The 57,671-nt window shown below is 42.7% G+C and carries 57 protein-coding genes (2 of these 57 cut by a window edge); 28 read left to right on the forward strand and 29 right to left on the reverse strand.

Annotated elements, in window-relative coordinates:
- From ctaD to AM228_RS31595, 3 genes are all read right to left on the reverse strand, one after another.
- On the reverse strand, positions 1-925 hold the 5' portion of the coding sequence (gene ctaD / locus AM228_RS01845) for a cytochrome c oxidase subunit I (protein ID WP_054464393.1). 755 nt of this gene lie to the left of the window's left edge; 925 of the gene's 1,680 nt are visible here — the first part of the coding sequence; its start codon is at positions 923-925; the stop codon falls past the left edge of the window.
- 226 nt (positions 926-1,151) lie between these two features.
- The gene (locus AM228_RS01850) at positions 1,152-2,180 is read right to left on the reverse strand and encodes a cytochrome c oxidase subunit II (protein WP_054464394.1); all 1,029 of its coding nucleotides are present in this window, start codon (positions 2,178-2,180) and stop codon (positions 1,152-1,154) included.
- Between the two features lie 95 nt (positions 2,181-2,275).
- Positions 2,276-2,440 carry a hypothetical protein gene (locus AM228_RS31595; RefSeq protein ID WP_156331463.1) on the reverse strand — a complete coding sequence of 55 codons (165 nt, stop codon included), beginning with the start codon at positions 2,438-2,440 and terminating at the stop codon, positions 2,276-2,278.
- A 325-nt stretch (positions 2,441-2,765) separates the two neighbouring features.
- Between AM228_RS31595 and AM228_RS01860 the strand changes: the two genes are divergently transcribed.
- The 4 genes from AM228_RS01860 (at position 2,766) to AM228_RS01875 (ending at position 9,621) form a co-directional block, all read left to right on the forward strand.
- Complete coding sequence (locus AM228_RS01860; RefSeq protein ID WP_054464396.1) at positions 2,766-3,704, forward strand: heme A synthase; 939 nt, start codon at positions 2,766-2,768, stop codon at positions 3,702-3,704.
- A gap of 271 nt (positions 3,705-3,975) precedes the next feature.
- Positions 3,976-4,968, forward strand: coding sequence for a heme o synthase (locus AM228_RS01865; RefSeq protein WP_054464397.1), 993 nt, complete (start codon positions 3,976-3,978; stop codon positions 4,966-4,968).
- Positions 4,969-5,111: 143 nt separating this feature from the next.
- Entirely contained in the window at positions 5,112-7,607 is a 2,496-nt protein-coding gene (locus AM228_RS01870; RefSeq protein ID WP_054464398.1) for a tetratricopeptide repeat protein, read from the forward strand.
- Between the two features lie 46 nt (positions 7,608-7,653).
- The gene (locus AM228_RS01875) at positions 7,654-9,621 is read left to right on the forward strand and encodes an MASE1 domain-containing protein (RefSeq protein ID WP_054464399.1); all 1,968 of its coding nucleotides are present in this window, start codon (positions 7,654-7,656) and stop codon (positions 9,619-9,621) included.
- 54 nt (positions 9,622-9,675) lie between these two features.
- Here AM228_RS01875 and AM228_RS01880 read toward each other — a convergent pair whose 3' ends face one another.
- The 9 genes from AM228_RS01880 to AM228_RS01915 form a co-directional block, all read right to left on the reverse strand.
- A complete protein-coding gene (locus AM228_RS01880; RefSeq protein ID WP_054464400.1) occupies positions 9,676-10,926 on the reverse strand; it encodes a type ISP restriction/modification enzyme in 1,251 nt (416 codons plus the stop codon).
- A gap of 9 nt (positions 10,927-10,935) precedes the next feature.
- Positions 10,936-11,178 (reverse strand): type II toxin-antitoxin system HicA family toxin, encoded by a 243-nt coding sequence (locus tag AM228_RS01885; protein WP_054464401.1) that lies wholly within the window; start codon positions 11,176-11,178, stop codon positions 10,936-10,938.
- On the reverse strand, positions 11,175-11,384 hold the full coding sequence (locus tag AM228_RS01890) for a hypothetical protein (RefSeq protein WP_054464402.1): 210 nt from the start codon (positions 11,382-11,384) through the stop codon (positions 11,175-11,177). Before AM228_RS01890 ends, AM228_RS01885 begins: the two co-directional genes overlap by 4 nt.
- A gap of 108 nt (positions 11,385-11,492) precedes the next feature.
- Positions 11,493-11,654, reverse strand: a complete 162-nt coding sequence (locus tag AM228_RS29055; protein ID WP_072160612.1) for a type II toxin-antitoxin system HicB family antitoxin — start codon at positions 11,652-11,654, stop codon at positions 11,493-11,495.
- Between the two features lie 51 nt (positions 11,655-11,705).
- On the reverse strand, positions 11,706-12,167 hold the full coding sequence (locus tag AM228_RS01895) for a type II toxin-antitoxin system VapC family toxin (RefSeq protein ID WP_054464403.1): 462 nt from the start codon (positions 12,165-12,167) through the stop codon (positions 11,706-11,708).
- Between the two features lie 14 nt (positions 12,168-12,181).
- The gene (locus AM228_RS01900) at positions 12,182-12,502 is read right to left on the reverse strand and encodes a hypothetical protein (RefSeq protein ID WP_054464404.1); all 321 of its coding nucleotides are present in this window, start codon (positions 12,500-12,502) and stop codon (positions 12,182-12,184) included.
- 15 nt (positions 12,503-12,517) lie between these two features.
- Positions 12,518-14,362 carry an N-6 DNA methylase gene (locus AM228_RS01905; protein WP_197285194.1) on the reverse strand — a complete coding sequence of 615 codons (1,845 nt, stop codon included), beginning with the start codon at positions 14,360-14,362 and terminating at the stop codon, positions 12,518-12,520.
- 598 nt (positions 14,363-14,960) lie between these two features.
- Positions 14,961-16,202 (reverse strand): type ISP restriction/modification enzyme, encoded by a 1,242-nt coding sequence (locus AM228_RS01910; RefSeq protein ID WP_054464405.1) that lies wholly within the window; start codon positions 16,200-16,202, stop codon positions 14,961-14,963.
- A gap of 355 nt (positions 16,203-16,557) precedes the next feature.
- Positions 16,558-17,121, reverse strand: coding sequence for a Uma2 family endonuclease (locus AM228_RS01915; protein WP_054464406.1), 564 nt, complete (start codon positions 17,119-17,121; stop codon positions 16,558-16,560).
- Here AM228_RS01915 and AM228_RS01920 point away from each other — a divergent pair.
- Together AM228_RS01920 and hcp are read left to right on the forward strand one after the other, a co-directional pair.
- Complete coding sequence (locus tag AM228_RS01920; RefSeq protein ID WP_054464407.1) at positions 17,121-17,336, forward strand: hypothetical protein; 216 nt, start codon at positions 17,121-17,123, stop codon at positions 17,334-17,336. The two genes, AM228_RS01915 and AM228_RS01920, sit on opposite strands and share 1 nt — an antisense overlap.
- Positions 17,337-17,464: 128 nt before the next feature.
- Positions 17,465-19,120: a hydroxylamine reductase gene (gene hcp / locus AM228_RS01925; protein WP_054464408.1), complete on the forward strand. Its 1,656-nt coding sequence runs from the start codon at positions 17,465-17,467 to the stop codon at positions 19,118-19,120.
- Between the two features lie 332 nt (positions 19,121-19,452).
- Here the strand turns inward: hcp and AM228_RS35910 are convergent, their stop codons facing one another.
- Entirely contained in the window at positions 19,453-19,575 is a 123-nt protein-coding gene (locus AM228_RS35910; protein WP_255353131.1) for a hypothetical protein, read from the reverse strand.
- Positions 19,576-19,579: 4 nt separating this feature from the next.
- Between AM228_RS35910 and AM228_RS01930 the strand changes: the two genes are divergently transcribed.
- Positions 19,580-19,837 carry a hypothetical protein gene (locus tag AM228_RS01930; RefSeq protein WP_231636536.1) on the forward strand — a complete coding sequence of 86 codons (258 nt, stop codon included), beginning with the start codon at positions 19,580-19,582 and terminating at the stop codon, positions 19,835-19,837.
- A 552-nt stretch (positions 19,838-20,389) separates the two neighbouring features.
- On the opposite strand, the gene AM228_RS01935 is transcribed toward AM228_RS01930, so the two are convergent.
- The 3 genes from AM228_RS01935 to AM228_RS01945 all read right to left on the reverse strand — a co-directional run bounded on the left by AM228_RS01935 (position 20,390) and on the right by AM228_RS01945 (position 24,800).
- Entirely contained in the window at positions 20,390-20,965 is a 576-nt protein-coding gene (locus tag AM228_RS01935) for an RES family NAD+ phosphorylase (RefSeq protein ID WP_190877590.1), read from the reverse strand.
- Between the two features lie 61 nt (positions 20,966-21,026).
- Positions 21,027-21,614 carry an MbcA/ParS/Xre antitoxin family protein gene (locus tag AM228_RS33900; RefSeq protein WP_054464410.1) on the reverse strand — a complete coding sequence of 196 codons (588 nt, stop codon included), beginning with the start codon at positions 21,612-21,614 and terminating at the stop codon, positions 21,027-21,029.
- A gap of 3 nt (positions 21,615-21,617) precedes the next feature.
- Positions 21,618-24,800 carry a HEAT repeat domain-containing protein gene (locus tag AM228_RS01945; protein ID WP_082348704.1) on the reverse strand — a complete coding sequence of 1,061 codons (3,183 nt, stop codon included), beginning with the start codon at positions 24,798-24,800 and terminating at the stop codon, positions 21,618-21,620.
- Positions 24,801-25,114: 314 nt separating this feature from the next.
- On the opposite strand from AM228_RS01945, the gene AM228_RS01950 reads away from it, so the two are divergent.
- The 4 genes from AM228_RS01950 (at position 25,115) to AM228_RS01965 (ending at position 28,835) form a co-directional block, all read left to right on the forward strand.
- Positions 25,115-25,624, forward strand: a complete 510-nt coding sequence (locus tag AM228_RS01950; RefSeq protein WP_054464412.1) for a tetratricopeptide repeat protein — start codon at positions 25,115-25,117, stop codon at positions 25,622-25,624.
- 75 nt (positions 25,625-25,699) lie between these two features.
- Positions 25,700-26,563 (forward strand): Uma2 family endonuclease, encoded by an 864-nt coding sequence (locus AM228_RS01955; RefSeq protein WP_054464413.1) that lies wholly within the window; start codon positions 25,700-25,702, stop codon positions 26,561-26,563.
- Positions 26,564-27,016: 453 nt separating this feature from the next.
- Positions 27,017-27,835 carry a pentapeptide repeat-containing protein gene (locus AM228_RS01960; RefSeq protein ID WP_054464414.1) on the forward strand — a complete coding sequence of 273 codons (819 nt, stop codon included), beginning with the start codon at positions 27,017-27,019 and terminating at the stop codon, positions 27,833-27,835.
- Positions 27,836-28,022: 187 nt separating this feature from the next.
- Positions 28,023-28,835: an aminotransferase class IV gene (locus AM228_RS01965; RefSeq protein ID WP_231636538.1), complete on the forward strand. Its 813-nt coding sequence runs from the start codon at positions 28,023-28,025 to the stop codon at positions 28,833-28,835.
- A 223-nt stretch (positions 28,836-29,058) separates the two neighbouring features.
- Here the strand turns inward: AM228_RS01965 and AM228_RS01970 are convergent, their stop codons facing one another.
- Both AM228_RS01970 and AM228_RS01975 read right to left on the reverse strand, forming a co-directional pair.
- Entirely contained in the window at positions 29,059-31,596 is a 2,538-nt protein-coding gene (locus AM228_RS01970; RefSeq protein WP_054464415.1) for an NACHT domain-containing NTPase, read from the reverse strand.
- A 420-nt stretch (positions 31,597-32,016) separates the two neighbouring features.
- Positions 32,017-32,700 (reverse strand): RodZ family helix-turn-helix domain-containing protein, encoded by a 684-nt coding sequence (locus AM228_RS01975; protein WP_082348705.1) that lies wholly within the window; start codon positions 32,698-32,700, stop codon positions 32,017-32,019.
- A gap of 454 nt (positions 32,701-33,154) precedes the next feature.
- Between AM228_RS01975 and truB the strand changes: the two genes are divergently transcribed.
- Complete coding sequence (truB, locus tag AM228_RS01980; RefSeq protein WP_054464417.1) at positions 33,155-34,060, forward strand: tRNA pseudouridine(55) synthase TruB; 906 nt, start codon at positions 33,155-33,157, stop codon at positions 34,058-34,060.
- A 45-nt stretch (positions 34,061-34,105) separates the two neighbouring features.
- Here truB and trmFO read toward each other — a convergent pair whose 3' ends face one another.
- A complete protein-coding gene (gene trmFO / locus AM228_RS01985; RefSeq protein ID WP_054464418.1) occupies positions 34,106-35,443 on the reverse strand; it encodes an FADH(2)-oxidizing methylenetetrahydrofolate--tRNA-(uracil(54)-C(5))-methyltransferase TrmFO in 1,338 nt (445 codons plus the stop codon).
- Between the two features lie 258 nt (positions 35,444-35,701).
- Between trmFO and AM228_RS01990 the strand changes: the two genes are divergently transcribed.
- From AM228_RS01990 to AM228_RS02005, 7 genes are all read left to right on the forward strand, one after another.
- Positions 35,702-36,442, forward strand: coding sequence for an alpha/beta hydrolase (locus tag AM228_RS01990; protein ID WP_231636539.1), 741 nt, complete (start codon positions 35,702-35,704; stop codon positions 36,440-36,442).
- Positions 36,443-36,929: 487 nt separating this feature from the next.
- Complete coding sequence (locus AM228_RS34800; RefSeq protein ID WP_231636541.1) at positions 36,930-37,307, forward strand: AAA-like domain-containing protein; 378 nt, start codon at positions 36,930-36,932, stop codon at positions 37,305-37,307.
- A gap of 41 nt (positions 37,308-37,348) precedes the next feature.
- A complete protein-coding gene (locus AM228_RS34805; protein WP_231636543.1) occupies positions 37,349-37,813 on the forward strand; it encodes an AAA-like domain-containing protein in 465 nt (154 codons plus the stop codon).
- An 80-nt stretch (positions 37,814-37,893) separates the two neighbouring features.
- The gene (locus tag AM228_RS34810) at positions 37,894-38,175 is read left to right on the forward strand and encodes a hypothetical protein (RefSeq protein ID WP_231636544.1); all 282 of its coding nucleotides are present in this window, start codon (positions 37,894-37,896) and stop codon (positions 38,173-38,175) included.
- A 162-nt stretch (positions 38,176-38,337) separates the two neighbouring features.
- Positions 38,338-39,213, forward strand: a complete 876-nt coding sequence (locus AM228_RS34815) for a WD40 repeat domain-containing protein (protein ID WP_231636546.1) — start codon at positions 38,338-38,340, stop codon at positions 39,211-39,213.
- A 75-nt stretch (positions 39,214-39,288) separates the two neighbouring features.
- A complete protein-coding gene (locus AM228_RS30645; RefSeq protein WP_054464419.1) occupies positions 39,289-40,386 on the forward strand; it encodes a WD40 repeat domain-containing protein in 1,098 nt (365 codons plus the stop codon).
- Positions 40,387-40,822: 436 nt separating this feature from the next.
- Positions 40,823-43,609 (forward strand): PAS domain S-box protein, encoded by a 2,787-nt coding sequence (locus AM228_RS02005; RefSeq protein ID WP_054464420.1) that lies wholly within the window; start codon positions 40,823-40,825, stop codon positions 43,607-43,609.
- Between the two features lie 163 nt (positions 43,610-43,772).
- Here AM228_RS02005 and AM228_RS02010 read toward each other — a convergent pair whose 3' ends face one another.
- Positions 43,773-44,090, reverse strand: coding sequence for a DUF3067 family protein (locus AM228_RS02010; RefSeq protein ID WP_054464421.1), 318 nt, complete (start codon positions 44,088-44,090; stop codon positions 43,773-43,775).
- A gap of 436 nt (positions 44,091-44,526) precedes the next feature.
- Here AM228_RS02010 and petC point away from each other — a divergent pair, with 436 nt between their 5' ends.
- The 3 genes from petC to AM228_RS02025 all read left to right on the forward strand — a co-directional run bounded on the left by petC (position 44,527) and on the right by AM228_RS02025 (position 47,321).
- A complete protein-coding gene (petC, locus tag AM228_RS02015; protein ID WP_054464422.1) occupies positions 44,527-45,066 on the forward strand; it encodes a cytochrome b6-f complex iron-sulfur subunit in 540 nt (179 codons plus the stop codon).
- Positions 45,067-45,179: 113 nt separating this feature from the next.
- Positions 45,180-46,169: a cytochrome f gene (petA, locus tag AM228_RS02020; protein ID WP_054464423.1), complete on the forward strand. Its 990-nt coding sequence runs from the start codon at positions 45,180-45,182 to the stop codon at positions 46,167-46,169.
- 306 nt (positions 46,170-46,475) lie between these two features.
- Positions 46,476-47,321 carry an alpha/beta fold hydrolase gene (locus tag AM228_RS02025; RefSeq protein ID WP_054464424.1) on the forward strand — a complete coding sequence of 282 codons (846 nt, stop codon included), beginning with the start codon at positions 46,476-46,478 and terminating at the stop codon, positions 47,319-47,321.
- On the opposite strand, the gene AM228_RS31600 is transcribed toward AM228_RS02025, so the two are convergent.
- Positions 47,312-47,452: a hypothetical protein gene (locus AM228_RS31600; RefSeq protein ID WP_156331464.1), complete on the reverse strand. Its 141-nt coding sequence runs from the start codon at positions 47,450-47,452 to the stop codon at positions 47,312-47,314. The two genes, AM228_RS02025 and AM228_RS31600, sit on opposite strands and share 10 nt — an antisense overlap.
- A gap of 87 nt (positions 47,453-47,539) precedes the next feature.
- On the opposite strand from AM228_RS31600, the gene hpsN reads away from it, so the two are divergent.
- From hpsN to AM228_RS02045, 4 genes are all read left to right on the forward strand, one after another.
- Positions 47,540-48,514: a hormogonium polysaccharide biosynthesis glycosyltransferase HpsN gene (gene hpsN, locus AM228_RS02030; RefSeq protein WP_054464425.1), complete on the forward strand. Its 975-nt coding sequence runs from the start codon at positions 47,540-47,542 to the stop codon at positions 48,512-48,514.
- Positions 48,515-48,702: 188 nt separating this feature from the next.
- Entirely contained in the window at positions 48,703-49,899 is a 1,197-nt protein-coding gene (gene hpsO, locus AM228_RS02035) for a hormogonium polysaccharide biosynthesis glycosyltransferase HpsO (RefSeq protein ID WP_054464426.1), read from the forward strand.
- Positions 49,900-50,012: 113 nt separating this feature from the next.
- A complete protein-coding gene (gene hpsP / locus AM228_RS02040) occupies positions 50,013-51,185 on the forward strand; it encodes a hormogonium polysaccharide biosynthesis glycosyltransferase HpsP (protein WP_054464427.1) in 1,173 nt (390 codons plus the stop codon).
- An 88-nt stretch (positions 51,186-51,273) separates the two neighbouring features.
- Positions 51,274-51,639 carry a hypothetical protein gene (locus AM228_RS02045; RefSeq protein ID WP_054464428.1) on the forward strand — a complete coding sequence of 122 codons (366 nt, stop codon included), beginning with the start codon at positions 51,274-51,276 and terminating at the stop codon, positions 51,637-51,639.
- A 265-nt stretch (positions 51,640-51,904) separates the two neighbouring features.
- Here the strand turns inward: AM228_RS02045 and AM228_RS33905 are convergent, their stop codons facing one another.
- From AM228_RS33905 to AM228_RS33910, 6 genes are all read right to left on the reverse strand, one after another.
- The gene (locus tag AM228_RS33905) at positions 51,905-52,078 is read right to left on the reverse strand and encodes a hypothetical protein (RefSeq protein ID WP_197285195.1); all 174 of its coding nucleotides are present in this window, start codon (positions 52,076-52,078) and stop codon (positions 51,905-51,907) included.
- Positions 52,075-52,422 (reverse strand): specificity determinant HsdS, encoded by a 348-nt coding sequence (locus tag AM228_RS02050; protein ID WP_054464429.1) that lies wholly within the window; start codon positions 52,420-52,422, stop codon positions 52,075-52,077. The genes AM228_RS33905 and AM228_RS02050 overlap by 4 nt, the downstream gene beginning before the upstream one ends.
- 174 nt (positions 52,423-52,596) lie before the next feature.
- A complete protein-coding gene (locus tag AM228_RS31605) occupies positions 52,597-52,773 on the reverse strand; it encodes a hypothetical protein (protein ID WP_156331465.1) in 177 nt (58 codons plus the stop codon).
- A 3-nt stretch (positions 52,774-52,776) separates the two neighbouring features.
- The gene (locus AM228_RS02055; protein WP_054464430.1) at positions 52,777-53,100 is read right to left on the reverse strand and encodes an RNA-binding protein; all 324 of its coding nucleotides are present in this window, start codon (positions 53,098-53,100) and stop codon (positions 52,777-52,779) included.
- Positions 53,101-53,104: 4 nt separating this feature from the next.
- Positions 53,105-53,446 (reverse strand): hypothetical protein, encoded by a 342-nt coding sequence (locus AM228_RS02060; protein ID WP_054464431.1) that lies wholly within the window; start codon positions 53,444-53,446, stop codon positions 53,105-53,107.
- A 109-nt stretch (positions 53,447-53,555) separates the two neighbouring features.
- Positions 53,556-54,062, reverse strand: a complete 507-nt coding sequence (locus AM228_RS33910) for a M23 family metallopeptidase (protein ID WP_197285196.1) — start codon at positions 54,060-54,062, stop codon at positions 53,556-53,558.
- A gap of 91 nt (positions 54,063-54,153) precedes the next feature.
- On the opposite strand from AM228_RS33910, the gene AM228_RS35915 reads away from it, so the two are divergent.
- On the forward strand, positions 54,154-54,276 hold the full coding sequence (locus AM228_RS35915; protein ID WP_255353132.1) for a hypothetical protein: 123 nt from the start codon (positions 54,154-54,156) through the stop codon (positions 54,274-54,276).
- 891 nt (positions 54,277-55,167) lie between these two features.
- Positions 55,168-56,007, forward strand: coding sequence for a hypothetical protein (locus AM228_RS02070; protein WP_054464433.1), 840 nt, complete (start codon positions 55,168-55,170; stop codon positions 56,005-56,007).
- 185 nt (positions 56,008-56,192) lie between these two features.
- Here AM228_RS02070 and AM228_RS02075 read toward each other — a convergent pair whose 3' ends face one another.
- Positions 56,193-56,423: a hypothetical protein gene (locus AM228_RS02075; RefSeq protein ID WP_054464434.1), complete on the reverse strand. Its 231-nt coding sequence runs from the start codon at positions 56,421-56,423 to the stop codon at positions 56,193-56,195.
- Positions 56,424-56,830: 407 nt separating this feature from the next.
- On the reverse strand, positions 56,831-57,671 hold the 3' portion of the coding sequence (locus AM228_RS02080) for a flotillin family protein (protein WP_054464435.1). It continues 755 nt past the right edge of the window; the window shows 841 of its 1,596 coding nt (coding positions 756-1,596); the start codon falls outside the window, past its right edge; the stop codon is at positions 56,831-56,833.

Raw genomic sequence — 57,671 nt, forward strand, 5'->3', positions numbered from 1 at the left:
TATGGTGCGCCCAGACGATCAGGCCCAAAAAGGCGATCGCCATACTGGAATAGGCGATCGCTTGATAACCAAAAATCGGTTTGCGGGAATGCACCGGCAAAATTTCTGAAATCAGCCCAAACACCGGCAGAATCATAATGTAAACCGCTGGGTGGGAATAAAACCAGAACATATGCTGGTAAACCACCGGGTCGCCGCCCCCTGTGGGGTTAAAAAATGCCGTCCCTGCCACCAAGTCAAACGCCAGCAAAATCAAAGCCCCGGCCAAAACTGGAGTAGAAACCAGAATCAGCGACGAAGCTGCCAGCATTGCCCAACAAAACAAGGGCATATCATTCATGGTCATCTCAGGAATTCTCATTCTCAGGATAGTGGTGACAAAGTTCACCGCCCCCAAAATGGAAGAAGTTCCCAACAATAAAACGCTCAAAATCCAAATTAATTGACCCGCTTGGTTAGTCACCAAACTCAACGGAGGATAAGAAGTCCAACCAGCGCCGGGAGCTCCGACAAAAAAGCTGGCCATCAGCAAAACGCCCCCAGGGGGAATTAGCCAAAAAGCCACCCCATTTAAGCGGGGAAAAGCCATATCTTTGGCACCAATCATCAAAGGAATCAGATAATTGGCCAAACCAGCCCCCGCCGGGACGATCCAGAGGAAAATCATCACGGTGGCATGGACGGTAAACAGCCCATTGTATAAGTCAGGGCTGACAAAATCGGGGTCTGGGGTGGCAAGTTCGACCCGCACCCCTTCCGCTAACAGACCGCCAATCAAATAAAAAATAAAGCTGGTGACGAGATATTGAATCCCGATTACCTTGTGGTCGGTACTAAAACCAAAATATTTGAGCCAATTTCCTTCTTCCTCCCCGTGGGGATTGGATGGGTTGGTATTGTGTTCAACTTGTGCGGGTGATGTCATATTGAATGATTGCGATAAGTCTCTACGGATGTTTTTTGTTGTTGTTGGTTGTTGTTGGTTGTTGGTTGTTGTTGGTTGTTGTTGGTTGTTGGGTAGGGATTCTTTGGTTGTTGGTAAAAAATTAACAAAGAACAAAGAACAAAGAACAAAGAACAAATAACCATCAACAATCAACAAAGAACAAAGAACAAAGAACAATCAACAATCAACAATCAACAAGAAACAATTAATGATGATTATGGGAATGCAGTTGTTTTACGGTTTCGGAAGTGATGCCCAAATCTGAGGTATATGGGGCAAGAAATTCCGCCGGAGATTTGTCTGCTGGGTTCATTGCCAGGGTGACGGCGGGATTTTGTTCATCCTGCTGCATGGCGATTTGACTTTGCATCCAAGCGTCATAGTCTTCTGGAGTATGGACAATGACTCGCGTTTGCATTGCCCCGTGGTAAGCGCCACAAAGTTCAGCGCAAATTAGCGGATAATCGCCAGGGGTTTTCGGCTTAAAGCGTAATTCCGTGGGACGACCGGGAATGGCATCCTGTTTAAGGCGGAACTGTGGCACCCAAAAAGCATGGAGCACATCTTGGGCGTTGATGTTGAGTTGCACGTCTTTGCCTGCGGGGATATGCAATTCTCCAGAGACTACGCCGGTTTCTGGGTAGGTAAAAATCCAGGCAAATTGTAGACCCAAGACGTTGACTTCGACATCAGGGGGTTTGCCTTGGTTTTCGGGGGAAGCACCGACACCGAGGGCGATTTTTTCCTCGGTGGTCATGGCTTCGGCTGCTTCGCTTCCCGGTAAGGGGGCAGCGATCGCGTAAGCGGTGCGGAGCACTTTCGCCGCCCCAGGTTTCATGGCCACCATTTTATGACCGTGGTCATGGGAGGCCATCGGATCCAAGCCGCCCATTGCGTTATAGACTTCATAGCTATAAACAGAAAGTCCCATGACAATCACCACGGGAATGGCTGTCCAGAGAATTTCCAGAGACAGGTTGCCTTCTACCGGGGGCCCGTCGGTTTCGTCCCCTGGAGACTTGCGAAATTTGAATACGGAAATAATCAGCGCCCCTTCTACTAAGAAAAAGAGTGCGGCTGAAATCGTCATCATGGTGTTAAACAGCCCGTCTACTAAAGGGGCTTCGTCAGATGCCGCTACTGGCATTAGTCCATGATTTTGGCCAATCCACAGACTCGCCAAAGTCAGGACGATGCCTGCAATCATTGCGGTAATGGCGCTGGGGATTTTCAAGTTATTTTTCCTCCCAATATCAACCCATTGCCCTGTTTGCTCCTGCTACCTTGGGCTTGATTCAGACATTTTTTCGGCCCTTCGGTTCGGCAAGTTTAGGGTTTTATCCGATAGCTTAACAATTTTTCTCGTTCATTTCTGCGATCGCGCCCCAATATCGTCCCAATATCGTCCCAATATCGCCCCAATATCCCCCCAGATCGACCCGCGATCGCTCTCGATCGCGCCAGATCGCCCCAGATCCCACTGGCGATTCCCATAAATCTTTAGCTTTTATTTGGGATCGCGTGAATGAATGAGAAACCCGGTTTCTGGGAGAATGAATGAGAAACCCGGTTTCTTGAAGAAACCGGGTTTCTTTGCGGTAAAAGTTATGTTAAAAATCAATAACGTAAGGTCGCTAAATGAGCAAAAAATGAGCAAAATCTGTCAAAAATATAAATTTTTCCTGACAATTAAATCCTTTCATCGGGAAAGTGATTGGCGAACTTACCCATTCTAAGACTTTGCTATCCTTGGGTTTATGAGAAAAGCGAGTATATAGTTACATTTGTATGAAGATACCTGTAGATAGCAAGAAAGCTTATGACAAATCCAGTGTGGAGTCAATTAACCACAAACACTAAATCGGCATCAACCCCCCAAGACCGAATTCGTCGTTTGGTCTGGAAAATTGCGATCGCCACCCTTATGCTGATGGCTGTGGGCAGCGCCACACGGGTAATGAACGCGGGACTGGCTTGCCCAGACTGGCCGCTTTGTTATGGTGAGTTGGTGCCCACCAAGCAAATGAACCTACAAGTATTTTTAGAATGGTTTCATCGCTTAGACGCCTCGTTAATTGGCCTAATGGCGATCGCCCTAGCGGGTTTATCTTGGTGGGATCGGCGACATTTACCCGGTTGGTTGCCTTGGGCTTGCACCGGCGCCCTGGGTTTAATCGTCTTTCAGGGAGTGCTCGGCGGACTCACGGTGACACAACTACTCAGATTTGATATTGTCACCGCCCACTTGGGAACCGCGTTGCTATTTTTCACCACGGTTTTAGTTATTGGTCTAAGTCTCTTGCCCTACCAAGGCACTGGAGTGACGGGAAAATTGCGCTGGGTCGGTTTAACCGCTGCCATTTTAACTTATTTCCAAAGCCTACTTGGAGGGTTGGTCGGTTCTAAATGGGCATTGCATCAATGCTTTGGCTATCAACAGCTTTGTGGGGTGATGCATAGTCATATTGCCGGAGTAGTGCCGCCGACAGTGGCAGTGATTACCTTAGTCGTGATGGCGTGGCGGACTGCGGCCCTTCATCCCACCTTAAGAAAACTAGCTTTCTGGACGGGGGCTTTATTAGGGTTGCAAATTCTCCTCGGTGTGGCCACTTTTTATCTGCGTTTGCAAGTGGAACCCCTGACCGTAGCCCACCAAACCACCGGCGCCACTTTATTGGGCACCCTGGTGGCGTTTACGGTTTTGGCTATTCGGGACGATCGTCAGACCAAAATCAGAGAAACTAAATCACTGTTGTAACGTACCAATCTCGATTCCTCCTTGAACGCGAGGCCAAAAAAGGTAGGGTGTGTTAGGCGGTGGGTGAATATTTTGAGCAAAATCCGAGAAATTAAATCACCGCCGTAACGTACCAATCTCGATTCCTCCTTGAACGCGAGGCCAAAAAAGGTAGGGTGTGTTAGGCGGTGGGTGAATATTTTGAGCAAAATCCGAGAAATTAAATCACCGCCGTAACGCACCAATCTCCATTCCTATAAAACTTTTTGACCGCAGATCGGGAAAATAATCTATGCAAGAAATCATCAATAACAATGCTCAACGACACCATGAAAACTTTTGGCAAGTCGTTAAAAGTTACTACCAACTGACCAAACCGAGAATTATCCTGCTGCTGTTAATTACCACCTCGTCAAGTATGTGGGTAGCCGCTAAAGGAGAAGTCGATCCGCTGTTAGTCCTGGTGACGGTGACTGGGGGTGCGTTGGCTGCGGCTGCGGCGAATACGATCAATTGTCTGTATGACCGGGATATTGACTATATTATGGAACGCACCAGGCATCGTCCCTTGCCTTCCGGTCGGATTCAACCTCGCGATGCTTTGATTTTTGCGATCGCCTTAGCCGCTGCCTCGTTCACCTTGCTGACCACTTTTGCTAACTTGCTGGCGGCGCTATTGGCCATGTCCGGCATTGTCTTTTATGTCCTCATCTATACTCATTGGTTAAAACGCCATAGTACGCAAAATATTGTCATTGGTGGGGCTGCCGGTGCTATTCCGCCCTTGGTGGGTTGGGCCGCAGTGACCGGGGATTTGACTTGGGCGCCTTGGGTAATGTTTGCCATTATTTTCCTCTGGACACCGCCTCATTTTTGGGCTTTGGCTATGTATATTCGCAATGAATATGCGGAAGTGAATGTGCCCATGTTGCCGGTAATTTCTGGTAATGAAACTACCGCTTATCAGATTTGGCTTTATACCTTAATTATGCTCCCCGCCACATTTTTGCTGGTGTTTCCTTTGCAAGCTAGTGGCCTGGTTTATGGGGCGATCGCTCTTTGGCTGGGAGGTATTTTTGCCCTGAAAGCTTGGCAACTGTTGAAAAATCCCGACGATCAAGATATGGCTAGAGGATTGTTTAAATATTCCATCTATTATCTGATGTTACTTTGTGCGGGTATGGTGGTGGATAGCTTGCCGGTAATCCATCACTTCAATACGGTGTTGGCGGAGAATATGCAAAGTTTAATCGGCGGGATTATTGGGACGATCCTAGGGGCGTAAAACGAAGCCTGGAGAAACAAACCCGGTTTCGTAGAAGTTACCGGGTTTCTCTGCATTCACCACTTTGTGCTAAAAAGTAATAGAGGGCAATTGTTGCCCTCTTTTTTTGTAACTTACTCAAATAATTGATATCTATATTTCCGATGATTGGACAGGTATTCAGTGGCCGTTATGAAATTATCCAAGAATTCAGCCAAGATGAGTTCAGCCAGACTTATCTTGCCCAGGATAAAAAAGGACATGGTTCTCCGGTTTGTTTGGTCAAAGAATTCGTTCCTTGTGCAAATTTTTTAAGAGAGGGCGATCGCGAATTTTTACAGCAGATTTTTCGTCTATTTCAACAAGAAGCAGAAATCTTAAAACAACTCGGACATAGCGATCGCTTTCCCAAGTTACTGGCATATTTTCAATACCAAGGAAAGTTTTATCTCGTCCAAGAATTTATTGAAGGTCGGCCTTTACTAGATGAACTGGTGCCCGGTAAGCCCCTGAGTGAAGAAGAAGTCATCAACCTGTTAGCTGAACTATTAGAAACTTTAGCCATGATTCATTTTTACCATATCAATCATGGCAATATTCATCCTAACAATATTATCCGCAGTAAGCAAAATCACCAGTTAGTTTTAACGGACTTTGCTGTATTCAAACAAATGCTCAGTCAAAATCCGCAAATTGCGGGAAAATTGGCCGGTTATCAACGCCCTAAATTAACAGCCGAAACCTGTCTATTTAGCGATGATATTTATGCGGTGGGGATGATTGCCATTCAAGCAATCACAGGAATTCCTGCTGAACAAATCCCCAGAAATTATAAAACCCATAAAGTTATCTGGGAAGATAAAGTAAAAGTGAAAAATCGCCGGTTATTATCGCTTTTAAATAATATGGTCAGCGTTGGCAAAAAGCCGCGTGATGTTGTTATTTATAAAGGTTTAAAACCAATCAAAATTATTCAAAAAACATATCAAACTGTATCGCAAAAAAAAATCGATTTAGCTGGCAGCTTAATTGAGATATTTGCTCAAAACCAATTAGGGAAATTATTAGGATTGATGTGCAGTGGTTCGGCGATCGCATTTTTATTGCTGAATCCATCAACTTTATATTTTATCAGATATCCTCAAGTGCTGCTCCATCAGGGAATAAGTGGAGAGGCAATGAGTCAATCTAAAGCTTTCGCTCGTTTAGATATTATTGAACAAGATTTAACGGTTCGCTCTGCCCCTGTTTCCGAGGAATTAGCCAAAAAAGTTGAGGGAATTGCCAGGAAAATTACGATCCAAATTAAAACCGAAAATAAGCATCAAGGTTCAGGGGCGATCGTCGCTAAATCTGGCAATCAATACTATGTTTTAACTGCCAAGCACGTCGTGAATAAAATCGATACTTATTCCGTGGTGACAAGAGATGGAAAAAGCTATCAAGTTGATGATGATATGGTAAAAAAATTTGCTGGGTTAGATTTGGCAATCTTGCAGTTTACCAGCGAAGAAAATTACCCAGTTGCCACCTTAGCAAACGATCCATTAAACTATGATGAAACTCGCTGGGGTTTTCTCTCTGGTTGGCCAATTGTGCCAGAAAATAAACCCTCTCATTATGAGTTTAATCTAGGCCAACTTGTTAGTCAAGAAATTGCCTTATTAAATATTACCGATGCTAATTCTGTAAATCAAGGTTATGAGTTACTTTATAGCAATTTTAGTAAAGCCGGAGTCAGTGGTGGGCCGGTGTTGGATACCCAGGGAAGGCTGATAGGAATTCATGGCGCTGCGAGAGTCGATCGCGTGAATAAAGTTCAGCTTGGGGATAGTTTGGGAGTGCCAATTAAAAGGTTTCTTGATGTAGTGAATCAAACAAACCTGCCCCAAGAATCGTTAAAAATAGAAGTCAATCCGCCCGCTAAAATTACTAAAAATAGCCAGAAAATTGAAGGAAAAAATAAGATAAATTTATCCAGGGATTCGGTCTTAGCTGTGAATCAGCCTGCGGATAAAAACAATCATAGCCACTGGGTGAATTATGGCAATCAATTATGGCGCATGGGGCTAACTGATGCGGGAATTCAGGCATTTGACGAAGCAATTAAAATTCAGCCAGATTTTTATCCTGCTTGGTATTTGCGGGGGTTGGCATTAATAGAAAATCAAGAATATCCAGAAGCTTTGACATCTTTCGACCGTGTATTAAAGCTTGAGCCGAAATTTGTTCAAGTTTGGGCAGAAAAAGGGAAAATTTTGGCTGAGTTAGGGGAATACTCAAAAGCAGTTAACTCAATTGAGCAAGGGATTAAAAGCCATCAGAAAAATTTGATGTTTCATTGGTTGCATGGAAATTGGCTTTATCGCTCTAAACAATATGTAAAAGCGATCGCCGCCTATAGTAAAGCGATCGAGATTAAACCCCATCCGTTTGCCTATTATAATCGAGGCGTAGCTCATTATTTGATGCATAACTATACGGAGGCGATCGCGGACTATAATCAAGCTTTACAAATGAACTTGAACATCGGCGAAATTTACCTAGCCCGCAGTTTAGCCTATACCGCCCAAGGCAACGCACAAAAAGCGGCTGAAGACTTAGCCAAAGCTGAACAACTTTTTTGTGAACAACATCGTCCTGAATGTGAAAAAAAATGAGGAAAAATAACCCAAAAGAAGGGATTAAATCCCTAGGGAGTTAGAGATGAAGAAAAGACTCAGCCACCGGCAACTACGGCACAACCTCCCCTTAATAGCTACCGTTCTCTTTTCCTACTGTCTTTTCGGTTTACTCGGACTCAAGTTAGCCGTCCTTCCTGGAGATGTGACGGCGGTTTGGATACCAGCGGGAATTGCTCTGGGGGCTGTTTTGGTCTGGGGGAAAAAGATTTGGCCGGGAATTATCCTGGGTTCTTTTAGTATTTCTTTAGTATTTAATCCCACTCCGGTCAGTTTGGCGATCGGTGCCGTCACCTCTGTGGGCAATACTTTGACACCTTTATTTGGGGCATTTTTTATTAAACGTTTTACCCACAGTCGTTATCCTTTTCATCGGGCAATTCAGGTATTTCATTTTGTGGGTTGGGGCGCGATCGCCGCTCAAATGATTGGTGCCACTGTGGGGGTGGGGGCGCTCTGTCTGGGTCAATTTGTCCCCTGGTCAAATTTTGCCCCATCGTGGATTACTTGGTGGGTTTCTAATGCCGCAGGGGTATTGATTTTTACCCCGTTACTGTTAACTTGGTATCGCTTTTTGCCTAGTATATATAGTATATACCGAGAAATCGAACCAGAAAATTTTGCCTCTAGGGTTTTTAAGTATTGCCAGCTTTTTTTGCCAAAAAGTCAATTCTCTCGCCTGGAACTTCTCAGTTGGCTATTGCTTTTTGAAATTGTAAGTGTTTTAGCGTTTTGGCAGGCTTACCCGGTGGAATATTTAACGATTCCCTTATTAGTTTGGGCGGCTTTTCGGTTTCCCGAAAGCGGGACAACCTTGGCGATCGCCCTAACTGCTTTTACGGCGATCGCGGGGACAATTTTGCAGCGCAGTTCCTTTGTCCGGGACGATCTGAATATCTCGCTGCTTTTTTTAGAATCATTTATTGGGGTAATTTCCGTCGCCACCTTAGTGTTAATGGCGGTTTTGACAGAACGCCGTGATGCATTATCGGGGTTAAAAAAAGCCAAAGACGAGCTAGAAATGCGGGTGATCGAACGCACCCAGGAACTCTCGCAAGCCAATGAACAACTGCAACGGCAAGAACTGCATTTAAGAGAAAAAGCTGAATCTCTTGCCCAAACTTTACGGCAACTGAAACAAACCCAAGCCCAACTAATTCAAAATGAAAAAATGACCAGTTTGGGGCAATTAGTCGCCGGAATTGCCCACGAAATTAACAACCCAGTCAGTTTTATTTATAGTAACCTCCAGCCCGCCCAAGAATATTTCCGCGATTTAATCGAACTGATATCCCTTTATCAAGAAAGATACCCAGAACCAGAGGCAGAAATTATTGAGTTTGAAGAAGGAATTGATTTAGAATTTATCCAGACAGATTGCTTGAAACTTTTGGAATCAATGCAATTTGGTGCCGATCGCATCCAAAAAATTGTGTTAAGTCTCCGCAATTTTTCCCGCTTAGACGAATCCGCACTTAAGTTAGTAGATATCCATGAAGGAATTGAAAGCACCCTGTTGATTCTGCAACATCGTCTTGAGGGTTTTAACGCTGATAAAACCAGCGGCAGTAATCATCAGCCCATTGAGGTGATTAAATCTTACAGTGTTCTGCCCAAAGTTGAATGTTTTGCCGGGGAAATTAATCAGGTTTTGATGAATATTTTAACCAATGCGATCGATGCTATTGAAGAATGCAATCCACCAAAAGAAGGCCAGATCAAAATTAAAACTAGCTTGTTAGAAGATGAGCGCGTGTTGGTAGCGATCGCGGACAAAGGTGGAGGGATTGATGTCGCTACGCAATCGCAAATCTTTGACCCATTTTTCACTACAAAACCCGTCGGTCAAGGGACGGGATTGGGGCTTTATGTTTGCTATGAAACAATCGTCAACAAGCATCATGGGGATTTAATTTGTCGCTCAGAATTAGGGGTGGGAACTACTATAGAAATTATTCTGCCTATTCGCCACATTCCCGAAAAAAAGGGGTAGGGTGGGTTAGACCCGCCGGTAATTTTAGCAACTAACAGATAACTTTCCCGTTGATTACTGAATGGGAAAACCAGGAATGAGGCGATCAATTTCTGCCATTAACTGCATAGTTTCTTTCAGGGCGATCGCAATTTTTTGATAATGCAAAACCTCATCAAAAGATAAAATACGGCTGGCTTTCTTACGGTCTTTCAGCCATTTATCTAAAACCTGATAACCGCCAATCTTAAAATCCCACAATTCCGGGGTAATCCCAGCAAAATAGCGAGTTTTATTAATATAAACCCGCTGTTCTTTAGCTTGGTAAGTTACCTCCGTCACGGCATTATCCCCCTCACCACCAACTTTGGTAATTAATTTATTGAGTTTTTTGGATTTCATTAAATGTAAATTGACTAATTCCTCCCCTTTTGTCCCCAAGTCTCTAAATAATTGGTCATTGCTGGTTAAAGGAACGCGGGGAAAGTCGATTTTCAGAAATTCGGCATAGCGTTGGCGATAGGTAGGACTGTGGAAAATCCCGTAAATATAGTAAAAAATGGCTTCTGGGGTGGGGACGTAGCCCAGTTTTTCTCGAATAGCTTCCAAAAATCCTTTAGAAAGATTGGCGGATTTTTCAACGAAAAGATTCCCTTGTTGATTTTGCGTATCAGGATAGGTATAGAGGGGAAAAACAAAACCATTATTTGATGTTTTGGGTGACATACAGATTACTTCTACAATACTAGAAGCAACTTGTGCATGAGCAAACGTTTCCCCTTTGGTTAGTCGCGATGTTATCAGAGCAAGATTATTCCCAGCGAGCAGATGTCTCATCAATTCAGAACGCGGCATACAAATAAAACCTCTTGTTTGTCCTGTGTAGTAAGTAAACCTAACATCAAAAGGGCGATATAATACGGAAACAATTTTATCATTTTCTATTGGACTACGGTTTAAATCTTTTTGAGCCAGGTCAACTTTCCAGTCTCGTGCATCTTTCCCAAGATTATATTTATTTCGTGCTGTTTCAACCGGGAGAGAGGCAAAGTCTGTCACCGTATCCATCACTTCCTGCGATGACCATTTGATTGTTAAACTATCCCTAGCGGTGACAATTCCCACAGAATTGACCGGCATGATTTCAGTAATTTTCCAGCCCTGATTATATTCACCTAATAAATCAGTATCTTGGGGAATAAACAGATAAAATGGCGATTGGGGATTGAGTTCTGTCCAATCAACTGTGGTGACATCATGTTCTTCCAGATAGCGATACTTATTTTCTCGCGAACCGTAAAGATGGGCGTGATAAATTTTAGTCATGGTAATTTTTTAAGAAAATAGTTGGTTAATTAGATCGTCACGAGTTAGATCAAAATGAGTTTCAACATCTCGTAAAATGGCGCTGAGAATCCCAATCTTAATTGGGCTATGATTGGGTATGGTAATGTGATGTTCTCCATTTTGTTGAGTGGTTAATCGGATATGACTTCCAGTTTGGCGATCGACAACGTAGCCTAATTTTTCTAAAGCCTTCGCCAAAGATTCACCCGACAAGTCTCTGGGCAACTTCATGAAGCAATGACCTCATCATAAACGATATGTAAACGAATCATTTTTGGGCGATTTGCTTCATCCGGGTAATGACACTCAACAGCATCTTTTACCATTGCTCTAAGTTCTGGAAGGCTGTCCGCTTGAGTAAAGATAGGCTGACCGATCGCCCTAGCAAAATAACCACCTTCAGGATCGTTTTCAACCCAAAAAATAATTTCTGTCATCAAAGTCACTCCTGAATTTTTTTACTATAATCAATTGTATTATACTATTATAGCAAAATACCTGTGCTGTGATTTATATTGTGCAAAGCAAAATTTAGCCAATGAGGTTTAAATGCTATCGGGTTCTAAATAAAGCGCGATCGCTTCCCGAATATTTTCTAAAGCTTCTGATTCAGTTTCTCCTGCTGACACACAACCGGGCAATTCTGGACACCAAACCGCCCAATCACCTGTTTCCGAGTCGAGTTCTAGAATGACACGCCATTTCATATTCTTTACTCTGTTAAAAATTGGTTAATTTTGAACCATTATAGCAATATTTTAAGTTGATGTTGTGGGATTGTACCAACTTTCTATAGGTAAATCCCGCACGGTTTGAATCCGCTGAAAGTCGCTATCCGCAGACACCAAAATTAAATTGTGTTGCAGGGCGATCGCGGCAATCCATAGATCATTTTGACTGACTCCCAGATCGATTAGTCGAGTTCTTCGGCGTTTACTTTTCTCTTTTGGCCCAAAACGTCGCATCAACTCTGCCTGAACTGCGCCATAAATTTTAGCAGTGCTTGAGTCGATCGCATAGATGAATACATTCTGCAAAAATTTTTCGACTAGCTGAAGATTATTCTGCTGATTTTGAGAATTTTCGGCCATATAAATCAATTCAGCTTGTACAATGACACAAGTTGAAACCTGCGCTTGACCGAGGGCTGATAACTGAGCGATAATATCAGGCTGATGCTGAATAGCTAAACTACAGTGATTGGTATCTAATAAATACATAAAATTTCTTAGTCTTATTTCAATTCTTCCGTCTCATTGTCATCAGTAGCAATATAGAACTTGCTCCGAGATTGATGGACTAACTCTAAACATTCATCAAAGTCATCCCCCTGCCATTGACCAATGTTTTCCAGGGTGTTTAAAATTGATGCGGCAGTAGAAGGCTTAGGTTTTACTATGATGGATGAATCAGAAGACCGGGACTTGAGAAAAAGCAGAAATTCTAAGGCGATCGCCAATATTTCATCCGGTGTTTGTTCAATTTCTTGGCGCAGTTGTTCTTTAACCGAGACTGGGTTAGATTCAGGGTTGGTGATAATTTCTTGAGTTTCCATAAATATGCACCTCCATTAGCTTGGCGATTTGGGATATTTTACCATTATAGCAACGGCCACCCCTTGCTGAATGTCAAACACATTCTTATCCTGTGAACCATCGGGGGCTACTTCTTTTTTCTTACTATTCCCATGCAAGTCTAGCAGATAGATTTTGTCAAAGGTTTTTGCTAAACTTTGACGCATTCCCCGAAAAGTAGGGTTATCTAAATAACCATGATTGGTAATAAAAGCGAGAATACCAGAACCAGTTTGATCAATCCGCCATTGCCCAAACCGGATAAATTTTACATAGTCATCTTGTAACCATTTGGGATTTTTTTCGTCTAAAGGTTTGCCATCCACAAAATAATAATCTTTGATTAATCCGGCAATCCATTCGCTTTTATTGGCAGAATGTCCAGCATAAGGGGGATTTCCTAACACTACCATTACCGGGGCATCCCGTTTAATTGACGAGGCTTCGTTGGCTTCTTGGGCAACAAATTGACCGAATAAAATATCGGATTTTTTCATGGCTTCATCCAAGGTATTGGTTAAATAGATGCCTAACCGTTGTTTGTGGGTAAACTTATAGCCTAATTCCTGAAGTTGTAGCCCTAATTTCAGATGCGCGATCGCATAAGGTGCCATCAACAACTCAAACCCAAATAGCCGATTCAGCAAATTTTCCCGGACATAACTATCCCACTGAGAAGCCATGCCAATATCGGCTAAATTGCGGTAAATCTGCTTAATCACTTCATATAAAAATGTGCCGGTTCCCGTTGCCGGATCGAGAATTTGGACTCTGGGCTTTTGGGTTTTGCTATCTTTAGCCGTATCCGCTAAACCTAACGGTAAATCAAAATCTTCTTTGAGGATAGCATCCACAGAACGGACAATAAAAGATACTACTGGTTCTGGGGTATAATAAACCCCGCGACTTTTACGCAATTTGGCATTATATGCCGCCAAAAATGTCTCATAAAAATGCACTACTGGATCTTCTTGCTGTTGGCCAAAATTTTCTAAGATGCTGCCCATATCTACTTGGGACAACACTTGCACCAAATCATCGATCGCCCAATCAATCTGACTCAGTGCATCGGTTTCCACAATGGTATTAAATAATCGCTTTAAAAATGGATTGGTTGCCGGAATATAGGTGCCTGCGGTGCGTCGAGTAAACTTGTCAGCCGTTGGATTTTGAGTATGACCAACTCTAGCCGCAAATAGCCCATAAGAAATTGTTTGAGCATACATATCGGCAAAGTCAGAATCATTTAAATCGGGCAATAACACCTCGCTAAATCCCTGTTTTAATTGATGCAATTCCCCATCTTTTTTTTCTAATTCCATCGCCGTTGTCACCGCTAACCGAATCGCCTTAGTTAACCGAGCCATCTGTTCCGCTAATTGTCCAGGGCTACTAATAATTTCGCCAGAATAATTGAGAAACTGCTCTAGTAATGCGGCTACTTGATCGGGGGATTTTAATGTCAGCTTTTGCTCATTTTTTTCGGCTAAAACCTCCTTGAGTCTTGGCTGACCGTTCACATACCAGCGAAATTCTAAATAATTGGTTAAGATTAGATTGGGAAAAGCTTCTCGATAGCGTTGTAATTGCTCCGTTTTTTCTACTTGATCTAAATCTAAATCAATATCTTTGGCCTCAATATAACCGACCAGTAATTCTCGACGGTTAACCGTAAAATCGGGAACTCCTGCTTTATTCCCGGTTTCTTCAATGACCGCATCAATTCCTCGATCGCGATCGTCGATCAAGTTTTTTAATGCCGGATAATGGCTGCGTTCGCTACCTTTTTGTAGATTCTTTTGAATCGATTTGAGATAAGCATCAAAAGAGATAGTGGGCATTGAATTAATTTCCTATTTTGGTGATTGGCCGCAAACTGAAAAAAAGGCGATCGCGGGGGCAGGCTTTTACCGGCTTCTAATCTATCATATATCTGGGGTCGTGCTTGCCCCGAATAAAATCATCTATCCTATAATCATCTATCATAAAGTCATAAACATATAGTAAAGCGAGTAAAGCGCGAATCATAAAGCGGAAAGCCAACGGGCTGAACGGTTAGCCGCCCAACTTCGATCTGCCGGACTATAACCGGAGGAATAGTTATTAGTTATTAGTTATTAGTTATTTGGAGTTTTTCACAAATAACTAATAACTGATAATCTGATAATTAGGACTTACGCAACGACTCTATATATAGGGTATTGGTGCGTTACTGCTCGGAACAACACCCTACCGATATCTAATTATTGAAAAATGTCCGCTATATAGAGGTAGGGTGGGTTAGGTACGCCGGTAATTTTGACAACAAACAGATAACTTTTGATTCGTGCCTATACCCAGCGACTGAGATGTATCGGATACATTAAACCAAGCCGCAACGGTGACGATAAAATATTCCCATTTGAGAGACTTAGCTACAAGTTTAGTCGTGTCAGTTCATCAATGAATGGGAAAACCGGGAATGAGGCGATCGATTTCTGCCATTAACTGCATGGTTTCTTTCAGGGCAACCAAAATTTTTTGATAATGCAACACCTCATCAAAAGATAAAATCCGGTTGGCTTTCTTACGGTCTTTCAGCCATTTGTCTAAAACCTGATAACCGCCAATCTTAAAATCCCACAATTCCGGGGTGATGCCTTCAAAATAACGGGTTTTATTAATATAAACCCGCTGTTCTTTAGCTTGGTAAGTTACCTCCGTCACTGCATTATCCCCCTCACCGCCAACTTTGGTGATTAATTTATTGAGTTTCTTGGATTTCATTAAATGTAAATTGACTAATTCCTCCCCTTTTGCCCCCAAGTCTTTAAATAATTGGTCATTGCTGGTTAAAGGAATGCGGGGAAAGTCGATTTTCAGAAATTCGGCATAGCGTTGGCGATAGGTAGGACTGTGTAAAATCCCGTAAATATAGTAAAAAATCGCTTCTGGGGTGGGCAGATAACCCAGTTTTTCTCGAATCGCTGTCAAGAAATCTGAAGAAAGGTTAGGAGATTTTTCAGAAAATAAATTACCTTGTTCATTTTGAGTATCGGGATAGGTGTATAGGGGAAAAACTTGATTTCCTTCTCGACTTGTAGTGGATAATACACAACTTTCTGCTGGAACATCTGAGCACCACACATGATGAAAACCAATAGTTGCTTGTTGTCTTGAGCAAAGCAATGATAAATTTTCTTTAACCATATTTTGTTGTAATACGGTTCTAGGGTAATCCATTGCCACTGTACTGTAGTAACAAGGTCGCCAATCAAAAGGACGATAAAGGCAATTAATCAGACCTGTTTCCCAATTTTCATCTGCACGAATTTGCGTTCTAGCAGTCTCTACTTGCCAATCTCTATTATCTTTGATGTTATATTTATGCTTGATTTCATCATTAGAGAATTTCCGATCTCTAAAATCTTGAAATCTTTGTCTAAGTATCTCGCGATCGAAATCAATGGCAAAATGATCTCTATGAGTTTGAAAGCCTAGAGTATTAACGGTAAAAATTTTAGGTATTTCCCAATAATTATCATATTCTAATCTTAAATCAGTATTTTGGGGAATAAACAGATAAAATGGCGATTGGGGATTGAGTTCTTGCCAATCAACTGTGGTGACATCATGTTCTTCCAGATAGCGATACTTATCTTCTCGTGAACCGTAAAGATGGGCGTGATAAATTTTAGTCATAGTAATTTATTAAGAAAATACATTAAGAAAATAGTTGGTTAATTAGCTCGTCACGAGTAAGCTCAAAATGAGTTTCAATATCTCGTAAAATTGCGCTGAGAGTACCAATATCATCGAAACCAATATCTCTAAGTTTAGTTTTTCGTCTTTGGCTTTGCTCTTTTCATATCCCATATTTTACCATTATAGCCACCGCTACTGATTTTGTGCTGCCTGACGACCCTGTGGATAGTATCAATCAACCAGCGATCGCCGGACTAGAACCAGAAGCATATTTATGGGTTATTATTTATTAGTTATTAGTTATTAGTTATTTGGAGGTTTTCAGAAATAACTAATAACCAATAATTTGAAGTTACTGAAAAATATCCGCGATCGCGATCGCCAAACCAGGAAGTAATGGCGAAGCTAAAGTATCCCCATCTAACAAAGTATTAACTCGCTGAAGTTGGGCATCATGGCGACGATAGATATCGAGGGTTTTCAGTCGCCAATTCACAATCCAATATTCTTGCACTCCATAAATAGAATAGAGTTTTAACTTTACCTCTTTATCTCGTTGTTCATTGGTTTCTCCTTCCGAGAGAATTTCTACCACAATTTCCGGGGCAACAATCAAATGTCCCGCGTCGTCCACCCCCACCGCCAAACGCTCTTTGCTAATCCAAACTAAATCGGGAATTACTGCATCAGTGGGGCTAAAAATTAACCCTGGGCTTTGGATTGGTTTACCTAGTTTAGTTTGTCTAGACCAGCGTTCTAGTTCAAACTGAATGTTACCAATGGCACTTTGATGCCGAATATGGGGGGCACGAGTCACGAATAGTTCTCCATCTATAATTTCATAACGTTTCCATCCGCCATCATCAGGCATGGCGTCAAGGTCTCTGGTTGTCCAGCGTAGTAAGTTAGCGACCATTGCAGTTTACCGTTGAGTCTATTTCTATTTTAATCACTTATTTTACCGATCGCACTAGAGATCGCTCTTGGGTGACTAATAAATTGAAAAAAAGCGATCGCCATATTGAGAAATATCTGTGGTTTATTTCATTGAAGTTACTGGAAAATCTCCGCGATCGCTTAAGCCGCGATCACCTAAAATCAGTAATTGTTCTTACGATCGCCCCATCATAAAGTGGAAGAAAATCTAAAGATTATGGTATTTGACCCATGTTTTTGACTTAAGTCAAACCATTGGCAATTTCCTGGCCTTAAAATAGTAAGCAAATAGTAAACAAAGATACTTTTCCAGAGGATTTACGATGTTTTGCGAACAATGCGAACAAACAGCCAGCGGACAAGGATGCCACCAATGGGGCGCTTGTGGCAAAAGTCCAGAAGTCAATGCGGTTCAAGACTTATTAATCTATCTCTTGCGTGGACTTGCTCCCGTGGCAATCCGAGCGAATCAATTGAGTATTTCCACTCAGGAAATCGATCGCTTTACCTGTGAAGCTATCTTTGCCACCATGACCAATGTTAACTTCGATCAACATCGGTTTACGGATTATATTCGACGGGCGATCGCATACCGGGAAAACCTGAAAAACCAAATTGAACAAGCCACGGGTGCCACGGAAAACTGGTCAACAATTTCCTGTTTTGAGCCTGATTTTGAGGACAGTTTATCCGCCCAAGGGGAAGATATCGCCCTGAAATTTATCAGCCAATCTGGTGCAAATGTCGATATTTTTTCCCTCAAATTAACGGTACTGTATGGCATTAAAGGCGTTGCTTCCTATGCCTTTCATGCTCAAGAAATGGGGCAGGAAGACGATCGCATTTATCAATTTTCCTATGAAGCCCTCGCCGCTTTAGAACGCCAAGACCTCACCCTCGATGATTGGCTGAAACTGGCGCTAAAAGTTGGCGAAATTAATCTGCGGACGATGGAATTGCTTGATGCTGGACATACCGGCACTTTTGGTCATCCCGTCCCCACACCCGTTCCCCTGAATGCCAAAGTAGGCAAAGCAATTCTCGTTTCCGGTCACGATATTCCCCAACTGGAAGCGGTGCTCAAACAAACCATGAACAAGGGAATTACTGTCTACACTCATGGGGAATTATTGCCCGCCCACGGTTATCCCCACCTGAAACAAAACTACCCTCATTTTTATGGGCATTATGGCACCGCATGGCAAAATCAAACTAAGGATTTTGCTAAGTTCCCAGGGGCGATTATTATTACCACCAATTGTTTAATGCCGCCCCACGAAAATTATCAGAATAAATTATTTAGCCTTGGACCCGTTGGCTATCCCGGATTGAATTATATTCCTAATGGTCTTGATGGACTGCCGGACTTTTCCCCCGCAATTAATAAAGCTTTAGAGTTACCCGGATTTACGGAAGCAACCGAACCTCGTCAGGTGACGACTGGTTTCGCCCGAAATGCGGTTTTGAGTGTGGCCGATCGCGTCATTGAAGCGGTGAAAGCGGGACAAATTCGCCACTTTTTCCTAGTTGGTGGCTGTGATGGGGCAAAACCCGATCGCAACTATTACACCGAACTGGTGGAAAAAGTCCCCAGTGATTGTGTGGTGCTCACCCTCGCTTGTGGCAAGTTCCGTTTCTTCGACCAAAATTTAGGCGATATTGGTGGCATTCCCCGCTTATTGGATGTGGGACAATGTAATGATGCATATTCAGCGATTCAAATTGCGATCGCCCTAGCCAATGCGTTTAATGTGGGGGTGAATGAATTGCCCTTATCCATGATTTTGTCCTGGTATGAACAGAAAGCGATCGCGGTCTTACTCACCTTACTTTATCTAGGAATTCAAGATATTCGCTTAGGCCCAACTTTGCCCGCATTTTTATCACCTAATGTGTTGAAATTGCTATCGGATACATATCATATTAAACCCATCACTACACCGGATGAAGATTTAGCCGCTTGTTTGGCTAAGGTTTAACAAATACCCGTAGGGGCGAAGCATTTCGGCTGATAAATTATTGATGAAAACCATAACTTATATACCGAAATGCTTCGCCCTCCCAATAATACCGTAGGGGCGTAGCATTTCGGCAGATAAATTATTGGTGAAAAGCCATAACTTATATACCGAAATGCTACGCCCTCCCAATAATACCGTAGGGGCGTAGCATTTCGGCAGATAAATTATTGCTGAAAACCAGTAACTTATATACCGAAATGCTTCGCCCTAGTCTAAGATAAAAACTACACCGTTTTTCAGATTAATGAACCGCGATCGGGCGAAGCATTCCGGTATTTAATTTAATATTTTCAGTATTGTAGGGGCGAATGGCCATTCGCCCCTACACTGCCGGAATGCTTCGCCCCTACAGATATTTCTGGTTGACTCGCGGAGAAAATTGCTGTAGGATTTGAACTTGTCAAACTTGTCAAAATTGTGCAAAAGTTAAAACCTATGATCGCGATATCTTTTCAAGATATTATAGAATCGATTGAACAACTTTCGATTGACGATCAAAATTACTTGTTTGAACTCATCCAAAAAAGAAGAATTGAAAAGCGACGTTTGGAGATTGCTGCCAATGCCAAAGCGACTTTAGATTCTGTAAAACAGGGAACGGCAAAAAAAGGGACTATCGATGATTTAATGGCCGATTTATTGGGTGATGAAGATGATGAAGATAGTTTGGGATAATCATTTTAAACGGGCGTTTAAAAAAATTGTCAAAAAAAATCCCGATTTTCAGGAGAGGATGACTACAGCTATTTTCTATTGAATCTACCACAAAGCATCTGTAGGGGCGAAGCATTTCGGCAGATAAATTATTGCTGAAAACCAGTAACTTATATACCGAAATGCTTCGCCCTTCCAATAATACCGTAGGGGCGAAGCATTTCGGCAGATAAATTATTGCTGAAAACCAATAACCTATATACCGAAATGCTTCGCCCTAGTCTAAGATAGAAATTACAGCGTTTTTCAGATTACTGAACCGCGATCGGGCGAAGCATTCCGGTATTTAATTTAATATTGTAGGGGCGAATGGCCATTCGCCCCTACGGAATGCTTCGCCCCTACAAATCATTGTGGTTTATTTAATAGAAAACCGCTGTAATATCAAGCGCGATCGCACCTATCCGCGATCGCTTCGGATATCAGAAACCGGGTTTCTTTGATCAAGCTTCTGTCACCCTAATCAAAGGCTGGTAGAAACCCGGTTTCTTTGGTTTGGGCGCAGTTTTTCGGTTACGGAATTTGAGCAGTAATAGTCCCAGAGGGATCGTAAACTTTTACCACGCTTTTAGCGGAAAGCTTATCAGGGAATATCACTAGGTTATAAGCATTAGGATCGTGGGCTGATGGAACCTTTAAAGCTTCAATATTTGGGCTTTTGTACACTGCTTCTCCAAGGGTTTGAGTGGGAGGGGTCTGACCTTGGAAAACACTAGGCAACCAGACCCCCGTGAGTTCCTGCATATTAGTTTGCAAGAGGTTTTGGTGGTCAGATTTCGTCAAGTCGATGACAGTTTCTAGGTTATATTCGAGCGAGAGTAGAAGATAAGGTGGTGCTTTAATGCCAATGAGTCCGGTTGCCGTTTCTACCAGAACTCTGAGTTCTCGAAGGGCAGTAATCGGAGTATCAGCGGTGTAAAGCGCGGAAAATGACCCAGCAATGTTGTAGCGCCCCCCAACTTTCAAAGATCCGATCGCAGATAACGCACTGTTCTGATATTTAATATGGACAAGACGAAAAACCACTCCTTGTGCGGATTGGGTCGGCAGTCCAGCGATCGCCGTAACGAGTTCTTGATTTTTCAGCACTGATCGATACAGGGTAAAAGTTGTAAAAGTGGTAAAAGTTTTAAAAGTTGTAAAAGTGGACTTAGCTGGGTTGTCCGGTTTCAATCGCGTGGATGAAATACTCTAAAACCTCCAGCTTACCTTCTTGTACATAAGACTCTGGCGTGCGATTGTCAAGAACCGGGTGAGGAGAGTTTAGCCAAATTAAAGCATTTTCTGACCCTCCCAAAAGTTCCGCTAAACGTTTTTGCTGGTTCTGCTTCAAGAATTCGATCGCCCACTGTTGCAGATATTCACAAGTATGAAGCACTTCTTCAGCGACGATGGTATTGGGGGAGGAAGTCATGGATGGGCGATGATCGCCCGCGTCCCCAGTTTTTTTAAGCACAGCCTGGATATCTTCTTGAGCAATGCTATTGTAACTTTCCAAATAACACTCTTCCAAAACTTCATTGCCCGGTCGATCGCAATATTCGCCAATATGCTCGACCATTGCCGAGGGATTCAATCGATCCTCTGGAGATATTTTGCTTAAAAAGTTCGCAATTTCTTGAAAACCTTCCTCGCGAATACTATCATAGAGTTCCGCAGGGGGCTGTTCTAGCAGCAATCTAAATGCTTCACACAATAAGATATTTCGGTTGATTTTATGGTTATTTTCATTTTTCATGGTTTAACATCCCGTTAGAATAAATGGAGCCCAATAATAAGGATTCTCAAAAGGAATATCCTTCAACGATTTGAGAGTAGCACGTAAAGGACTCCTGTCCTCCCATTTTAACTTACTCAAATCCCACTCTTTTGCCCGCTGTATCAACTCCTCGGCCTCGCGCTTCCGCAACCAGTTTTGGGCGTTTTGCAAAGCCACAGCTTTATCCTGAGTCTGTTCTAGCTGGCGATAAAATTCATCTAGGAGAAAAGCAGTGGCGATCGAGTTGACTTTCCAGAGACTACTGACCACCGCTTTTGCCCCTGCCAGGAGAAACCCGGTAGCAATACCCAAACATTCATCGGTGGGTTGAAAGGCATCCACCACCCCGGTACAGCAAGCGGAAAGGGTTGCTAAGTCCGCGTTGGGCAGGTGTAAGTCAGTAAAAATGGTACTTAGAGTGAGATTTTCTGAGTGGGTTTCTGACAACTCCAAATAAGACTCCAGGGGATTAGTGAAATTATACTCCCCATGACCGGAAAAGTGGAAGCAGTGGAAATTTTTGGCGTCTTGGAGAATATCCTGTTTTTTGGCTTTGTCATGGGGTAAAACTTTAGTTTTCTTAAAGTTTCCCGTCTGGCAAATACTGCCAATTTCGGCTTTGGCAAAAATGAGGTCTTTATCTGCGGTGGGGTTTTCGATGCCTAGGAAAGAGTCGCGAGTCCTTTGGCGGTTCTGACAGATTTTCCAGATGTGCAGGTTAGGGAAATAGCGGACAGAAAAACAGTCAATTAGGCGTTGATTCTCATTCCAGGGTAAAGCGTGAATGGGGAACAGGTGTAAATAGTTATTGGGAACAATGATTAACTGCTTAATCTGGCGCGGGATATATTGGTTTAAATCGGTAAAATTCAGCAGTTTGCCCAGATGGTCAATCCGCTGGGGTAATTGTTGGATAGTTGTATCGGTTGTATTGGTTTCAGATTTATTTTTGTCCTCCAAATATGCTTTCCAGTCTTCGGCTAAAGTTTCTAGATGATTGGGTTTGAGTTTAATTCTAAGAGTTTCGGGAATTAGCGGAGATTGGGTTCCGGGAAGTATTAGCAGGGTAATCAGTTCGGTTTCGGTGAAGAAAAACTCGATAATCGCGTTATCGGCGGGTAGGAGTTGCTGAACTTCCTCGAAATGAATGGGATAAACTTTGGTTTTGGCGATAAATTCCGGTTCAATTTCCGCCACTTGAAGATACAAGTCTTCTAAGGTTTGTTTGGCATTTTCCCAGGCTTGACTGAGGGTTTCTAATTCGGTTTCAGAGCGATTGTTTTCGGTTTCCTGGCGATGCTTGCTGATAGCATCAGTATAGGTTTGTAGGGTTTTGCGTTCTGTTTGTTTGGCGGTTTGGACTTTTCGGGCAAGTGCCGGGGAAATGGTCTGGGGTAACGGGGCGTCTTGTTGGGCGATGCGTTCTACGAGATAGCGATTTCTGAATATTTCGGTGTAAAAAAATGCTCGATTAAAGTCTGTGTTTTGTAAAGCAAATCTGACTAAAGTTTGATAAACTTCTAAGCAGGAATTTATCAAGCTTCGACGATTGGTAATGTCTCGCCCTTCTTGCATCCGATCGATATAGTTAACAATGCTATCGCCAAATATAGTTTTTACCGAATATTCTTGACGCACTCCTTTGATTAATTTCTGATTAAAAGGTTTTAAAATTAACCTTTCTAGAGGATCGAGTTTTTGCTGAAGCTTCAGAATCTCGGATTTAATCGATGGAGAACTATTAATCTTTAATTTTTTTCGGATTTTTAGAACATTTGAGAAATGAATAAATTTAAAGTGATGCAGTTGTTCTAAAGATTGCCACTGGATAAATTCATTAGATGTAGTTTCGATGAATTTTATGATGGCAGTCATTGCTTTTTTGTTGTTTTTGCCAATATTTCCCAAGCTTTTGACAGCTTGCCACTGGATAAATTCATTTTTGCTAGTTTTTAAAATGTTAATTAATGCGACAATCGCAGATTTGTTGCCGTTAGCGATCGCTCCTAGTTTTTTTATAGCTTGCCACTGGATAAATTCGTCTTGGCTGCTTAAAATTTGAACCCAAACAGCAACTTCTTGATTTCGTTGTCTATTAAACCATCGGAAAAATATTTTTTTTAGATATAGCTCGTTTATCAACCAAAATAAAGGGATTAGCAATAAAAAAATATAGAGCAATTTGATGGTATCGCTCGATAAGCCAGAGTTTGGTAATATGAGCAATATAAGCGAGCAAAGCAAGCTAAAGACTGCAAATATCAGCGAGATAGAGTCTAGCCACTGCCTTTTAACAATAACAGGCGGTGCGATCTGATCTGGCTTCAGCAAAATAGGAGATGATATACCGACCATTTCACCCAAGGTGTCTGCCGCTACGCTGCGGGTGTCCTCATCGGTAGTAGTTTCCAGAAGTTTGATTAACGCTAAAATCGCCCTTTCATCGCCTGTGGCAATTTGACCTAAGCTTTCTGCCGATTGTATGCAGGTCTTCTCATCGGTAGTAGTTTCTAGAAGCTTGACTAACGCCGAAATTGCCCGTTCGTCACCTGTGCCGATTTGACCTAAGTAGTATGCCCCTCGTCTGCGGGTAGACTCATCAGTAGAGGTTTCCAGAAGTTTGACTAAGGCCGAAATTGCTGTTTTGTTACCTTTGCCGATTTGACCTAAGTTATATGCCGCTTGTCTGCGGGTACACTTATCAGTAGTAGTTTCCAGAAGTTTGACTAAGGCCGAAATTGCTGTTTTGTTACCTTTGCCGATTTGACCTAAGTTATATGTCGCTTGTATGCGGATATCCTCATCGGTAGTAGTTTCCAGAAGCTTGACTAAGGCTGAAATTGCCACTTCGTTACCTGTTCCGATTTTACCCAAGCAGTATGCTGCTTCGCTACGGATTAACTCATTGGTAGAGATTTCCATCAGGTTGACTAAGGCCGAAATTGCCGTTTTGTCACCTGTGCCGATTTGACCTAAGCTTTCTGCTGTTTGTCTGCGGGTGTACCAATCAGTAGTAGTTTCTAGAAGCTTGACTAACGCAAAAATTGCCCGTTCGTCACCTGTGGCGATTTGACCTAAGCTGTATATCGCTCGTCTGCGGATATCCTCATCGGTAGAAGTTTCCAGAATATGAATTAACTCATCAATACTCTTATCTTCCATCATGTTTCAGACCGCTTTAGGGTGGTTTTCAGATTAATCTCATAAAGGGCGAACCATGACCGGATAAAGTCTCTGCTTTCAGAAACCAGATTTCTTGTAGGGGCAAATGGCCATTCGCCCGTACTCGGTATGAAGCATAGATCGCCCCTCTGTACTTGGGATAAGCTGATTATAATCTGGGAAAAGGCTGTCAGCGCGGGGATTATCCCGATTGACACGCGAGGCAGAGCCTCTAGACTAGGATTCCCAGGCAGAGCCTGGGAACCAGAACAAACCAGAACAACTAGAAAATTTTAGTCAATTTTAGTGAAGCAACTATGAAAGAATTATCGGACTATGAAAGCTGGTTTTATGAAGGGATGAAATTTCAGGATATCGGACAATATTCTCAAGCTGTGGATTGTTTCCAAAAAGCCATTGATTGTCAGCCTAATTTTATTCCCGCTTGGGTTTACAAAGGCATTGCCCTAGAACAATTGGGAGACTATGAAGCGGCCATAAGCTGTTATGAAAGCGCGATTAATATTCATCCAAAGGTGGCAGATTTATGGTATAATAAAGGCGCGACTTTGTGTAATTTACATCGGTATGAAGAGGCGCTAATTTGTTTTGATAAGGTGCTGGAAATAGACCCTTATCATGCTATTTGCCAGACGACTCGCGCCCTGACTTTGGCGACTATTCCCAATCCGACTAAACTGCCCAAGCGTAAGTATTCAGAGTCAGAAAGAAAGCCCCTGGAAAGAGAGGAAGCGATCGCACTCAGTTTAAGTAAGCAAAAGCAATTTCCCTGGGAAATATGCCTGGAAGAATTGGAGCCAGAATAAAAAGAGGAATTAGCTACCATTAGCTTAAATAGCTATAATTAAATAAAATATCTGTCCTTTTACCAGCGGATAGACATGACTCAAAGCCTAGACCGGACAATAGTACCGCCCGCTTTTCCCGATCACACTCAATTACCTGAATCCGACGGCACTTTTACACAAAACTTGTTAGAACATCCCCAGAGTATTTTATTGACCGATTCTCTGGAAAGTACATTGCAAACTCTCCACCCCGACGGACAATATGCGATCGGGCAAGATTGTGGCATTTATTGGCGGGAAACTGACCCGCCGGAACGGGGTGCCGAAGCCCCGGATTGGTTCTATGTTCCCAATGTTCCACCGCGATTAGATGGTCAATATCGCCGTTCTTATGTGTTGTGGCGCGAGTATATTGTGCCTTTTATTGCGATCGAATTTGCCAGCGGTGATGGTTCTGAAGAACGAGATAAAACTCCCCTATCTCGTTTGCCAGAAGGAGGCAATCAAAAACCCGGAAAATTTTGGGTTTATGAGCAGATTATTCGCATTCCTTATTATGCGATATACATCATTCAAACCAACGAATTAGAAGTTTATAACTGGCTGAATGGTCGCTATCACCTTTTGCAACCAAACGATCGCGGACATTACGCGATCGCCACTATGGGAGTTGAGTTAGGGGTCTGGGAAGGTAGCTACCAAAATCAGACCCAGCAATGGTTACGTTGGTGGGACAACCAGGGTAATTTATTGCTCACTGGTAGCGAACTCGCTAAACTCGAACGCCAACGGGCGGAAGCGGAACGCCAACGGGCGGAAGCGGAACGCCAACGGGCCGATCGCGCCGAACAGACCCAACAGGAAGCCATTCCTAAACTACTGGCAATGGGCTTAAGTATAGAGCAAGTGGCTCAGGCTTTGTCCCTGTCGGTAGAAGATGTGGAAAGACTTCGTTAGAGATTAATAGACAAGAATGCTTTCCCAAGCTAAAAAGCCCCCACCCCCCCTAGCTTTGAAAAGGGGGTTGGGGGGATCGAGACAAGTATTTTGCCACAATCGTCTATTGTACCAAGCATCAAAAATTTTCGCTACAATTACGAGGTGAATTTGGGCGCAACTAGGGGTAATTTACTTCTGGATATCCGCGACCATACTGTTGCATTTTTGAAAATTAAAAAAAGTATAACAATTTAATTAACAACTATTTTTTTACCAGGTAACTAGCTAATTAGTTAAAGCCAAGGATTAAATAGTCAAATTTAAATAGTTTTTGTTCTAGAAAATATCAAAAATTAATTATTTTATTTTTTTTTAGAAAAAAATACGGAATAACTGACTTTGTAATTGTTTTGATTATAAAGGTAGGGGTAATTTTGCCATTGGAAAAGAATAAAGAATAAGGGGATGTATATGGCTGACAATGCAATAAATTATGGGAAAAAGTGGAGCGATCGCAGCGATTTAGAGCGGTTAATGACGACAAAACAATGTCAAGGTGGCTACCTGAGTCAAGCACAGCTTGCTGGTGTTAATCTCATGGGTGCTGACCTGACCGGGGCGCAGTTATTATTTGCCAATCTCAGTCGGACAAATTTACATCATGCTTTGTTGATTGGTTGTCACCTGAGTTTTGCGAATTTGGTGAAAGCTGACCTGACTGAAGCGGTGCTTCACGGTGTGGAAGCGAAAGGCAGTAACTTTTTACAAGCAACACTCAATCACGCTAATTTAGCTGGGGCAAATTTGACTTTTTCTTGTTTGGTGAATAGCGATATGTTGGCAGCGGATTTAAAAGGGGCTAATTTGCTGGGAGCGAATTTAGTTCGGGTGAATTTACAACGCTCAAATAGCGTTGGCGCTAATTTTCAAGGGGCTAATCTTCAGGATGCTAAAATGACTGGGGCAAATCTCTCTTATGCAGATTTGCGTGATGTAAATTTAGTGGGATCAGATTTGCGTGATGCTGATTTAACCGGGGCTAATTTGAAGAATGCTAATTTGTTGAATGCAAATCTGGCGGGTGCTATTCTGCGAGAAGCTGATTTTACTGGAGCTAATTTTATTGGGGTGAAGTTGGATGGGGCGATCGGTTTGTCCCCAGAAACAGCTATCAGGGAAAGTCAAAAACCTTTATCCCCAAAGGAGGAAAAAGAGGCGATCGCTAACCAGAGGTTGCCCGATTCATCTAAATTTAATCGTCGGATGGATAGATTTTCTCAGGTTAGCTAATCCTTGGCAACGGATAGGTAACGGACTGGGAACAAAAGAAATCAATTTCTCAATACACTCTAAAGCCTAAACTCGACAGCCGACACCCGATAACCAACAGCTTACACCCCAAAAAACGGATAGATAAATTATCATGGGAATGGCGATCACCTAATTGATAGAGGGCTAATTCAGAGAGGTTGTGACTGTGACGTTGCAGATATTTTGGTATCAGGGGAAATTACAAGATTCTGGAACTTTAGAGTTGAGAATTGACGATCCGGGTTTGATTTATGGGGCGACGGTGTTTACAACTTTACGAGTTTATGGGGGGTCTTTGGATCATCCGAGGACGAATTGGATTGCACATTGCGATCGCCTCAAACATAGTTTAAATATCTTTGGCTGGGCCGAACCAGACTGGCAACAAATCCGTGAGGGGGCGGAAGCAATGATCCCTCATTGGTCAGTGTTGCGGGTGACGATTTTTCCCGATGGTCGAGAATTGATTATGGGGCGATCGCTGCCTGCGGATTTAGCAGAAAAACAGCAGCAAGGGATTTCCGTGGTGGTGTGGGATGCGCCGCAGTTTCGGCGATCGCTGCCCGACCATAAAACCGGCAATTATTTAGCTTGTTGGTTGGCGTTACAAGGGGCAAAACAGCAAGGGGCTGACGATGCGATTTTGGTGGATGACCGGGGTCGATGGCTGGAAACCAGTATTGGCAACCTCTGGGGGTGGCGAGACGGTCACTGGTGGACACCCCCGTTACCGGCGGGAATTTTGCCCGGTTTGATGCGATCGCAACTGATTGACTGGTTGACGAGTCAGGGGGAATTAGTCCAGGAACAACCCTGGACAGCGGATCTAATCCGGGGATTTGAAGCAATGGCGATGAGTAATAGTGTGATGGAATTAGTTCCCATTCGCGAAGTTCGCGCTGGGTCAGAAATTCTTCGTTATCCCGATCATGGTGCGGTTTGGTCGAGGTTTCGGCGATTTTTGCCAACCACCATTTGACCAATAAATAGCCCAGTAAATCACCCAATAAATCACCAAGTCACCCAGTAACTCACCCAGTAAATCACAAGTAATAATTAACTTTAATAAATTTAAACCGGAGATGATTTAATGGGCAATCTGGGCAAAGTAAAAAAGAATGTGCTGCCTTATTGGGCGATCGCACCTCCTGCCATAACTGCTCAAAAATACATCATTTTAGAAAGCCAGTCACCAGAAGGAATCAGTTGACGGTTTCTTTAACAATTCTAATTCCCTCAAAAGCAGGCAATTGGTGAAAATAACGCTGATGAATCAGGCTAAAAAAAGCATACAGATTTAGCGCTTCACTTTTCTTTCGATCGTAATCTTGATTTTGCGGCAAATTATCTTTGGATACCTGATGAGAATAAGAAAAATAAATTGCTGAATTTTCATTTATTGTTACTTGATAATTATCTAAAGAATTGAAGCAAATATAAATCAGCAAAAAATCCTGGCGAATGCTATCAATTTCTCCTGGATTGCTTCGGATGACTTTTCGCAACGCAAACAGTTGACGCATTTTAGAAACTTGCAGGGCAAAGTCACGAATTTTATCGAAGGTATCGACACTACCTAATGTAAAAACTAATTCGTGAATATGGTTTAAATTTTTCACCATATCGTGGGATTTTCCTCGCTGTAATCGGTGAGAAATCTGCTCAACCAGTTGTTTTTTTTGGGCTGCCGCTAATTTCAAGGCAATCTCGCGAGTTAAGGTGCGGTTTAGGTCTAGTTTTAACGCTTTTTGTTTACGGCGCAACTGTTCTAGGTCACGATCCAGAGCGTTCGCAATCTGTTCTTGCCATTGTTGCCAGAATTGGGCAGAAAATCCGGCGATCGCCTTATCTTTTTCGGCATAACACCACGCCCCTAGATGTTCTTCTACCGCTGGATGGCTGTGTAATTCTGCCGCCGTTGGTAAGCGAAATCTAATCCCATACCCAGCATATTGTTGAGTTAACCATTCACAAAACTCCTCCGCATCACTGCCACGGACTCCAGCGATCGCTTCGTGAGATTTTCCAGGAGAAAATTGTTGACTTGGCCAATGATCCGGCTGGCGATATTGACCCAATTTCCGCTTATCATCAATAAATAATTGATACTCAGCATTGGTAATATAATCGTCAGAAATCACCACAGACTTTTGAATTTCCAAAAGCTTTTGGCAGCGCTGTTTTAAGCGCAATTTTGCCGCTGAATAAAAAATCATCGGTGTGGCAGATTCTAAGGCGCTATTTAATTTCATGTTAAAGATTTTTTGCAGGGGCAACGGCACATTATAATTATCCTGCAAGCAATCATAAGCTAAATTTAAGGTACTCGGTTCTGAGAGAGCCGCTTCCAGCAGATTCGTTAGATCATTTTCACTCATAGCGGTATAAAACTTGATGGTTTCATGCCACCAGAGATTTTGGATATTTTTCACCAGCAATTCTGCTTGCTGAGATTCCTTGATTTCTGCGGCTGCCAAGTATTCTTGAAAACTTTTATGGGCAAATTTATAAACCCCAGATTGAATTTCGACTAACAACCCACCAAAATTTTTTATATTTTTTAATAATTCTAAGTTTTCTCCTAACCAGCTTGGGAAAGAATCACTGGTAAATTGACTTGTTTTTTGCTGCATTAAGCCCAGAGCCAGCTTTTGTAACAGAAATTTCTTGGTCTGAATAGTCTCGTCGGATGGAGAATTTGTTGTCAGTAAGACATCACAAAGGGCTTGATAAAGTTCTACCCGGCGAGGGGGAATTTTACCCAGATTACCCAGATATTTACCCATATCATAGACCAAGGCGATCGCACTAAGCAATAATGGGTTGGTGGCCATATTCGCCACCGATCGCATCGATTTAATCTCACCGAGCAACCGCTTACTTTGGTTTCCAGTGTTCATTTCTGGGGCAAGCGGCGATGAGGAATAGCGATCGCTGACCTGATGCCAACTGTGTAAAAATTCCTGAATTTGCTGATCGTTAAACGGCTGCAACTCCAGAACCTGCCCCACATCTGCCAAGGGTCTGAGGTGATAAGCATGGGAAGTGGCGGTAATAATAAATGGAGTATGCCAATAAGTTTGCATCTGTTGCTCGATCCAATAGCTAACCTGCGCCCGCGCACTGGTGCGATTCCGCAAAGCGGATCGCTCTTCGAGCGAATCGCCAGGATCGTTACTGCCATCAACTTCATCCAACCCATCGAACATCACCAAAAATTCTCCCCGATCCAGATAACCTTGGAACCATTGTTGTTTTTCCAGGCTTTCTCCCGGTGCAATGAGTTCCAATAAACTCAAAGGAGGATCTTGGGTAATCATCGGTTGAATATCCGGTAAACAAAATCTCAAAGGAATCAGGTGAGGAACTCCTGAATGGATCTGTTTATGCCGATTTTCCGCATAGCTGCGTTGTAGATGCTCCAATAAAGTCGTTTTGCCGCTTCCAGGACTGCCAATTAATACCACCCTGCGGGCGGATGGATCCGCAGGCATCGCCGCCAAAACATCCCAGATATCTAAACTGCCCGTCGATTCTTTCGCTTGAATCATCGACTGGGACAGTAAATTAGTGCTATCGGGAGTAAGTCGTTGGGGAATAAAGAAATCAGCAGACTGGTGATGCCAAAATCCCCGATCATTTTGTGGGACAAGAGTGGCATAAGAACCATTAGGCAAGAAGCTTTGGTGAGACTTGCCCGGAAACAAGCTAATGAGAGTGCGAACAATCTGTGGGAGCATTTTATTCAATATTGGTTCAGGGATTTCAGTTGATAGCAGTTAAATAGCAATTAATTATTCACGGCCATCAATGCTAATTCAGTTCTAGATTAATTTAATCTGAAATCAGCAAGCCACTGCGGTTCCCCGCCTAAGCGCGCTTCGCGCAGGCTCCGCCAACGCGGGGACAGGCTTGGGGGTTACCCAAGTAGAGCAAGTGGCGTAGGATCTTGGGAATTCAAAATGACATTAAGACAGTTCGGATACTGATCCGCAGTTCAGACCCAGAACAATTAAATCGAGGAATTCAAACAAGGTCAGCAATCACCCTCTGAGAATTCCTATAGATAAATTTTAATCAAAACTGAAGATCAATCGCTTTTGTCATAAAATACTTAGATTGTACGCAGTTGTCCCGAACTATCTTCGCCATGCCTCTGGCTAAGGTTGAGCCGAGTTTAGTTTTTCCGGACTGACATTGGCCTGAATTTCTGGAATGGCTGGTGGTTCTAGCTGAGTTTGTGTGGCATTTTCTTGTTGCTTTAACCAGACACTAGAAATCAGCAACAAGGCAAAATAGCCCAGATATAAATGCATCCGACTTAAGACAATTTTAGCCTCCCCAGACTTGGGCGATAAACACCGGGAACCCAGGACGGTTTTGAATAGATGCATTTCCGGCATGGAATCTGCCAGCCGATCGCCATCTAATCCAAGGGCTGTACCAATTTTGCGGATAAATCCTCGCACATAGACTGCGGTGGGTAGGGCTTCAATGCGTCCGGTTTCCAGGGCTTGAATATGGGCGATCGGTACGAGGGTTTGATAATGGAGTTGATACTGGGACATTCCCAGAGCAGTCCGCGCATCCCGGAATTGCTGACCAATTTGATGTAAGTATTCCCGGTAATTTTCCTGGGAATCATTCGCCTTGGTGACAGGCGGATCGATCGCATTTTCCTTGGCTGAAGCATCACCGACCAGTGAATGATTGTGTGGCTGGGGATGGGGATGGCGCTGATTTAGCCCTGGCAAAGGTTTGGGGGATTTGCTAGGGATCTGTGGTTTTTGAAAGGCGTCCAAAAAATCTGGGGCAAAACCAAACATTGAATTCGCTCTTAACATCGCGGATGTCTCCTTGACTGAGTACAACAAAATTTTTTTGGTAGTCCCACCCTAAAAAAAAGGGGGTTTGACCCCTCATGTGTTTGTTACCTCATCATTAACACTTTAGACATCCATTTGTCCACTAAATTTGGTCACTAAACTTGTCTACTAAATTTGTCCACTAAACTTGGTCACTAAATTTGTCCACTAAACTTGTCCACTAAACTTGTCTACTAAACTTGTCTACTAAACTTGTCCACTAAATTTGTCCACTAAACTTGTCTACTAAACTTGTCTACTAAACTTGTCCACTAAATTTGTCCACTAAATTTGTCCAAAGGAATTGATGACTGATGGCTGGCCACGCGGTCAAAATACCCAAAAATCTCCATGCATATTTCTTTGATGATTTCTCTGGTGGTGAATGACGTATCGGGGTTACAATGTCAACCACTACTCATGTTTTAATGCCGTGTCCGGATTTCTCTCTCTCAATAAACCTGCCCTGATGACTTCCCACGATTGTGTGGCCCGCATCCGACGACTGTTGCGGATTAAGCGTGTGGGTCACGCTGGTACTTTAGACCCTGCGGCGACGGGGGTTTTACCCGTGGCTGTGGGTAAGGCCACTCGACTGTTGCAGTATTTGCCCCAAACTAAGGCGTACCGCGCCACGATTCGCTTAGGTGTGACGACGACGACCGATGATTTAGAAGGGGAAATTTTAACTCGTGAGCCGGTGTCCGTGGAGCGGTTGCCGGAAGCGGCGATCGCGGCTTTGAGGGAATTTGTGGGTAAGATTTCCCAAGTCCCACCGGCTTACAGTGCGATTCAAGTCCAAGGTCAACGATTATATGATTTAGCCCGTCGCGGGGAAGCGGTGGAGGTGCCTGTCCGGGAGGTGGAGGTTTACGAGATTAAATTCCTAGACTGGCGTGATGGGGACTTTCCCGAATTGGATCTGGCGATCGCCTGTGGGCCGGGGACTTATATTCGGGCGATCGCTCGTGACCTGGGGCAGCGACTCGGTACGGGTGGCACCCTTGCCCATTTGACTCGCACCGAAAGTAGTGGCTTTACCCTTGACCAAAGTATCACCTTTGAAGAGTTAGAAACTCAGTTACAATCGGGCAGTTTTAATTTGATTTCGCCCGTAACTGGGTTAATCCATTTACCGCAAATTACTCTGGAAAATGCGATCGCTCATCGTTGGTGCCAAGGACAGAAAATTACCGAGTTTTTATCTAACCTGTCACCGACAGAAAATTCTCCCTTTCGAGTCCATTCTGAAGATGGAGAATTTTTAGGCATTGCCGTAATTTCTGATAGCGAAACACCACAATTAATCCCCAAAATGGTATTCGCGGAAATGGCCTAACATCATATATGGTAGGGTGGGCAATGCCCACCCTACGATCGTAAATTAAACCGCTACTAATGGCTGGAAAATATTACGGCGCCAATGAGCTAAATCCCCTAAAGCGCGATCGCGATATTTCCCATAACGTTCCGGCTTACTTCTCACCTTTTGGGGTAAATCGGGAATAATGCCAAAATTCGGCGGCATCGGTTGATAATGTTTCGGCGAAGCTGAACTAATAAACGCAAATAATGCGCCCATCATCGTCGTTTCCGGTAACGCCACCGGAGGCAAACCTAAAGCAATTCTGGCCGCATTTGTTCCCGCTAACCAACCCCCAGCCGCTGCTGCGGTATAGCCCTCAGTACCGATGAGTTGACCTGCCGCTAATAAGGTGGGTTTTTTTCTAAATTGTAACGTAGGATCGAGCAATTCTGGAGAATTAATAAACGTATTCCGGTGCATGACCCCCATGCGGACAAACTCCGCATTTTCTAAGCCGGGAATTAATTGAAAAACCCGCTTTTGTTCCCCCCATTTTAAATTAGTTTGAAAGCCAACCATATTCCATAAATTCCCGGCCTTATCTTCTTGGCGCAATTGCACCACTGCATAATAACGTTCTCCCGTGCGGGGGTCATTCAGTCCCACGGGCTTTAGCGGCCCATAACGCATAGTATCTTCTCCCCGTTTGGCCATTTCTTCAATGGGTAAACAGGCTTCAAAAAATTTAGCGGTTTCTCGTTCAAAGTCTTTTAATTCGGCTTGTTCTGCGGCACATAATTCTTGCCAAAAATTAAGATACTGTTCTCGGTTCATGGGACAATTAATATAGTCCGCATCTCCTTTATCATAACGAGAGGCACGAAAAGCAATGTCAAAGTTAATTGATTCCCCCAGGACAATGGGACTGGCGGCATCAAAAAAACTCATATACTCCATGCCAGTAAACTGTTGCAAATCCGCCGCTAATGCCGCACTGGTTAACGGCCCGCTGGTGAGTACGGTAATCGCATCTAAGGGAATATTTTGCACTTCACCCCGGCGCAGTTCAATTAATGGGTGATTGGCCAAAGTTTCGGTGAGTTCTCGACTAAATACTCCGCGATCAACCGCCAGCGCCCCGCCTGCGGGGACTGAATGTTCGTCTGCTTTACCAATAATAATTGACCCTAGTTGTCGCAATTCTTCATGGAGTAATCCGGCAGCGCGATCGCTCGCTTTTGCCCCAAAAGAATTACTACAAACTAACTCGGCTAACTCCTCACTATGGTGGGCAGGGGTCATTTGCACTGGGCGCATTTCATGGAGAACCACGGCCACTCCAGCTTGGGCTACTTGCCACGCGGCTTCAGTCCCTGCAAGTCCACCACCAATCACTTGTACGGGTTGTTGATTCATCGTTTTTGCTTTAGCTTTGCTTTAATTTGTTCAGTAAAGGAAAAATTAATTGTAGCAATGCCCACCATCATATATTGTAGGGTGAGCAATGCCCACCCTAAGAATTTTATTTTTTTTTCTTAGTTCTTAGTTATTCGTTATGCGGATTAAACCACCAACCAAAGAATCCCTACCCACCAACCAAAGAATCCCTACCCAACCACTAACCAAAGAATCCCTACCCAACCACCAACCATCAACCACTAACAAAAATCAATTATGAGCGAATTTTATAAAGGCAACCAAAGAGGCTGGTTCTATGATCGCGGACATGAAGCGGGATTTTTTCACACTTATGATAATTTTCAGGTGGGGGGAAAAACCGACCAACCTCGGAAAGTTCATGTATTTTTACCGCGAGAATATGAAGCGGTGGGCGATCGCTATCCAGTGCTCTATATGAATGATGGAGATACGGCATTTTTTCCCGGTGGAATGGTGGGAAAATCTTGGTGGACAGCGGAAACTCTCTGCGACCTTTACCAAAGAAGTGCTATCCGCAAATTAATTATCTTAGCGGTTTGTCCGTTAAACCGTGACTGGGAATACACCCATGAACCTGTCCCAGGACGAGGTGGGGGTGGACTCGAAGAATATAGCCACTATTTAGCAGACTCAGTAAAGCCATTTATCGACCAACACTATCGTACCTTATCTCACCCTAAAGAAACCACAATTTTAGGCAGTTCTCACGGCGGACTTGCGGCTTTTTATACCGCTTGTCGTCGTCCCGAATGTTTTGGCAATGCGGCGGCTATTTCCCCATCATTTTGGGTGGGTCTTGATACAGGATCGGGAATGTTAATTAGTTTATCCCATTCTCGGTTATTAAAACTCTGTACTCCTACCCTCAAAAATGCCAGTATTCGCCCTCGAATTTGGTTAGATTGGGGACTATTGCGCGATCGAGGATTTCATAACTGGTTTATTGAAGCATATGCCACTAAAAGGGGAAGATAAATGGCCGATTTACTTTGTGATAAATTTGGCTATATTCAAAATCAAAGTTTGTATATTTATCAAGACACAGACGGCCATCATACCGAAGCATTATGGCAAGTTTACCGTTAGTTTTGCAGGCATTTTATGAAATCAAATACTCATAGGTATAAATAAACCCGGCATATCTCTCTCCTAATTACTATATTAAATAAGCTTAATCAAGCATCAATTATTTTGTTTATCTTGCCCCCTCAAAAGCGGGTGTTGGTTTAGCGACAGCGTAACCGAACACCTCCAAGCAACCCGTGTCAATCGTTGCTTTTTGAAGTTTTGTTTTTGAAAAAAATTTATAGCAAAGATTTAGGTGTTTTATATTATATACATATTAAACAATTCTGGCAAAATATTGAGATCGATCACCCCAACTACCCGATCCACCGTCATCGGCTTTTTATAATTGTACATTTTTGTCTATTAAATAACAGAGTAGAACCAGAGAGCAAAAATGACTGAATATTTTTATCAAGTGGGGGGCAGTCTAGCCAGTGATGCCCCGACTTATGTGGAACGTCTGGCAGACAAGCAACTTTATCAAGCCTTAATTAAAGGCGAGTTTTGCTATGTGTTTAATTCCCGACAAATGGGCAAATCTTCCCTAATGGTACATACGAGAAAGCGCTTAGAACAAGAGGGATATGGTTGTACTACCATTGACCTAACTCGAATTTGCAGTGAAAATATTACCCCTTTACAATGGTACAAAGGAATTGTCACCGAATTATGGCGGGGATTTAATTTAATTGACAAGTTTCCGCTAAAATCTTGGTTGCAAGAAGTGGAAGAAGTTTCTTTATTGCCAAAATTAAGTAATTTTATCGAATAAGTTATTTTAACAAATATAAATGCATAAAAATTTTTGATTTTTTGGATAAAATTGATAGTATTTTTCGGTTATATTTTGCGGTAGATGACTTTTTTGCTCTGATTCGGTTTTGCTACAACCAAAGAGCCACTAATCCCGCATACCATCGTCTTAGCTTTGCCTTATTTGGGGTAGCTACTCCCAGTGATTTAATCCAAGATAAAAGCCGCACTCCCTTTAATATTGGCACCGCGATCGATTTAGGGGGATTTACTCTGGAACAAGCGCAGCCGCTTTTAAAAGGATTAGAAGCTCATGTGAGTCATCCAGAAAACGTCTTGCAAGAAATCTTGCTTTGGACAAATGGCCAACCTTTTCTGACTCAAAAACTCTGTAATTTAGTTACAATAGCAGCCAAGTCAATGGCATATGGCTTAAGTATTCCCCCAAGTACGGAAGCATTTTGGGTGCAAAATTTGGTCAAAAGCCAAGTGATTAAGCATTGGGAGTCTCAGGATGAACCATAACATTTAATAACCATTCGCGATCGCATTTTGCATAACCAACACAAAGCTGGGAGATTACAGAACTAATTTTATCAGGTTTGGTGGTCAAACATCAGAAATATTTACAAGTAAAAAATAAAATTTATCAGGAATTTTTTAATCAAAAGTCGGTAGAAAAACAACTTTCAGCCTTACGGCCTTATTCTCAAACTTTTGATGCTTGGGTTGCTTCGGGGCAAACCGATGAATCACGATTATTAAGAGGCCGAGCTTTAAAAGAGGCGCAAATATGGGCGCAAGGCAAAAGTTTAAGCGATTTAGATTATCAGTTTTTAGCCGCTTCGGTGGACTGTGACAAACAAGAAGTCCAACGGGCTTTATAAGCCGAAGGATCTAAAGCTATTGAATCTGAAGCAAAAGCGATCGCTGCCCAATTAGCTGAGGAAAAAAGAAGGTTATGGCAAGAACAAAAAACTGCCAAATTACACAGATTATTTTTAGGAGCAATCAGTCTAGCTTTTCTGGTATCTTCTGGCTTAGGAGTCTTGGCTTTTCAACAATATCGAGAAGCCAGAATTAGCGAAATAAAAGCTTTAACTGCATCCTCAGAAAGTTTGCTGCTTGCCAATCGACAATTAGATGCAATAATTGCCGCAATTCAAGCTAACCGCAAGTTAGAAAATTTTTCCAAAGGCGATCGCGCCACCATAGAAAATGTGGAAACTGCCTTAAATCAAGCAGTCTATGGAAGTTATAAATTTAACCATTTAAGCGGACATAAAGGCAGTGTTACGGCGGTGAATATTAGTCCCAACCTTCAGTTAATTGCCACGGGTGCTGAAGATCAAACCGTGAGAATTTGGCAACCGGATGGGAAACTTTTGCATATCTTAAAACATAGCGGATCCGTTGGGCGGGTGATGTTTAGTCCTGACAGTCATTTACTCGTAGCAGCGAGTTTAGATGGCACTGTGAAAATTTGGAGGGTTGATGGTACATTAATCAAAAGTTTTAAAGCCCATGAAATGCCGGTTTGGGGAGTGGCGTTTAGCCCCAATGGTCAACTAATCGCTTCAGCAAGTGGCGATCGCACTGTAAAATTGTGGAACCTTGATGGCCAACTCTTAAAAACATTTATCCGTCATCAAAACATCGTGCTAAGTGTGACTTTTAGTCCCGATAGCCTTATGATTGATTCTGCTGGAGCGGATAATACGATTAAACTATGCAGCGTTGATGGTAGCTTGCTGAACACCCTAAAAGGACATCAGAAAACTGTCTCGGATGTAAAGTTTTGCCCAGGGACAGATTTACTGGTATCTGTTAGTCACGATCTCACGGCAAAACTGTGGAAAATAGACGGCACTTTAGTCAAAACAATTCCCACCAATCGGGAATTTTTTGCTATTTATTTTCAATAAAAAAATACTACAATTGACGAATAAAACACAATTAAATATTGGAATTTTAACGGCAACTTGATTGCCGAGTTAAATATGTTTCGCAGCCAAGTTGGATTCGTGGCCATGAGTGCCAATGGTTTAATGGAAATCTCGGCGAATAATCAGGGGGAAATTAAACTCTGGAAGCTGAATCACGATCTATTAAAACCCCTCAAGGCACATGAGCATAAGATTTGGGATGTGGCGACGAGCCCGGATGGTAAATTAATCGCTTCAACCAGTGTGGATCAAACCCTAAAATTATGGCGGTCTGATGGCACACTTTTGCAAACCCTGAAAGATAACAAATCTACAGTTTTTCGGACGGCGGTTTTTAGTCAAGATAGTCGAATGTTAGTGACGGGTAGTGTGGATCAGCAAGTGCAAATTTGGGATATTAGTAATCCAGAAACTTCAGAGATAAAACTGCTCAAAACTTTCGCAGGACATCAAGCGCCGGTTAATGCTCTGGCGATCGCCCCTGATGGAAAAACCATCGCTTCTGGAGATAATAAAACGATTAGACTTTGGAATTTTGAAGGAAAATTACTGCATAGTTTTCCCGCGCATAATCAAATTATTTGGAGATTAGGGTTTAGTCCTGATGGTCAATTCATTGCCTCGGCCAGCGCTGATGGCACCGCTAAAATTTGGCGGGTTGCCGATGGTTTATTAGCGGCCACTCTGAACCACGATGGCCCAGTTTGGGGAGTTGCTTTTAGTCCTCAAGGAAATTTGGTTGTCACTTCTAGTCGCGATGGTAACTTGAAATTGTGGGAATTAGATGGAACATTACTCAAGACGATACCTAATTTAAGTGGGTTAAACCGATTGGCCATCAGTCCTGACGGTAAAATTATTGCGACAGCGGGAGTAGATACGAATGTAAAATTATGGAGTAATACCGGAGAATTACTCGCCATTTTACCCGGTCATCAATCGATGGTTTTTAGCGTGGCTTTTACCGCTGATGGCAACTTCCTGGTTTCTGGGGGAGAAGAAGGCACTATGATTATCTGGAATTTAAAGAATATTCTCGCTCTGAAACCGCTCAATTATGCTTGCAATTGGGTGCAGGATTATTTGCAGACAAATGTTGAGGTGGAAGAGGGCGATCGGGATTTATGTAAAGGAGTAGAACTAGGAAAGTAAGCATGACTAATAAACATTACTAAATAGTTGGATTGAGTGGGGGGATCTAGGCAGTGATATTCCCACTCTGGAGTATGCTTGTGATTGGTTGCGGGATTAGTTGCGGGATTATCTGCGGACTAATGTTGAGGTGGAACAGGGTGATAGCGGGATAGCTTTTCCCGGCACTTATGTGGGTGGAAAAGCAGGGGATAGATGCTCCCATGAGATTTAAGATTCCCGGATTCTTGGCAAAAGTCGGGGATCTGTGGCCAAATTTGGCCAATTTTAAATATTCAGGAATTACCCATGAACGCTATCGGTAGGGTGTTTTTCCCAGACTGTTACCGACTAATACCCCATATATAGAGTCGTTGCGTAAGTCCTAATATTCAGGGAGCGATCGCAATATAGACTCAGATTTACAACCTATTTATATTTACAGGCGGAATCAACCATGATTCAAAAAACCATCCGGTTTGTGACTACCTTCTTGCTTCTTATCACACCCATAGCTGTTGTTACTGGGATTATTTATGCTCAACAAGCAAAGCAGGCGAAAACTGTTCTGGAAATCCAAGCCAGTAATAGTGTCAAAGGCCAAACTGACCAAATTACCAGGGAATTTCAGTTAATCGTATCTGATTTAATATTTTTAACAAAACTTAATGAATTGCAATTATATATTAAGCTAGAAAATCCCCAATATCGGGATGAATTAGCCCGTGAATTTTTAAATTTTTCCGCCTCAAAAAAAATGTACGACCAGATTCGGTTTTTAGACCAAACCGGGATGGAAATTGTTCGGGTGAATTTTAATGGCGATCGCGCATCGATTGTGCCGGATGAAAAACTGCAAAATCAAGGAAATCGCTATTACTTTAAAGATACATTTCAGATCGATCCAGGAAAAATATTTGTTTCTCCCTTTGATTTAAATGTGGAAGGAAACCAAATTGAACAACCATTAAAACCAATGATTCGATTTGGGGTTCCGGTGTTTGATGACCAGAATCAAAAACGAGGAATTGTTTTACTTAACTACCTGGGAAATCAGTTGTTAAACCAACTGAAAAATAATGCGGCTTATGCTCCGGGGAATGTGATGCTGCTAAACGCCCAGGGTTTTTGGCTGACGGGAGTGGAAGATGCCCGGTTGTGGGGGTTTATGTATGGCGATCGCAACCATCAAACCTTTGGGCAATATTTTCCAGAGGAATGGCAAAAAATGAGCAAAAAAAAATCCGGTCAATTTTATAGTAAAAATGGCTTATTTACCTTTGTCACTATCTATCCTTTAAGGGGAACACAAAAATCCAGTATTGCGATCGCCCAAGAAGCCTTTGCTCCCAGCCAAGCGGAAATCGGTGCCTCAGAATATTATTGGCAAGTGGTTTCCTATATATCCACTGCGGATCTCCAGGAGGCACTCAACCCCATTCGGCAAGAAACGACCCTGCTTTTCTTCGGATTAGGGGCGATCGGTCTGGTGATTGCTCTCTGGTTAACTAATATTCAAAATAAACGGGCTGAAGCGGAAAAACAAATTGAACAACAAAATAAATTTTTAAATAATATCATCAATTCTCTAGCGGATCCTTTCTATGTGGTTAACGTCAAAGATTACAAGATTATTACGGCGAATACTGCGGCCAAAAAGCTGGGGAAATTAGATCGAGGAATTAGCCTGGGTTTAACCCATCAAAGCAATACCTCCTGTACAAATGCCCGACATTCTTGCCCCTTGCAAATCGTTCAGCAGACCAAACAGCCGGTGGTGCTTGAACATACCCACTTTCGGGCTAATGGCGAACCGATGATGGTAGAAGTTCACGGCTATCCGATCTTAGATGAGGAGGGAAATGTGGTGCAGATAATTGAATACAGCCTGGATATCACTGCCCGCAAACAAGTCGAAGAAGAATTACGCAAGCTTTCCCAAGCTGTAGAACAAAGCGCCAATGGGATTATTATTACTAATTTGCACGGCAAAATTGAGTATGTAAATCGCCAGTTTGCTCAAATGACTGGCTACACCTTTGAAGAAGTTAAGGACAAGACTCCTCGGATTTTGAATTCCGGTAAACAAAGCAAAGCTTATTATCAGGAGTTGTGGCAAACGATTAAATCGGGACGAGAATGGCGTGGGGAATTTCATAACCGCCGCAAAGATGGCTCGCTTTATTGGGCACAAGCGACGCTTTCGCCGATTTTTAATGCTGAGGGAAATATGACACATTTTCTCGGAATTCAAGAAAATATTACCGCCCGAAAAGAAGCGGAATCAGCCCTACGGAATTCCGAAGCAAAATTGAGACGACAAACTCAGGAATTAGCTAAAGCTTTAGAAGAGTTACGCCATGCTCAAAGTCAATTAATTCAAACAGAAAAAATGTCTAGTTTGGGTCAACTGGTGGCAGGAATTGCCCATGAAATTAATAATCCCGTGAATTTTATTTATGGTAATCTGGCTCATATTCAGACCTATGTGCAAGATTTAATTCAACTAATTCAGCTTTATCAAACCTATCTCCCTGAACCCGCCGCAGAAATTACGGATCGAATCGAAGATATCGATCTAGAATTTATGATCGAAGATATTCCTAATTTGATCGGATCCATGAAACAAGGGGCGAATCGAATTAAGGCGATTGTTTCTTCTTTACGCACTTTTTCCCACATGGATCAAGTTGGGATTAAAGCGGTGGATATTCATCAAGGAATTGATAGTACCTTAATTTTGTTGCAGCCTCGCTTGAATGCCACGGCAAATCGTCCCGAAATTCAAATAGAAAAACACTATGGTAAGTTACCTTTAGTTAAATGTTATGCCGATCAAATGAATCAGGTGTTTATGAATATTATTAATAATGCTATTGATGCGATAGACCAGCGCGATTCGCGGCAGCGATCCGCTTTGCGCGATCGCACCCGGTCTTGGGCTGATTTTGAACAAAACCCCAGTCGAATTCAGATTATTACTGAGCTTATTACTGAAATGGGCGGGAATCGCCAATCGGTGAAAATCCGCATCATTGATAATGGATCAGGGATTCCTGCCTCGGTCAAAGACCGCGTATTTGACCCTTTTTTCACCACCAAAGATGTCGGTCAAGGAACCGGCTTAGGACTCTCGATCTGTTATAAAATTATTACCGAACAACATAAAGGAAAAATAGAATGTTTTTCCACCGTTGGTCAAGGTACAGAATTTGCCATCACTCTACCCATTTCGGGAATTTAAATATGATTTCATTCAGAATTGTCTATGGAGAATAATCCTGTGGTGGTTATTCTCCATTTTTATCAATTGTTGAGAGCCTGTTGAGCGCCTCTGGTGCGATTCCGCTTTCGCGGATCCCGAAGCGCGAATCGCGTCCCAGAGGGACTTAAAGCATTCAGCCAGCTTAGGAATTTTCCAAAATCCATTCAGAAGCCCTTTCGCCCAAATCAATGGGAATACTGACCGCTTTACCCAACCGAGGACGTTCCTGAGTATTTTCAATAAAACGTTGCACTTGCTCAAACCCGCCCCAAGCGTGCAGATAATTCGCCACTGCGTTCAAATGCTCTTGATATTCCGCTTCGGTCATGGGAAAAGAGGCTTGCTCTAAGTATTTCCACATCACCTGGACAAACATCTTACCTTGAGTCCGGCGCAGTTGAATGTCGTAGGAATATCCCCATTTCTGGATCAACAATGCTCGTAATGTATTTCCGTCCATATCATTAAAAGAACAATTTTACAATCACAATTTACAAAAATCCCGTTTTCAGAAATTACGATTATGGCGTAAAAGAATGTAATAATTCTCTAAGGAATGCTCTAATTGGGCATCTCAAGCTGTTGAGGGTTGACAGTTGACCGTTGATAGTTAACAGTTAACAGTTGACCGTTGACCCCCGTCTGCACGGAGGCTGACCGTTCATCGTTCACCCCTGTCCTTAGTCCTTAGTCCTTAGTCCTTAGTTGTTAAGTCTAATGACAAGTGACAAGTAACCCTTGACAGTGAACAGTGAACAGTTAACAGTTAACAGTTAACAGTTAACCAGGAACGGTGAACCAGCAACGGTGAACCAGGAACGGTGAACCGTCAAACTCCCGATTGGGATTGCTCTATTAAAAAATAAAACTGTACCATACACCTAGCTGTTTAGCTCATGGCTCAAGCTTCTGGATCTCCCGATGTCCCCAGCATGGGGCGTCGTCAATTTATGAATTTTCTGACCTTTGGTGCCGTTACGGGAACCGCGTTAGGCGCACTTTATCCGGTCGTTCAATATTTTATTCCTCCCTCTAGTGGGGGTGGTGGATCGGGTGTCACTGCTAAAGATGCCCTGGGTAATGATGTGAAAGCCACCCAGTTCTTGGCTAGTCATAATTCAGGCGATCGCACCTTAGTCCAAGGTCTTAAAGGCGACCCCACCTACTTAGTAGTAACTGAAGACAAAAGTCTAGCAGATTACGGAATCAACGCCGTTTGTACTCACCTGGGTTGCGTGGTGCCTTGGAACGCTGGTGAAAATAAATTTATGTGCCCGTGTCATGGTTCTCAGTACAATGCCGAAGGCAAAGTTGTGCGTGGCCCTGCACCGTTGTCTCTAGCCCTGACTCACGTCAACGTGCAAGACGACACCGTGTTTATCAGTCAATGGACTGAAACCGACTTCCGCACCGGGGAAGAACCCTACTGGGCGTAAAAATTTTAAATTTTAGCCTTTAGATTTTCAATGTAATTGCCCATTGAAGTAATCTAAATTTCCCGCGTTATTTCCCACGTTTGACCTTTGGAGCAGAGAACCTCTCATCGAAGATGAAAACATATTCCTTATCGGAGATACTACGGCTTAGTCAAAAGGCGATCGCCAAAGGACTGGTTTTAGCCGTCACCACCCTTAGCTTATTCATTGCCAGCGACCTGGTAATTCCCCAGTCAGCCGCTGCCTATCCTTTCTGGGCGCAGCAAACCGCTCCCGAAACTCCTCGGGAAGCCACCGGACGCATTGTTTGCGCCAACTGCCACCTCGGTGCCAAACCCACTGAAGTGGAAGTGCCTCAGTCTGTGTTACCGGACACGGTGTTTGAAGCCGTCGTGAAAATTCCTTACGACACTCAAGCCCAACAAGTCTTAGGTGATGGCAGCAAAGGTGGCTTAAACGTTGGTGCCGTCTTAATGTTGCCCGAAGGCTTTAAGATTGCTCCAGAAGACAGAATTCCTGAAGAAATGAAGGAAAAAGTCGAAGGACTTTACTTCCAGCCTTACAGTGCTGACCAAGAAAACGTTGTGATCATCGGCCCATTACCCGGTGAACAATATCAAGAGATTGTATTTCCGGTCTTATCTCCCAATCCCGAAACCGATAAATCGATTAAATACGGTAAATATTCGATTCACGCTGGGGGCAACCGGGGTCGGGGACAAGTTTATCCAACCGGGGATAAAACCAACAATACTATCTATAATGCCAGCGCTGCCGGAACCATTAGCCAAATTGCTCAGGCTGCCTCTGGTGGTTATGAAGTGACCATTCAATCCACTGACGGCGCGTCCGTTGTTGATGTGATTCCTGCCGGCCCAGAATTGATCGTTGCCGAAGGCGATCAAGTCACCGCTGGTCAAGCTTTGACCAACAATCCCAATGTGGGTGGTTTTGGTCAGCGCGATACAGAAATCGTGTTGCAAAGTGCGGCGCGGATTCAAGGATTATTAGCTTTCTTTGGCATCGTCATCTTGTCTCAAATTCTTCTGGTTCTGAAGAAGAAACAAGTCGAAAAAGTTCAAGCAGCCGAAATGAACTTTTAAGCCTAAAGTAGCTTTAATCAGTTAACTCAAAAAAGGGGGCAATTTGCTCCCTTTTTTTATACAAATTTCAAAAATTACTGCTATATTTATTTCAATTATGCTTGATCCAATGCTGAGATGGGGCGCAAGCATTGGATCAAGCACAATTGAAACAACTATATAAAGTACAAAAAAACCTGTCATTCCCGCGAATGCGGGAATCCAGAAAACCTCTGTACTTCATCCAAATAATAAGCGCTATATTGCATTTTTACTTGGAAACGGAGTAAGCTTAATGATTGACAATCTGAAAATAAAAATAACATCGTGAAAGTTGAAGAAAAAGTAGTTGAAGTGGGTTCCCTGAAGTGGTTTTATCGGGAAATTAATCCCCAAAACCCCAGCGATCGCCCCCCGGTATTGTTGTTACATGGACTAGCTGCCCAAAGTTATAGTTGGACAGTGATTATGCGGAATTTGGCAGAAAAAGGATTTCGGGCGATCGCTCCTGATTGGATTGGCTTTGGTCAATCAGCTAAACCGGAAAAACAGGACTTTCCCTACACTCCTGAAGCCTTTATCAGCGCCCTGGATAGCTTTCTCAACACCCTAGAAATTGCCAATTTTTCTTTAGCAATTCAAGGATTTTTAGGCACTGTTGGCCTCCAATATGCCCTGAAAAATCCAGAAAAAATTGAGCGATTAATCATACTTAATGCTCCCGTTTCTTCAGAATCAAAATTACCTTGGAAAATCAAACAATTTGGTTTACCATTCATCGGTGACATGATTACCCAAGACCCTCTTTCCATCGATCGCACCTTGGAAGCGGGCTGCGGATATCCTATTTCTGACGAAGACTTAAAAATCTATCGGGCACCATTACTCCAAAGTTCCGCCGCAGGCAGATCACTGTTAAATACTGTGCGGAAACTTGACCTCAAAAATGCCATGACTGAAATTGAATCTGGGGCAAAAGCATGGCAAAAACCTACCTTAATTATTTGGGGGACAGAAGACCCTTGGTTGCCCGTACTCGATGGGGAAAAACTGGTTAAATCTCTACCCAATGGTCAGTTAGTCAAACTGGAAAAAGCGGGACATTATCCTCAAGAACATTGGTCATCAGAAATCAGCGATATTATATTGCCCTTTTTGCGTCGTCAAGAATAGGCTTCTTGCAAAACAATTAAGAAACAAAGAAACCGGGTTTCTTGAAGCAATCCTTGCTGAAAACGAAAGAGTCCCATAGAAACCCGGTTTCTGAGATTTCGTTCCCGAAGTAAATCCGTGGATTCCCGCATTCGCGGGAATGACAGTTTTTTTCTGAGATTTGAGACTATAATAAATCAAAAATCAACTCCAAAACTGAAAAAAAACTAAAAAAACTTATGACTGCGCCTTTAATTTCCGTGATTATTCCCACCTATAATCGTGAAGATGCCCTACGAGACAGTATTGCGGATGTACTCAAGCAAGACTATCCCAATTTTGAGGCGATAGTCGTTGACCAAACCGCTACTCATAAACCAGAGATTCAACAGTATTTAGAAGAAATGTCTAATCAGGGAAAAATTCGCTGGTTTAGAGTGAACTGGGCCAGTTTACCTGGGGCGCGAAATTATGCAGTTCGTCGGGCAAAAGGCGAGATTATTCTATTTATTGATGATGATGTGCAGTTGCCAGAAAACTTTCTAGCCAACCATGCCAAAAACTATCAAGACAACCCCGAAATAGGCGCGATCGCTGGTCGAGTTTTTGACCGAATGAAACTAACCGATTCTCAGGGAAATTTAATCATAGAACAACTGCCCCCGGAAGCAATGGATCCGGGAATTGCTTGGTATTATATTGATTTAGTCCATACGGTAAAACCCCAGCAAGTCCTCTCTGCCAGAGGCTGCAATATGTCGTTTCGCCGGGAAATATTTACGCAGCATGGACTCAAATTTGATGAGCGATTTAGAGGGTCTGCGGTGCGCGAAGAGTCTGATTTTTGTCTGCGGTTACGGTCAACAGGATATAAAATATGGTATGACCCAGAAGCCCATTTAGTTCACCTGGGAGAAGAGACGGGCGGATGTCACGATATTAGCACAAAATCTTGGCAATATCAGATTACTTTTTATCACAATCATTTCTTTTTAGGCTTAAAAAATCTCACCTGTTCTCAATGTGTCCGCTTTTTTGCCCGGTTATTTGATTGTCATGTCCTGGGTCATCCCCCTTGTAATAAAAGTGGTTCACCGCTAAAAATGTTGGTGCGGGGTTTTTTTTATACCCTGGGTTTTTTCAGTGCAGTTGGCACTCAAATCAAATCTCTCTGGAATGATGGGCAAATTTATACTAAGGAAGATAAGGAATAATTGATAATTGATAATTGATAATTGATAATTGATAATTGATGATTATTCTTTAATAGTTATTAATTATTTTCCCCAACTAACAACCCCCCCAACCCCCCCGTCAACCGCCATCGGGCAAGCAACAACCAACAACAACCAACCAACAACCAACAACAACCAACAACCAACAACCAACCAATAATAAAATTATGAAAATTTTAGTCGTTAGCCATACTTATATTGTTGACCTAAACCGAGAAAAGTTTAGGGCTTTAGCCAAGTTAGAACCAGGAATTGAGGTGACGGTGGTGGTGCCCCGACGGTGGCAACCCGGTGGAGTGCAAAATAAAATTATTGAAACCCAACCCATTCAAGAAGGTTCTTTTCAAGTAGTGCCGGTTTCTAATTTTAGTGAAAATAATCAGGGTTTATTGGTATTTGGGGCAGATTTGATTAATGTATTGCATAATTTTCGCCCGGATATTATCCAGGTTGAACAAGGGGCAAAAGCGCTGGCTTATGCTCAGTTAATTACTCTGAATCGTTGGTTAAAAATTGGGGCAAAAAATGTCTTCTTTACTTGGTGGAATTTGCCTTATACTTTAAAGTGGCCGATTTCTTGGTTGGAAGCTTATAATTTAAAAGCTACTGATGGGGTAGTGGTGGGTAATCAAGATGGGGCAGATATTTTGCGCGATCGCGGATATACTGGCCCGATGGTGGTGATGCCTCAATTGGGGGTTGATGAAACTTTGTTTCGTCCCCAAAGCCAACCGGAATTAGCGGCTAAACTGGGAATTAAAGATACGGATTTTATTGTGGGATTTGTAGGCCGATTTGTGGAAGAAAAAGGCTTAATTACCCTAGCAAAAGCTTTGGAAAAAATCCCCGAAAAACCTTGGAAGTGGTTATTATTAGGACGCGGCGATTTAGAGTCACAGTTACTCGCTTGGGCGGCAGAAAATGGCTTTACTGATAGAGTAATTATAGTGGAAAGTGTCCCCCATGACCAAGTATATCAATATATTAATTTAATGAATGTTTTGGTTTTACCTTCGGAAACTACCTATAAGTTTAAAACTTTAACTTCTGTGGGCTGGAAAGAACAGTTTGGTCATGTTTTAATTGAGGCGATCGCTTGTAAAGTGCCGGTAATTGGGTCGGACTCTGGAGAAATTCCTTATGTGATTGATGACGCTGGGTTAGTGTTTCCTGAAAAAGATGTGGCAGCGTTGCAAAATTGCTTGATGCAACTGATGGAAAATACCCAGTTAGCTGCGGATTTGGGGGAAAAAGGTTATCAAAGAGCGATCGCGCACTATACCAATCAAGCCCTAGCCCAAGAACTGTTAAAATTTTACCAACAATTGCTCACCACTGATATAGCAGTCCTATTTCAATCGTAATATTTTTGTAGGGGCAACCACCGCCATCGGATTGCCCCTACAATTACACAACTGATTTAGGATTGCTATATTTCTTGAACCTAAAAAAAACAATCATATTCCCAATCATAATTATGCGAATTCTGCAAATCATTCCGGCAATATCCCTCGTTTATGGCGGCCCCAGTCAAATGGTTTTAGGGCTTTCTGCTGCCCTAGCTAATGAAGGGGTTGATGTGACAATTTTAACCACTAATTCTAATGGAGATACGGGACAAGCGCCATTAGATGTTCCTTTAAATCAGCCCATTCCCCAAGATGGTTATCAGGTGATTTATTTCCGCTGTAGTCCATTTCGGCGATATAAATTTTCTGTGGATTTATTGAATTGGCTGGCAACCCATGCCCATGAGTTTGATTTAGCCCATTTACACGCCTTATTTTCTCCAGTTATTTCCGCCGCAGCGACGGTGGCAAGAGTGAAAAAGTTACCTTATATTTTACGGCCTTTAGGCACTCTAGATCCGGCGGATTTACAGAAGAAAAAACAGCTAAAAAAAATCTATACAACTCTGTGGGAAAGAGGCAATATTGCCGGGGCGTCAGCGCTGCATTTTACCAGTCATCAAGAAGCCATTATTTCTGAAAGATTTGGGGTGAAAACCCAGGATTTAATCATTCCCTTGGGGGTAAAATTTCAGTCGGTTAATCCAGAAGTTTGTGATGTGAGAAGTCAGTTAAATATTCCCCGCGATCGCCCCTTATTATTATTTCTTTCGCGCATAGAACCGAAAAAAGGACTAAATCTGCTTTTGCCTGCTTTGGAAACCCTAATCGCCGAAGGGTTTAAATTTCACTTTGTCCTCGCTGGAAGTAATCCCCAAGACCCGGATTATGAAGCGATGATTAAGGCCAAAATAAAAGCCTCCCCCCTGGAAAAATGCACAACTATCACCGGATTTGTCACCGGAAATTTTAAGGCAGCTTTATTACAACAAGCGGATTTATTTGTCTTACCTTCTTATTATGAAAATTTTGGCATTGCGGTGGCAGAAGCAATGGCAGCAGGGACAGCGGTTTGTATTTCGCGGGGGGTCTATATTTGGGAAGATGTGCAAGGGGCAGATGCCGGTTGGGTTTGTGATTGTAATCTGGAAGATTTAGTGAGTCAATTAAGGATGGCATTACAACATCCAGAAGATTTATCCCGTCGGGGAAACAATGGACAAGTTTATGCGAATCATGCTTATCGTTGGTCGGCGATCGCCCAGGAAACTATCAAAGCTTATCAAGGGATTATTTTTTAGAACTGAGACAAGCTGATCTGATGGGTTAATTAGGCAATCCAATGCCTGAGACTCATAATACCGGAGAAACAGTGAGGGATTAATGAATATGTCAGATGATTATCAGTTGCTAAATCTGGGAGGATTAACCTCCTTAGTTACTAATGTCACAATGTCGTTATGGGGTAATGATGTTGCGATCGAATGTCTCTACGATCCAACGGGCGATCGCCTGCCTTATATTCTGAATTTTCAAGATTGTAGAGAAATTCGCTGGGAAATTCATGATCCAGAGGAAGTCCACGAAACTTTTGCTGAGTTAATCGGAATTCATCTGGGAGAGGGCGATCGCCAAAAACCCGCTTTGATTCATACAGATATTTTTGAGATTTCACTGCTTTACGGCACTTTTAATCTTGAACGAATTCCATCATCTCAGAATATTCTGCAAACTAAACCGTTAGTTGAAGCGTAATTAGAGAGGCGATCGCTTTTTTCCCGGTTGCCAATAATTCTGGAATAATCTTAATTTATTTAAGAAAAAAGCTAATTTGACTATCATTAGATTGCTTAAACTGATGACGGCGATCGCCTCCTAATTTACTGAAAATCTGATTCACCACAGAGACACAGAGGACACAAAGAATACAGAGGCGATCGCTTTAGAATGTGTCCTTCGTGTCTTTGTGGTAAATAATCCATTTTTTTAATAGGCGATCGCAATTTATTCTCTTTAACCTTTACTCTACACGACTCACTTGCCGGGAGTTAGCTGGAGATGTTTCTCTGATTTTTCGCTGATACTTTAAAGCCATAGCTGTGGCAAATTCGCACATTTCTTTAGCTTTTTCTTCTGATTCTTTAAAAACTTCTAGCATTTCCAGCATTTTTTTCTCATCTGGTAGTTCTTTCATGGTAATTCCCTCAAAAAATTGACAATTTTTTCTACTCGCAGTTTACTTTCAATCGCTTTACCCAGTAAAATTCCTAAATCTTCTCCCGTTTCCTGAATCACATCTAACGAAAGATTGGCTTCAGAGAGAACGTTCACCATATTCTGAATTTGTTGACGAGCAGTGGTCGTGAAAAATAGCAAGGCATTTAAGTAGGCAAAGTATTGTAACAGTATAGCATTTTCCGGAAATTGTGACATGACTCGCCTGAGTACATTTAGTCCGAAGGTTGCTTCGGCTTCTATTTGCTCAACTTCTAAATAAATTCGGTCAATTATCTTTTGTATTTCTGATGGAATTTGCATCTACATTAAATTGGTTTATGTCGAAATGTCATCAACATTTTAACATAAATAAGTCACCGTAGATTTATCTTGATTTAACCTCGTTTAGCCTAGTTGTTAGGCTCTGCCTGGGAACGCCTTATTGGAGGATCTGATTCGCGGAAGCGATCCGATGAAGCGGAATCGCCTCCTAATTTACTGAAAATCTGATTCACCACAAAGGCACAAAGAACACAAAGAATACAGAGGCGATCGCTTTTCTTTGTGTCCTTGGTGTCTTTGTGGTAAATTATCCATAAATATATCCGTGAGCAAATTAATCAGGAACATTTCTTTGGCTAAAACTAATCTGGGAATGGATAAATGATCCACGGGTTAAGATAGTTCGCTGACTGCCGGAACTTTCAGATGAACCAAAGCTTTTTGCAAAACACTTGGCTTGACACTTAACCAAATTTGATGGCGATCGTCTTCAGTATAACCGATCACCACAGCCCCAATTGGTGAACCAATATCGGGATACATTTCGGGAGTCATATCTCCATTTTCCACAAAATCAGTAATCTGAACAATACCTCGCACCGCGTCGTCATCCAAATTTACAAAAATCCCAAAGGGTGCATGATATTCAACTTTACCATGAATCAGTTCACCTAACCGATACTTCGACTTAATTTCATTCCAGAAGCGATCGCTCATTTGATTACCTCGGTTTTAGCACTCTAGGATATTGGTTTAAAATCGGCAACAAATCGTGAGAAATCGGCAATTCTCTATATTCTCCACCTTGATACGGTCTTTCTAGTGGTAGAAAATACCGATTATAGGTTTCTAAATCCATTGTAACTTCTAAAATAGCATCTTTGTAATACCGATGATATTCCTCAGCCAGACCTCTGCTATTCGGCGATGCAAAGTAGCATTTTCCGTCAGCATACGGAGGAGAATAGGGAAAATCAGCAGGCTGAAAACCCTGCTCCACAAAGTGCTGTCCTTTTCCCTTTTGGGTGGCTTTATAAATTGTAATAGTCGGTTTTGTACGCAAACGAAATAAAATCAGTTTCAGAGAATTCTTTGTTATTGTAAACCTACAGGGCTTTGTCTACACTTTCCAAGTAGATAAATGCAATCAGTCTTATAAAATTCCAGATAAATTATCCGGGTGGAAGTTCCGGAGCTTGTCCATCTCGCCAGAGGTAGATACTAACCGCACCGTTAGGATGAACAGACCAAGGATCTACTCCATTGCCAGACCAACCATAGGGGTCGATCAGAGTAGGTTGACCGTTATTAGTATCTGTTAATCTGCTAGCAGCAAAGTGTAGGTGAGGGTGGCTGCTACAGCCAGTGTTTCCCGATAGTCCGATTACCTGTCCTGAATACACTCTCTGTCCTTGGCTGACATCAATATGATCGAGATGACCATATATACTTTGAAAACGAGAGCCATCAGGTGCGGTATGGGTTATGAATACATCTAATTGATGTACAATTCCTCTTGGGGGGCAGTTAAAAGACTGCCAACCAGCAGAATCCACTACCCCATCAGCAACAGCTAACAACGGAGTTCCATTGGGCATAAGCCAATCATAACCTGAGTGACCGTCAATGTAGGCACCGGGACTACCAGCTCGCAGTTTCTTTCCCTGCCAAGTAAGCACATAGCCGTTCTGAGCGCCCGGTAAGTCGTGATCAAAGACGTTTGTATTTGGGAAATTTCCTGAAAAGGGTTTCTGAAAGAGAGGGATATATGTGGGACTAGGAACAGACGCCGAACTAGCCACCGTGAAAAGACATGAAGCTTTGGATGGGGTGCCTGCACTTTCAAATGCCCGAGCCAACGGCTCACTACCAAACCCGGAAAAGGAAGCCTGAAAATTTTGACAAGAAACTTGAACCTGGTTTCTACCGTTTAACAGGTATGTACCGGAACTTGCCACCCTACAATCGGGATAGGTGCAATGCTGGCTGAGAAGAGCGGCACAAGGATCGGTGGATAAGTCGGTAGTTACCCAAAGCCACCAGCCACCACTATTGGTTTGGACATTACAAAACCGGCCTATATTGGTTTGAGCGTTTGTTATGGAGGGATTAAATCCACTTCCTAATCCTATGGATATGGCTGTGAAAATTAGGACAGTCAGAAAGATGACCAGATGATTTTTTTTAGACATAGACATGATAATTCCTGTATCCTTACCCGGCAAAGGCATCTAATTTGCCGCAGCGCTCCGATCGGGATTTGAAGATTTTTAGCCCTAGCCCACTTGTCAATCTGGGACTCATGGTTGAGTTAATTCGGGAGCATCCCAGGTTTGTAGTAGAGGCGAAGCATAACCTTAGATCAGTTATTGGTTAAAAGCTTCAGCTTACTGCCGGAATGCTTCGCCCCTGCATCGGGATGCTCTGGTTAATTTTCAATAATTTTGACAAAAAAGCCCTTGATGACAAGATTCGTTTACCCTGACTTCAGATAAACCTCTATGCGATCGCTGCGTTTCTGTTTTCAATGAGCGATATTCTGTTAATCCTTGAGATCCGCCCCGTTAGCCACTCAAATGTCTTATTTCAACCAATGTAGAAAATTTGGCTGGTTTTGTCCAGTCAGAAAAAGTAAGAAAAAAGTAATAGAAAAGTCAGAAAAAAGTAAGCAAAAAGTAATAAATATGGTATAATCCTTTACAGGGTGGATATTTCAGTTTCCCGATTAGGCTGGGCTGGACTACCTGCCTGTTGTTCAATTACCAGAATGAGGGACTTAGGGCTATGACGGTTGAGGAAGCACTCGCGATCGTGGAAACTGCACTGGATTACGATCGCCTCAACCACGTTCAAGAAATATTATTTCGTCAGTCATGGGCAGGTCTATCTTATCGGGAAATTGCCAAAAATAGCGGATACGATCCCGATTATCTCAAAGATGCTGGATCTAAACTCTGGAAGGAATTGTCAAAAGTATTCGGGGAAAAAGTAAAAAAAGATAATCTCCAATCGGTTCTGAGGCGATATTTAAAGCGAAATCAAATAACTTTACAACGAAATCAAATAATGGGAGTGGATCTCACTGGCTCAAATTTAAGTGGAGCTAAATTATTATTCGCAAATATAAGTAAAGATTCGTGTCAAGCCGATTTATACAAAGATAAAATAGGGGATAATAAAACTGAAGTAGACGAACCGAAGATAAAAGCTGAAGATAATTCAAAGTCGATCGCTCATTCGCCTTCTGAAACTATCACTTATTCCTGGAAAAGTTGGCAGTTTCGGTCAGCAGCAGAGGCGAATATTGCCCAGGCACTCGATCGCTCCGGGGTGCTATTTTTTCCTAAAGCAACGGCACGGTTGACAACCACCGATGGCAGAGAAAACCAAGACCTTTATTTTCTGATTTGTTATGAAGGAAAATTAGGGATTCTGGGGGTGAATGCAGAGGAGGGGGATGAAGCAGATCGGAGAAGCGATCGCATTCTTCAATCTCAAGGTATTCGGATGATTCAATATTACAACGTTAACGAATGTACGGAAGAACCGGATAGAGTGGTGTTGGAATTTTTACAAAATTTAAGTTTTGCGTCCAAGGAAAAAAGCGAATTTGACCATGATTAGTTTGGTTAAGCTGATGACAGCGATCGCCTCCTAATTTACTAAAGATATTATTCACCACAAAGGCACAAAGAACACAAAGAATACAGAGGCGATCGCTTTAGAATGTGTCCTTCGTGTCTTTGTGGTAAATAATCCATTTTTTTAATAGGCGATCGCTCAGATTAATTACCAGAAAAATCATTTAATTATGCCAAATATTCTAATTTTACTTCAACTAAATTATTCTGATCATTAATATTGTCAACCGCACTGAGAAGTCGATTTTTGTTAGGTTCAGACTTGAAAAGATACTCGGTTTCATCTTGATTCAATTCTGAGACAACGATTTCAATCTCTTTATTGCCAAACTTGGCTTTAATTTTTTCTAACAAATCATTATTAATTTCACTGGCTTTTAAGCGATAAACTGTTGACATAATTGCTACCTATTGCTACCTATTGTCGATGGTGATAATCATAACGGTTTGAGTTTAATCACATCATAATTATGCCATAACCATAGCCCAATCCTCAACCCGATCTGCGCGGCGATAAGCCTGACGGCATAGCTCCGCTTACCGCGCCTATATTTCCTGAGAGGCAACTGGGAGGCGATCGCCTCCTACAGATGGGCGAAGCATGGCCGTAAAAAATTCACGTTTCTAACCCATCGAACTTCTGCGGTCATGCTTCGCCCCTACCAATATCTGTGGTCTATTCAATCGAAAACAATAAGGCCGATTACTTTATCAACCACAGAGACACAGAGGACACAGAGACGAGCCATGATGAGCAATTTTCTCTGTGTCCTTTGTGCCTTTGTGGTGCAGATAAAAAATGCCAATTAATCTTGCTCAACCCAAACCTTAATCATGCCTGCGGGAATGCGAATAACCGGATGCTCAAAGATTTCTTGTAACACCTCACTGCCGCGCACTTCTAAGGTGCGTTTTAAGCGGTTTTTCAGGGATAAATTTTCTTTGATTACCGCTTCGATCGCCCGTTCCGCTTGCCGATTACTGGGATTTTTTTCTGCTAACCTTTCTAGGATTTGCTGCACATCCGATCGCAAAGCGTTATAAGCATTAACATCAACGTTGGTAGATGCAACCTCTTTGGAGGCGATCGCTAAAGATGGAGCATCGGACGAGAAATTATTGGTTTGAGGCTTGGCGGTTGCTTTGGGTAAAACCCGCGCATCTTTTACCGGCTGTTGACCGCTAAAACTCCGCACCGCATCCACAATATCTAACCCAGTGGTTTGCCGCATTTGCTCCATAAAAGTAGCGATTTTACTGGCACTATTGCCGTTATTGCCATCAATTACGGTGACATTACGCACATCCACTTCTGGCACCGTAGCCACCATTGTTTTTAACAAAGTTTCTAACTTTTGGAAGAGGAAAATTTCTCGCGCTGCGGGGCCTGCCGCTTGCCAAGATTCCACTAAACGCTTACTTCCTTCCGCTTGGGCTTTCCCGTCTTCAATAATTCGCGCCGCATTTCCTTTTGCCCGTGCGATCGCCCGCTTACATTCCGCCTCCGCAGGAGCCACCACATCCGCTTGTAACTGTTGTTCAACTTGCTTAATTCGTTCCGTTTGTACCGAAACTTCTGCTTGTCGGCGAGCCACTTCTGCGGCAATTTCCGCTTGAGCTTCTGCCACCACAGCCACCCGCTGAGTT

The sequence above is a fragment of the Planktothricoides sp. SR001 genome, from assembly GCF_001276715.1.
GTDB lineage: Bacteria > Cyanobacteriota > Cyanobacteriia > Cyanobacteriales > Laspinemataceae > Planktothricoides > Planktothricoides raciborskii.

Excerpts from the sequence above, each read along its gene's own strand:
- AM228_RS31595 (WP_156331463.1), bottom strand. The coding sequence starts at position 2,440 with ATGGGAATCGCCAGTGGGATCTGGGGCGATCTGGCGCGATCGAGAGCG.
- AM228_RS01860 (WP_054464396.1), top strand. The coding sequence starts at position 2,766 with ATGACAAATCCAGTGTGGAGTCAATTAACCACAAACACTAAATCGGCA.
- AM228_RS01865 (WP_054464397.1), top strand. The coding sequence starts at position 3,976 with ATGCAAGAAATCATCAATAACAATGCTCAACGACACCATGAAAACTTT.
- AM228_RS01870 (WP_054464398.1), top strand. The coding sequence starts at position 5,112 with ATGATTGGACAGGTATTCAGTGGCCGTTATGAAATTATCCAAGAATTC.
- AM228_RS01875 (WP_054464399.1), top strand. The coding sequence starts at position 7,654 with ATGAAGAAAAGACTCAGCCACCGGCAACTACGGCACAACCTCCCCTTA.
- AM228_RS01880 (WP_054464400.1), bottom strand. The coding sequence starts at position 10,926 with ATGACTAAAATTTATCACGCCCATCTTTACGGTTCGCGAGAAAATAAG.
- AM228_RS01885 (WP_054464401.1), bottom strand. The coding sequence starts at position 11,178 with ATGAAGTTGCCCAGAGACTTGTCGGGTGAATCTTTGGCGAAGGCTTTA.
- AM228_RS01890 (WP_054464402.1), bottom strand. The coding sequence starts at position 11,384 with ATGACAGAAATTATTTTTTGGGTTGAAAACGATCCTGAAGGTGGTTAT.
- AM228_RS29055 (WP_072160612.1), bottom strand. The coding sequence starts at position 11,654 with ATGAAATGGCGTGTCATTCTAGAACTCGACTCGGAAACAGGTGATTGG.
- AM228_RS01895 (WP_054464403.1), bottom strand. The coding sequence starts at position 12,167 with ATGTATTTATTAGATACCAATCACTGTAGTTTAGCTATTCAGCATCAG.
- AM228_RS01900 (WP_054464404.1), bottom strand. The coding sequence starts at position 12,502 with ATGGAAACTCAAGAAATTATCACCAACCCTGAATCTAACCCAGTCTCG.
- AM228_RS01905 (WP_197285194.1), bottom strand. The coding sequence starts at position 14,362 with ATGCCCACTATCTCTTTTGATGCTTATCTCAAATCGATTCAAAAGAAT.
- AM228_RS01910 (WP_054464405.1), bottom strand. The coding sequence starts at position 16,202 with ATGACTAAAATTTATCACGCCCATCTTTACGGTTCACGAGAAGATAAG.
- AM228_RS01915 (WP_054464406.1), bottom strand. The coding sequence starts at position 17,121 with ATGGTCGCTAACTTACTACGCTGGACAACCAGAGACCTTGACGCCATG.
- hcp (WP_054464408.1), top strand. The coding sequence starts at position 17,465 with ATGTTTTGCGAACAATGCGAACAAACAGCCAGCGGACAAGGATGCCAC.
- AM228_RS33900 (WP_054464410.1), bottom strand. The coding sequence starts at position 21,614 with ATGAAAAATGAAAATAACCATAAAATCAACCGAAATATCTTATTGTGT.
- AM228_RS01945 (WP_082348704.1), bottom strand. The coding sequence starts at position 24,800 with ATGATGGAAGATAAGAGTATTGATGAGTTAATTCATATTCTGGAAACT.
- AM228_RS01950 (WP_054464412.1), top strand. The coding sequence starts at position 25,115 with ATGAAAGAATTATCGGACTATGAAAGCTGGTTTTATGAAGGGATGAAA.
- AM228_RS01955 (WP_054464413.1), top strand. The coding sequence starts at position 25,700 with ATGACTCAAAGCCTAGACCGGACAATAGTACCGCCCGCTTTTCCCGAT.
- AM228_RS01960 (WP_054464414.1), top strand. The coding sequence starts at position 27,017 with ATGGCTGACAATGCAATAAATTATGGGAAAAAGTGGAGCGATCGCAGC.
- AM228_RS01970 (WP_054464415.1), bottom strand. The coding sequence starts at position 31,596 with ATGCTCCCACAGATTGTTCGCACTCTCATTAGCTTGTTTCCGGGCAAG.
- AM228_RS01975 (WP_082348705.1), bottom strand. The coding sequence starts at position 32,700 with ATGTTAAGAGCGAATTCAATGTTTGGTTTTGCCCCAGATTTTTTGGAC.
- trmFO (WP_054464418.1), bottom strand. The coding sequence starts at position 35,443 with ATGAATCAACAACCCGTACAAGTGATTGGTGGTGGACTTGCAGGGACT.
- AM228_RS01990 (WP_231636539.1), top strand. The coding sequence starts at position 35,702 with ATGAGCGAATTTTATAAAGGCAACCAAAGAGGCTGGTTCTATGATCGC.
- AM228_RS34800 (WP_231636541.1), top strand. The coding sequence starts at position 36,930 with ATGACTGAATATTTTTATCAAGTGGGGGGCAGTCTAGCCAGTGATGCC.
- AM228_RS30645 (WP_054464419.1), top strand. The coding sequence starts at position 39,289 with ATGTTTCGCAGCCAAGTTGGATTCGTGGCCATGAGTGCCAATGGTTTA.
- AM228_RS02005 (WP_054464420.1), top strand. The coding sequence starts at position 40,823 with ATGATTCAAAAAACCATCCGGTTTGTGACTACCTTCTTGCTTCTTATC.
- AM228_RS02010 (WP_054464421.1), bottom strand. The coding sequence starts at position 44,090 with ATGGACGGAAATACATTACGAGCATTGTTGATCCAGAAATGGGGATAT.
- petC (WP_054464422.1), top strand. The coding sequence starts at position 44,527 with ATGGCTCAAGCTTCTGGATCTCCCGATGTCCCCAGCATGGGGCGTCGT.
- petA (WP_054464423.1), top strand. The coding sequence starts at position 45,180 with ATGAAAACATATTCCTTATCGGAGATACTACGGCTTAGTCAAAAGGCG.
- AM228_RS31600 (WP_156331464.1), bottom strand. The coding sequence starts at position 47,452 with ATGCGGGAATCCACGGATTTACTTCGGGAACGAAATCTCAGAAACCGG.
- hpsN (WP_054464425.1), top strand. The coding sequence starts at position 47,540 with ATGACTGCGCCTTTAATTTCCGTGATTATTCCCACCTATAATCGTGAA.
- hpsO (WP_054464426.1), top strand. The coding sequence starts at position 48,703 with ATGAAAATTTTAGTCGTTAGCCATACTTATATTGTTGACCTAAACCGA.
- hpsP (WP_054464427.1), top strand. The coding sequence starts at position 50,013 with ATGCGAATTCTGCAAATCATTCCGGCAATATCCCTCGTTTATGGCGGC.
- AM228_RS02045 (WP_054464428.1), top strand. The coding sequence starts at position 51,274 with ATGTCAGATGATTATCAGTTGCTAAATCTGGGAGGATTAACCTCCTTA.
- AM228_RS33905 (WP_197285195.1), bottom strand. The coding sequence starts at position 52,078 with ATGAAAGAACTACCAGATGAGAAAAAAATGCTGGAAATGCTAGAAGTT.
- AM228_RS02050 (WP_054464429.1), bottom strand. The coding sequence starts at position 52,422 with ATGCAAATTCCATCAGAAATACAAAAGATAATTGACCGAATTTATTTA.
- AM228_RS02055 (WP_054464430.1), bottom strand. The coding sequence starts at position 53,100 with ATGAGCGATCGCTTCTGGAATGAAATTAAGTCGAAGTATCGGTTAGGT.
- AM228_RS02070 (WP_054464433.1), top strand. The coding sequence starts at position 55,168 with ATGACGGTTGAGGAAGCACTCGCGATCGTGGAAACTGCACTGGATTAC.
- AM228_RS02075 (WP_054464434.1), bottom strand. The coding sequence starts at position 56,423 with ATGTCAACAGTTTATCGCTTAAAAGCCAGTGAAATTAATAATGATTTG.